Origin of the sequence: Paenibacillus baekrokdamisoli, assembly GCF_003945345.1 — a bacterium.
Taxonomy (GTDB): domain Bacteria; phylum Bacillota; class Bacilli; order Paenibacillales; family Paenibacillaceae; genus Paenibacillus_Z; species Paenibacillus_Z baekrokdamisoli.
Window position 1 is genome coordinate 7161029 of sequence record NZ_AP019308.1, and the last position, 57671, is coordinate 7218699.

The window sequence follows — 57671 nt, forward strand, 5'->3', positions numbered from 1 at the left end:
CCACGTGCACAGATTCGCGACAATGCGCTGTCCAAGGCTAGATTCGAGTTCCGCTGGCATGATCAATTCCACCTATCGCTTGATCCTGAGCGTGCGATGTCTTATCACGATGAGACACTGCCGGCCGATGCGGCCAAATCAGCTCACTTCTGCTCCATGTGCGGACCGAAATTTTGCAGTATGCGCATCACACAGGATATTCGTGATTATGCAGAGGAGCATGGCCTAGAAACGCAAGAGGCGATTGAAGCAGGTATGAAAGAGAAGGCAGATGCATTCAAGTCATCGGGCAGCTCGATCTATGCGTAACGGAAGTGAATTTGCCTTATTGGGGCAAGAGACCAGCCCTTCTGAAGCTATGAACTCCGGAGATGATCGCTGGGCTGAACGCTATTCGCGTCAAACGCGCTTTGCCCCGATTGGTCTAGAGGGGCAGAGCAGAATTGGGAATTCATGCGTACTTATCGTTGGCTGTGGAGCGCTTGGCGCCTCCCTTGCCCAACATATGGTGCGTGCGGGTGTTGGAGAAGTTCGGCTGGTGGACCGGGATTTCGTTGAGCCAAGCAATCTTCAACGTCAAATGCTGTTCGATGAAGCAGATGCGCTTGCCTCACTGCCTAAGGCAGTGGTGGCTGCTGCAAAATTACGACAAATCAACAGTACCATCCATATTGAGCCGTTCGTTATTGATATGACAGCAGAGTATGCAAGCAAGCTCGCAGATGGTGTTGATCTTATTCTAGATGGAACTGATAATGCCGCAACTAGGCTGGTACTCAACGATGTTAGCTATCGTTATGGTATTCCGTTTCTATATGGCGGTGTGGCTGGCGCGCAAGGGATGAGTGCGATGCTGGTACCGGGAGAAACGGCTTGTCTTCGCTGTTTGGTTGGTAACGAGGAGGAAGAAGCAGGGGAAACCTGCGATACACTTGGCGTTATCTCACCAATCGTTGAATGGATTGCAGCGATTCAAGCCGCGGAAGCACTCAAGTGGCTTAGCGGGAACAAAGATGCACTAAGGCGTACTTGGCTGACTGCCAATTTATGGCCTTATAGCGTGAAGGAATCCGCGCTTCCTGGGCCTTCTAAGCATTGTCAGCATTGTGGTCAATCAGCAGAGATGAAAGAATTTCAAGTCATTGAGACGGGTCTGGAAGTCTCCCGAACAGCGATATTATGCGGCCGGGACATGATTCAAGTTACACTCGCGCATACGCTCGACTTAGCAGTCATGCGGCAATTATTAACCTCAAGAGGCTGTGAGGTTACAGCCAATCCTTACTTGATTCGTGCTCAGCTTGCTGGTGGGGAGCGTCTTGTTCTCTTTTCCGATGGACGAATTCTAGTTCAAGGTACGCAAGATGTGGAGCATGCGCTGGCGCTTTGCAATCTTTATGTTGTGGAATCGTTTGAAGCAAAAGGAGAGCTGCTAATTGAGTCTTCATAGCTGGAAGGATTTTCGATTGTATGTCATTACGGGAGAGAACTATCATACAGGCAGAAGTCTAGTGGATGTTATGGAACAGACTCTCCTTGGGGGAGCTGATATGGTCCAGCTTCGAGCAAAGGACTTGTCCAAAAGAGAAGTGCTTGCCCAGGCATACACACTACGTAAGCTAACGGATCGTTATAACGTACCGCTTATTATAAATGATTATCTTGACGTGGCGCTTGCTGTCCAAGCCGATGGTGTCCATCTCGGTCAGGATGATTTACCGCTTAAGGAAGCAAGGCGGATTCTGGGTCCAGCCGCTATTATAGGTATTTCTACACACCATATCGACCAAGCGCTCGATGCGGAACGTGACGGAGCGGATTACATTGGAGTCGGGCCCGTCTATCCAACGGGGACGAAGGCGGGTAGAAAGGCAGTTACCACAGATTATGTGCGAGAGGTCGCGAAGCAAGTAAAGATTCCTTGGGTAGCGATCGGTGGCATTACACTGGGCAATGTCGGTGAAGTGATCGCAGCAGGAGCTTCCCGAGTCTGTGCCGTTTCGGCGATTGTAGGAAGTGAGCACGTGGCGGAGACTTGTCGTTCTTTTCGAACGGCTTTGACAGGCCAACAAGGAGCCGGGGGAAGCGGGGAGACGAGAACCATCCGAATAAATGGACGGAATGAACAGACAAACGCCCAGTCGGTTCATGCGTTAATGGAACAATTAGGGTTCGCAGGCAAAAGGATGGTCGTAGAACTTAACGGTGTGATTATCGCCCGTGAGGCGTGGCATACGGCTTTACTTGAGCAGGGCGCATCACTTGAGCTCGTTCATTTTGTCGGAGGGGGCTGATCAGAATGGAAACCTATCCTAATAATCAGAATGATGTGTTGGTTATCGGTGGGAAGCAGCTTACTTCGCGATTCTTTCTGGGAACGGGCAGATTCCCAAGTCCAGCTATCTTTCAGCTTGCTCTAGAAGCATCGGCTGCTGAAGTGGTTACTTTCGCTGTTCGCCGCGTGAATTTGGATTTTACGGAGGATGATTCAATCCTTCAGCATTTAACTGGAAGAGAGCTGAGCTATCTGCCCAATACTTCTGGTGCTAACAATGCTGATGAGGCAATTCGGATCGCAAGGCTGGCCAAAGCAGCAGGACTGGGCAACTGGATTAAGGTCGAGATCAGTGCGAATCCGCGAACGCTGCTTCCTGATCCAATTGAGACGCTGCGAGCGACTGAACGGCTCGTTAGTGAGGGATTTGTGGTGCTTCCCTACACCTCTGATGATCCTATTCTTTGCAAAAGACTAGAGGAAGCGGGTGCGGCGGCGGTTATGCCAGGAGGGGCACCAATTGGGTCAGGACTTGGATTATTAAATCCGTATAATATTGGACTTATTGTAGAAGATGCGAATGTGCCGATTATCGTGGATGCAGGAATCGGCTCGGCGGCAGATGTCGTGCAAGCGATGGAGCTGGGCGCGGACGGTATTCTGGTGAATACGCCAGTTGCGAAGGCAAAGGATTCTGTCACGATGGCATATGCGATCAGGCTGGCCATTACAGCTGGACGGTTGTCTTATCAGGCAGGACGGATTCCCAAACGGCAGTATGCCTCAGCGAGTAGTGAATTAGCGGGGATTTCCTTGATGACATCACACCTTTCGGAAGGAAGTGTCTGACGGTGCCTGAGAGAATTGTCGTGCTTGGCGGTGGAATTATTGGACTGTCATGCGCATTCGAGGCCGCACGGAATGGTTCGCTGGTGACTGTTGTGGAACCAAGTGCAATTGGCGGTCAGGCTTCAGGTGCAGCTGCTGGCATGCTGGCGCCTTATACGGAGAATCCTGAACAACCGGACGCTTTCTTTCAATTATGCATGGATAGCTTGAAGCGATATCCGGCTTGGGTGGAACAGATCGAAAGCCTATCTGGGATGAACGTAGAGCTTATGCCAACCGGAAGCATAACGGTGGCTATGCACGAGGCGGATCTGCTGCCGCTGCAAACGCGAATGGCATGGCAGCAGCGCTATGGCGCAGCAGCTGAACTTATCGGAGCGGAGCAGCTGCGCCATATGGAGCCGAAGCTGGCAGCAGCTATAGCGGGAGCAATCTATTGTCCCAGCGAGAGTCATGTCCACGCGCCGAAGCTTGTTGCAGCCCTCGAAGTGGCGTGCCTTAAGCTGGGCATCCAACTCATGTCCCATGCAGGAGAGATAAAGCTGCCAGCAATCACGAAGGATCCCCTTCGAATGGAAACGGCCATCGAAACGAGTGAATATGGAAGAATAGTCGGCGATAAGTTGATTATTTGTGCTGGGGCATGGGCTAGTAAATATGCGGAGTTATTCGGGTTTCCCATTCCCATTCATCCGATTCGCGGGCAAATTTGTTCCTTCGACATTGCGTCAGAAGCAGGAGCAGAAGCAGGAGCAGTAAAGCATATGGTGTTTTCCAGTCAGGCTTACTGGGTGGGAAAGCAGGATGGCACACTCATCTGTGGAGCATCCGAAGACGTTGCTGGTTACGACACAACCGTGACCGAGCGTGGAATAGAGAGCCTTATTCGGTGGGGACCACGCGTATTCCCATTCCTTGAAGGGAAGCGGCCGCTATCAAGCTGGGCAGGACTCCGACCAGCAACCCTGGATGGATGGCCATTAATCGGTACAATCCCTGGCAGAGAAGATATTATCATTGCCGCCGGACATTACCGGAATGGCATTCTGCTTAGTCCAGCAACGGCAGCGATGGTAGGCAGTTTACTTCGAGGAGATTCATTAAAGGGATCACCTTTCGCACCTGAAAGGTTCGCAAAGCGGGGGAGCGGGGTACAGCGATGAACATGTGCGGGGATGAAAGAAGCGCCAGTGCTGGAATGACGCCGCCTAGAGTACTCACAATTGCAGGCTCCGACTCTGGCGGTGGAGCGGGTATACAGGCTGATCTTAAAACCTTTCAAGAGTTTGGCGTATATGGCATGAGTGCGATTACAGCTGTAACTGCCCAGAATAGCCTTGGTATTCAGGCTATTTACACGCTGGATGAGAATGCCGTTCAAGCCCAGCTTGATTCCGTGCTGAGCGATATCGGGGCAGATGCTGTGAAGACGGGGATGCTGCTCTCTCCCGGTAACGTTTTGGCTGTGGCTTCAGCTATCCGACAATATGGCATACGTCATGTGGTTGTAGATCCGGTTCTGTACGCGAAAGACGGATCTGCTCTCCTGCGTCAAGAAGCCATCTTGACGCTTCGCAATGAGCTGCTTCCGATAGCTGAGGTTGTGACGCCTAATGTACCTGAGGCCTGTGAATTACTGGGCTGGGCTGAGGACGCGATCCGTTCGGTGGAGGATATGATTCAAGCAGCAAGAAGGCTGCTTGAATTCGGACCGCAGTATGTTTTCCTTAAAGGAGGCCATTTAGCATCTATTCACGGAAATGCAAAAGCAGAAGATTGTATAGATGTGCTGGTAAGTAGAGCTTCTAGCAAGAACGAGGCGTTACTTTTCCAAGCTCAGCGTATTTTATCCAAGCATACGCATGGTACCGGATGTACGACGGCCTCTGCCATTGCCGCGGGTTTAGCTCTCGGAATATCAGTGGAAGAAGCAGTTGAAGTGGCCAAACGATTTGTCACGAAGGCAATTGAGGCGTCTGTGCCCGTTGGCAGAGGAGTCGGTTCCCTGTGGCATGCCGCGAATCGAGAATGAAAGGATAAGGAGCAGGCTCCAAGGTGTATGCGATGAGAGAGACGAGGCGTCTCTCTTTTTTGTATTCGCAAATTAATCATTGATAATGATAACTATTATCAATTATAATGAAAAAGAATTTTTTGACTTTTGCTGTTCTACATATTTTTACATAAGAGATTGTTTTAGGAGGACTATGATGAGTGAGAAAGTGAAAAAACGAACGCGCCCGCTAACGGGAGCCTTCCTAATAATTGGAGGTATGATTGCGCTGGTATTCAGTCTGGCGTTATCCATTTCTGTTGGTGCTGCGGATATTAGTCTGTCTACGGTATGGGGATCCGTCCTTCACTTCAATCCGGATTTGCAGTCTCATCAGATCATTCGAGAGCTGAGAATGCCTCGAGCGCTTGCTAGTGCAATGGTAGGCGCATGCTTTGCTGTTGCAGGAGCCATCATGCAAGGCATGACACGTAACCCGCTCGCAGATTCGGGTTTACTCGGCATTAATGCCGGTTCAGGCGTAGTACTTGCGATATGCTTTGCTTTCTTCCCAGGGCTTCCTTACCTTCATTTGATTCTATACTCATTCTTAGGTGCGGGTTTAGGTGCAGGTTTAGTTTTTGGCATTGGCGCATTAGCCAAGAATGGTCTTACGCCTGTTCGTCTAGCCTTGGCGGGTGCTGCCGTAGGTACGCTGCTAGTTGCGATTAGCGAAGGAATTGCGATTTATGCGAATGTCGGACAAGATTTGGCATTCTGGTTCGCTGGAGGGGTTGCGGGAACAAAATGGCTTCAGCTCAAATTGATGCTGCCATTCATACTAGCGGCCTTAGCTGCTGCCATCGTGCTATCAAGGTCTGTTACTCTGCTCAGCCTAGGAGATGAAATCGCTGCCGGACTAGGGCAGCGGACTGCTCTTGTGAAAGTAGCCTGTACGATTGTCGTATTGATTCTTGCAGGAACATCAGTTTCGGCGGTTGGTCCAATTGGTTTCATTGGGCTCATTATTCCCCATCTTGTCCGCTATCTGGTAGGCGTAGATTATCGTTGGATCATTCCATGCTCAGCCATAGTTGGCGCTTTGTTTGTTGTATTCGCCGATATTGGAGCAAGGCTGATTAATGCCCCTGCCGAGACACCGATCGGTTTGTTGATCGCCCTCATTGGCGTTCCTTTTTTTCTCTATCTAGCGCGTAATGTAAGGAGAGAACTATAATGAACCTAGTAAAACCAGCAGCTAATGAACACCGGAGCTCCATGAAATCGCTTGCGATTATGGTCATACTAGGTCTATTAATCATAGTCGCCTTTATTATTAGTATGAACTCCGGCTATATTAAATTGTCTCCACTACAGGTGTTAAAAACTTTATTCGGCGGTGGTACAGCGAAGGAAAGCCTGATTTTATTTGACTTTCGCTTGCCGCGGATCGTAATTTCCGTGCTGGTCGGAGCGGGTCTTGCGGTCTCGGGCTGTATCTTGCAAGGGATCACGAGAAACGGGCTTGCCGATCCCAGTATTCTAGGCATCGTCTCGGGAGCGGGCCTGGTAGTCGTATTATTCATTTCCTACTTCCCGAGCACATCGCCCTCGTCTGTGTTTCTGCTTCCGTTCTTGGCCTTCGTAGGAGCATCGCTGACGGCAGCTCTAATCTATGCATTGGCCTTTAAGAAAGGTGAGGGCATATCGCCAATCCGATTGCTGCTGAATGGAATTGGCGTCTCTGCAGGCATTAGTGCGGCGATGCTTGTCCTTACATTAAGAATGTCACCGGAGAATTATAAATTCGTTGCGGTTTGGCTTGCAGGGTCGATATGGGGCACGAGCTGGAAGTTCGTCATTGCTCTGTTCCCATGGATCGTTATTTTGCTGCCATTCTCTTTCTATAAGGCTCGTGTTCTGAATGTCCTCAATTTGAATGAGCAGACAGCAGCCGGACTGGGTGCACCCATAGAGAAGGAAAGACTGTTCCTATTAGCGACAGCGGTCGGATTAGCAGGCTCTTGCGTAGCTGTTAGTGGAGGCATCGGCTTCGTCGGTTTGATTGGCCCCCATCTTGCACGTCGTCTTGTTGGTCCGAAGCACCAATTACTGCTTCCCACTTCGGCCCTCGCAGGTGGGCTGCTGCTCATTATTGCTGATACATTGGCTCGATCAATCGCGGATATTCCGACTGGTGTTGTAGTCGCCATCATCGGCGCGCCTTATTTCTTATATTTACTTGCTCGCTCCAAAGCTTAAAGCAGCTAGTTCTACAAATCATAGAATACTGAGGTGCCGCTAGATATGCTTCGTCGTTTCTTTTCTTATTATCGTCCATACAAGCATTTATTCCTTCTTGATTTCGCTTGCGCGGTTGTTGCCGGGCTTCTGGAGCTTGGGTTTCCGCTCGCCGTGAATCAAGTTGTAGATAAGCTGCTGCCCCAAGGCAATTGGTCTTTCATCATCCTCGCATGCTGCGGACTTCTCGCCATCTATGCCGTCAATACGCTGCTCAATTTTGTTGTGACCTACTGGGGTCATATGCTGGGTATTAATATCGAGACAGATATGCGCAGCAAAATGTTCAACCATCTGCAGAAGCTGTCGTTTCGATTCTTTGATAACAACAAGACAGGGCAGCTGATGTCCCGAATCTCGAACGATTTGTTAGAAATCGGCGAGGTTGCGCATCATGGTCCGGAGGATTTGTTCATCGCGGTCATGACCTTGATCGGAGCGTTAATTCTCATGCTATCCATTAACGTTAAGCTTGCATTGCTGACGTTCACGATTGTACCACTCCTGCTGTGGATGGCGGTATTCTTTAATCGCAAAATGGTGGGCGCCTTCCGTGGTATGATGTCAAGTCTAGCTGATATCAATGCGCGGGTAGAGGATAATATCGGGGGCATTCGTGTCGTACAAGCCTTCGCTAATGAAGAACATGAGAAGAAATTATTCGCGGTTAATAATGGTCGCTTCCGTATCATCAAGCTTCTGTCCTATAAAATCATGGCTTGGAATATATCGATCAGCTATATTCTGATGCGTCTTGTAACGGTATTCGTGCTCATATGTGGCACTTGGTTTGTCATTCAGAAGCAATTAACCTACGGCGAGTTTATTGCCTTCATTCTATTAACGAACGTTTTTCTAGTTCCGATTCAGAAGATTAACACCGTTATTGAGAGCTACCCCAAAGGAATAGCTGGTTTCAAACGCTATGTAGAAATCATCGATACAGAGCCTGATGTAGCTGATGCGCCAACTGCCATCGAAGCTGGCTCACTCAAGGGAGAGATTCGCTACCAAGGTGTAACCTTTCGTTATGAGAATGAAGCCAACATTTTAACAGATATCGACTTATCTATTCACGCCGGTGAAACGGTCGCCTTCGTCGGACCTTCGGGAGCGGGGAAAACAACGCTGTGCAGTCTGCTGCCGCGATTCTATGATATCGCCGAAGGCAGCATATCGATAGACGGAACGGATATTCGGGACTATCAGCTGGTCTCGCTGCGCAGACAGATTGGTATCGTGCAGCAGGACGTGTTCCTATTCTCTGGGACGATTCGAGAGAATATCAGCTATGGGAATCTTGGAGCGGGAGATGATGAGATTTGGGAAGCGGCTCGCCGCGCACGCCTTGAGACGTTTATTCAAGCTCAGCCCAATGGGCTGGAGACGATTATAGGTGAAAGAGGCGTTAAGCTATCAGGCGGGCAAAAGCAGCGCTTGGCTATTGCACGGATGTTCTTGAAGAATCCGCCAATTCTCATTCTTGATGAAGCGACCTCTGCGCTGGACACGGAGACGGAAGCGGCGATTCAACAGTCACTCGCTGAGTTGTCTGAGGGAAGAACGACGCTCGTCATTGCACACCGACTTGCTACGATTCGGAATGCTGACCGGATCGTAGTTGTAACCGAGCAAGGAATTATGGAGCAAGGTCCTCACGAGGAACTGCTTGCCTTGAACGGCGTTTATTCTCGCTTGCATCAAGCACAATTTCGGACATAGAGGATAGAGTTGACAAGCTGTTCGACTCGACGTCATAGCTCATCGCAACGGACGCGGAGGATGAATGAAATATATAAAAAATGGAAATGTGTGCAACTATGTTCTCTTTCTTTGCGTTTATAATGGCAATGACATCCATAAATGGATGCGAATTTTGCTAAATTACTTATTTCAAAAGGAGCGCAAAGCAATGAAAAGGTTAATTACTATTTTAAGTCTGCTCTCAGTGTTATTCAGTTTCCCACTATCAGCATCGGCAGCTACAACAGCTACATCAGTCATCACAAAGGCCAATATCCAAGCATTCGATTCATCCTCACTAATCAAAACGGATGGTTCCTATTGGGTATGGGGCGGCAATCTGTCCGTGCCGACGCAAGTAACTGGACTTACTGATGTAGCAGCTTCATTCGACTTTCAATTTGTGATGAAGCGAGATAATACGGTTTGGTATTGGGAAAGAAGCACTCCTTCATCTGCTTCCTTTAAAATCTCTCCGATAAAAGAACTAAACCATATCGTTTCCGTCGAATCTTTTGGCTATGATCAAGTAGTCGTTGTTAATGGAGATGGAAAAGTATACACCATTCCTCAAGTGGATAATAAACTGGATATTGCTCATATCACACTTATCTCTGGTATAGATGATGTGGCAAGTATAAGCAGCTATTTTGAAATACAGGATCAGAAGTGGGAAAAACGATGGGTCTTTCTGAAGAAAGACGGTACGGTCTGGGTGAATAGGAACGAGTTAACATCCTTTGAATCCATTCAATCTCTGGATCATGTTGTTGATATTCAACAAAACATGGCTTTGAAAGACGATGGAACGTTCTGGACCTGGCCTTCTGAGTTTACTGCAAAGGAATTGCCAGTCGGGAAGTTGACTGCTTCATCTAAGCAAGAGTTGGCTAATATTCAAATGTTTAGAACGAATGGCAATACGACGATTGCGATTGATAAACAATCCCGTCTTTGGTTCTGGGGGGTAACCATTACGGGTTACTCAGATGGGACAGAGTTTCATGTACAAAAGGGCTTCAAACAGCTAACAAGTATCAAAGATGTGAAGGATGCTTATATCGTTGAACGATCCTTGATCGTGCAGACCAATGATGGAAAGGTCCAGGAGGCCTCCATTGAGCGGGAAGCGATGCCTGATAATCCAACCTTTAATCTAATCACGAATGATATAAATCTAATTAAAGGCGGCGGACGTCATTTCATTATGCAGAAGAATGACGGCACGCTCTGGGGATGGGGTGTCAACAAAAATGCTCAGCTAGGCAACGGTGATTATGAATTTATGCATAATATTCCGGTACCTGTACAGCAGCCTGTCTCGATCCAATTGAATGGTGAGCTGATAGCTTTGACTAATGGAGTCATCACTCGTAATGGACAAGCATTTATTCCGCTTCGTTCGATCTTTGAGAAATTAGGCGCCACTGTAACTTGGAATGAGTCGAAGAAAGTCGTAACGATTAGCCGAACGGAGTCCGGTAAGCCATCGCTCACCATCATCATTAATCTTCAGTCCGGAGAAGTTACAATGGATAACAAAGCGGTTCAACTGCCGAATAAACCTTTTGGCGTCAATGGCACCTCGTATCTTCCGCTGCGTTTCATCAGTGAATCGCTCGGGGCCAAAGTTGACTGGAAACAAAAAGAACAAATCATCTCTATCAGCGATTCTCGTTAACCTTTCGGAAGTTCATGACACTGCTGTAATTATCTTTTTTTACAGCAGTGGTATGAAAAAGATCTCACAAGTAGGATTGTTCGGAAACTCTTCAGGGTTTCGGGATAATCCTTTTTTGTTGTTATTTTGAGTAAAATGATTCCTTGTAAGCTGTCAATATTGACATTGATAATCATTATCAATTAATATAGAACTATTGGAAAATAACTTAAAGAACGAGCAAGGAGCTGAATCATGTTACCTGATTCCTATAAAAGCTGGCAGTCACGTCCCATCCATTTTTCTTCGGTAAGGGTGCAATCTGACCGCTCTGTTATTGCTGCTTCGCCTGGTAAGGGCATTTATCATAAGTCTGAGCATGGAGATTGGAATGGACTTTCGAAAGGGCTGCCTGAAAGCGCGAATATTAACCGTCTTCAATTGGTGAACGGTGTTATGTATGCATGTACCAATAAAGGGTTATATCGACTTGATGATCAGCGTGAATGGCATTTTGCCGAAGTGGGCCAATCCTGCTACCAGTACAAAGAAGAGTGGGGCTACGGCTTTGCAGCTACGGCATCAGGCCTGCTGTATAAAGATTCTAACAAGTGGAAGGAATCGGCTTATGAGAATTCCATCGTCTATGACTTTTTATTTACACCGCAATATTTATACATCGGACTTGATCAAGGAATTAGCATGTATGACCGTATGACGGATCGATGGGCGTCCTTTCAACTTGGATTCGGCGTCACCTCGCTTGCTGCGACTAGAGATCATTTATTCGGGGCAAGTGAACAGGGGGAGCTTGTAGTTAGTAATGGGGAGGGCGGCTTCAGCACGATTCGCTTTGGCGATATTTTTGTTTTTTCTGTTGTATCCAAACATGCACAAGTGTATGTTTGCACTGATAAGGGACTTTATCGCGTGGGTCGTCTTGGCGAGCGACTTACATTATTCTCGGTCAAGCCTGGTGTTCCCGTAACAGATATGGATTGGCTTGGGTCAGAGCTTTACATAGCAACTTTATCGAAAGGGATTCAAACGATGCATACAGAGCCTTGGTGTCAGCACTAGCTGACGCAAGGCTTTTTTCTTTTTACTGGGTGGAAAAGGAGTCTGCCGCGAATCGCCCTTTTTTCGTGTGACCTGCCTAGGTACATGTGCATATGATACTTATGACATTCTAGGTGGAAGAAGGAGAGGGCTATGGCGAAGAGCAGTAAAGGGAAAAGCCCCAAAGGGCGTAAGCCGTTATTTTACGTGGATAACCCGAACGCTTCAGAGTTGAAATGGCTCGACGAATCGAAGAAAAAGAAGATTGCTTCGACGCGTCCAGAAGTTAAGAAACCTGTTCACGTGAATACAGTTGCACTTGTAGAGGATCAGCTGCTGCAGACTGGCCAGCAGATACAGGAAACCGTAAAAGTGCAGGAACCACATGAAACATCATCACAAACGCAGGAAACGGGACAAACGCAGGAAATACAGCAAGCTGAGAAGGGATTACAGCAAACAGAACAAACGCAGGAGTCACAGCAAGCAGCACAGACACAGACACAGACACAGACACAGCAAGCTCGGGAAGTATTACTTTCTGGTGAGAATATAGCAGCACCACACGAGATCATCCATGTCGTTCTCCAAGAAGGGACAGCTGCTATTGCTGAGGAGTCCAAAGCTCAAGCACTAGTGGTCGAGCAGATTGTGAGAGAGAATGAGATTGTTGAACGGAAACAATTGGAGGAGCTAGTCGACGAACTTGAGCTGATTCCGAGCAAAGAAGAGCGTATTAAAGAGAAAAGATTGCCTCAATCCTCAATTCCTTTCCTATTTACCGATGACTTGGCTGATGAAGCTATTACAACAGAGAAACTTGCTTCAGGTGCCGTAGGCTCGAAGCAGCTGAAATTAGATGCGATCCTGACGCAAAATATTGCCGACTATGCGGTAGAAAGTATTAAAATCGCTGACCGCGCTATTACTTCAACGAAAATCGCATCGGAATCCATAACGAGCGATCATTTAACAAAGAATGCGATTTCTGGCTCCAAAATTCGTGACCGTTCCATTACAGGAGATAAGCTGCGTGATAATAGTGTGACGTCTGATAAGCTTACGGACCGGATCATTAGTGCCGACAAGATTGCTGAAGGATCGATAGAAGCGAAGCACTTGAAGCCATTCGTCATTACGACAGAACTGCTAGACGATCAAGCGGTAAGTTCAAGCAAGCTGAGAAGTGGCGCTGTACGCAGTGAGAATATTGCGAATGACGCCATTCACACCTCGAAATTGGCAGATGGTGCCGTAACTTCTTCCAAACTGCGTGACCAAGCTGTGACTGGAGAGAAAATTAGTCTGGGAGCAATCGACTCCACTCATCTTAAGCAAGGATTGCTGCTGGCAGAGCATGTTGCGACAGGTGTGTTGTTGGGAAAGCATTTGGCCCCAGGAGAAATCAACGCAAGTCACTTGGTTGAAGGAGCGGTGGGAACAAGAGAGCTTCAAGCGTCAGCAGTAACAGCAGAAGTCATCGCGGAAGGGGCAGTCGGTCCAGCACAGCTGCGGGAGCGATCCGTAACCGGCGAACACATCAGCGTAAATGAAATTGACTCGAAGCATTTAGTTGACTATGCGGTCACCTCACCCAAAATTGCGGACTTAGCGATTTCCACCATGAAGCTGATCGATCAAGCGGTAACATCATCCAAAATTGCTGATCAAAGTATTACTGCTGCGAAGCTGCTGGACGAATCGGTCTGGGGACGCCATCTCAAGCGGCAAAGCGTGAATTCAGATATTCTTGCGTCAGATAGTGTGGAGGAGCCTCATTTAAGTACAAATTCAGTTAGCGCAAGGCAGCTAGCAGATAACTGCGTGCAGACCTCTAACGTGGTTGACGGTGCTATAACCAGTCAGAAGATCAAGGAATCCGCTATCCAGCAGCTTCATATTAGCAGCGCAGCAGTCGGCAGAATCCAGCTAGCAGATGAATCAGTGAGTGAAAATAAGCTAGCGGATGACAGTGTAAGCAGCTCGAAGATAGCTGAGAATACGATCGGTACCAGGCATCTGATGGATGAATCGATTACCTTTGACAAAATTTCGCCTGAAGCCATTCGTGACTTTCACCTTTCGGCTGGAGCGGTTACCGAAGAAGCTGTCTCGCGGGAGGCAATCGGATCGCAGCACCTGCAGCATGGATTAATTCAGTCGGCCCATCTGTCAGTTTCCGCTGTAATTACAGATGCCCTGCAGGATGGAGCGGTTAAATCCATTAAGCTGGCTAACGGTGCGGTAACAGAACGTCACTTGGCAGCGGGTGCGATCTATTCGCATCATTTGGCCGACCATGCGGTTAATTCTTTGAAGCTTTCCCCAGAGAGCATCTCCACGGATAAATTATCGGATTTGGCTGTTACAACAAATAAGCTGGCTGATGGCAGTGTTACAGTTAATAAGCTGGCGGCTAATGCTGTAACAAGTAAACAGCTTGCTGCGAAGACTGTTCAATCCACTCACATTTCACTGAAATCCATTGATGCGGGGCATTTGACGGATGGTGCGGTGGAGGTACGACATCTGGCAAAAGGCGCAGTAAGTACGGAAGCCATCGCAGATGGAACAGTGACGGGGGCGAAGCTTGCATCTGGTATAGTTGATTCTGCTCATCTTGCCAACGAAGCGGTTAAAAGCCAGCACTTGGGGGAACAGTCGGTTATTAGTGTACATCTTGCTGAGCAAAGCGTACGTGAGGTGCATTTGGGCAAAGAGGTGGTAACGGCTGATAAACTCGCTGGTGAAAGCGTCGGTCGTAATCATTTGCAAAAATTCGCAGTAGGACCTGAGTCTATTGCCCCTGGATCGGTGCGAGCCGAGCATGTGGCTGCTGAAACGATAGGATCAAAACATATTGGGAAAGCATCGGTAGGCAGTACGCATCTGCAAGCGGATAGTGTATTGCAGATGCATATAACGGAGCAGGCAGTCGGGACAGAGCAGCTCTTGAATGGGGCAGTGACGGGTGCAAAGCTTGCTGCGATGTCTATTATTGGTGACCATGTTGTTCTGGAATCTTTAGCTGGTAAACATATAAAGCCGGAGTCCATCCAAGGCTATCACATTCGTAAAGGCTCAATTAACCTTGCACATTTGGCCTCCGAGTTTGTTGTCTTTGAGAATGTGCCGGATGGCTCGCTTCATGGCAGTAAAATCAAAGAAGGAACAGTTAGGTCAGAGCATGTTGAGGCTAACAGCATCGAAAATAAGCATATCGTTACTGGAGCAATCGGCGATGCACAGCTGCAAGCAGGTTCGGTTACTCTTGGCAAAATCGCTCCGCGATCGATAACGACGGTGAATTTGATTGTCGGTTCCGTGGAGACAGAATCGCTGAGTGATGGGGTAGTGACAAGTGCGAAGCTGGCGCTCGGGGCTGTCGGTGAGGAAGCATTGAGTGATGGGGTAGTGACAAGTGCGAAGCTGGCGGTAGGCGCAGTAGGTTCGGGAGCGCTGAGTGATGGCGCGGTGACAAGCGCGAAGCTGGCGGTAGGTGCGGTAAGTTCGGGAGCGCTGAGCGATGGCGCGGTGACCAGCGTAAAGCTAACGGTAGGTGCGGTAGGTGCGGAAGCGCTGAGTAATGGCGCGGTGACAAGTGCGAAGCTGGCGATGGGCGCGGTAGGTACGGGAGCGTTGAGCGATGGCGCGGTGACAAGCGCGAAGCTGGCGTTAAGCGCGGTAAGTGAGGAAGCGCTGAGTGATGGCATAGTGACAAGAGCGAAGTTGGCGTTAGGTGCGGTAAGTGAGGATGCGTTGAGCGATGGCTCGGTAACGAGAGCGAAGTTGGCTTTAGGCGCGGTAAGTGCGAAAGCGCTGAGAGATGGCGCGGTGACGAGCGCGAAGCTGGCGATAGGCGCGGTAGGTGCAGGAGCGCTGAGCGATGGTGCAGTGACGAACGCGAAGCTGGCGGTAGGCGCGGTAGGTGCGGAAGCGTTGAGCGACGGCGCGGTGACGCGAGCGAAGCTAGCGGTAGGCGCGGTAAGTGCGGAAGCGCTAAGGGATGGCGTAGTGACAAGAGGGAAGTTGGCGTTAGGTGCGGTAAGCGGGGAAGCGCTGAGCGATGGCGCGGTGACAAGCGCGAAGCTGGCGTTAGGCGCGGTAAGTGAGGAAACGCTGAGCGATGGCGCGGTGACGAATGCGAAGCTGGCGGTAGGCGCGGTAAGTGAGGAAACGCTGAGCGATGGTGCGGTGACGAGCGCGAAGCTGGCGTTAGGCGCGGTAGGCGAGGAAGCACTGAGCGATGGCGCGGTAACGAATGCGAAGTTGGCGTTAGGCGCGGTAAGTGAGGAAGCGCTGAGTGATGGCGCGGTGACGAATGCGAAGCTGGCGTTAGGCGCGGTAGATGCGGGAGCGCTGAGTGATGGCGCGGTGACAAGTGCGAAGTTGGCGATAGGCGCGGTAAGTGAGGAAGCGCTGAGTGATGGCGCGGTGACGAGTGCGAAGCTGGCGATAGGCGCGGTAAGTGAGGAAGCGCTGAGCGATGGCGCGGTGACGAGTGCGAAGTTGGCGATAGGCGCGGTAAGTGAGGAAGCGCTGAGTGATGGCGCGGTGACGAGTGCGAAGTTAGGGGTAGGCGCGGTGAGTGAGGAAGCGCTGAGTGATGGCGCGGTGACAAGCGCGAAGCTGGCGGTCGGAGCTGTCGGTGAAGAAGCATTGAATGATGGCGTAGTGACAAGTGCGAAGTTGGCGTTAGGCGCAGTAAGTGAGGAAGCGCTGAGCGATGGCGCGGTGACGAGCGCGAAGCTGGAGTTGGGCGCGGTAAGTGAGGAAGCGCTGAGCGATGGCGCGGTGACAAGCGCGAAGCTAGCTTTAGGCGCAGTAAGTGAGGAAGCGCTGAGTGATGGAGCGGTGACAAGCGCGAAGTTGGCGTTAGGCGCGGTAAGTGAGGAAGCGCTGAGCGATGGCGCGGTGACGAGCGCGAAGCTGGCGATAGGCGCGGTAAGCGAGGAAGCGCTGAGCGATGGTGCAGTGACGAGCGCGAAGTTGGCGATAGGCGCGGTAAGTGAGGAAGCGCTGAGCGATGGCGTAGTGACAAGCGCGAAGCTGGCGTTGGGCGCAGTAAGTGAGGAAGCGCTTAGTGATGGCGTAGTGACAAGCGCGAAGTTGGCGTTAGGCGCGGTAGGTGCGGAAGCGTTGAGCGATGGCGCGGTGACGAGCGCGAAGCTGGCGTTGGGCGCGGTAAGTGAGGAAGCGCTGAGCGATGGCGCGGTGACGAGCGCGAAGCTGGCGTTGGGCGCAGTAAGTGAGGAAGCGCTGAACGATGGCGTAGTGACGAGCGCGAAGTTGGCGATAGGCGCAGTAAGTGAGGAAGCGCTTAGTGATGGCGTAGTGACAAGCGCGAAGTTGGCGTTAGGCGCGGTAGGTGCGGAAGCGTTGAGCGATGGCGCGGTGACGAGCGCGAAGCTGGCGTTGGGCGCGGTAAGTGAGGAAGCGCTGAGCGATGGCGCTGTGACGGGCGCGAAGCTGGCGGTAGGCGCGGTAGGTGAGGAAGCGCTGAGCGATGGCGCGGTGACAAGCGCGAAGTTGGCGTTAGGTGCGGTAAGTGAGGAAGCGCTGAGCGATGGCGCGGTGACGAATGCGAAGCTGGCGGTAGGCGCGGTAGGTGAGGAAGCGCTGAGCGATGGCGCAGTGACAAGCGCGAAGTTAGCGTTAGGCGCGGTAGGTGCGGAAGCGTTGAGCGATGGCGCTGTGACGGGCGGAAAGCTGGCGTTAGGCGCGATAAGTGAAGAAGCGCTGAGTGATGGCGCGGTGACGAGCGCGAAGCTGGCGTTAGGCGCGGTAAGTGAGGAAGCGCTGAGCGATGGCGCTGTGACGAGAGCGAAGCTGGCGTTAGGGGCAGTAAGCAAGGAAGCGCTGAGCGATGGCGCTGTGACGAGCGGAAAGCTGGCATTAGGCGCGATAGGCGAAGAAGCGCTGAGTGATGGCGCGGTGACGAGCGCGAAGCTGGCGTTAGGCGCGGTAGGCGAGGAAGCGCTGAGCGATGGCGCTGTGACGAGCACGAAGCTGGCGAAAGGCGCGGTAAGTGAGGAAACGCTGAGCGATGGTGCGGTGACCAGCGCGAAGTTGGCGTTAGGCGCGGTAAGTGAGGAAGCGCTGAGTGATGGCGTAGTGACGAGCGCGAAGCTGGCGTTAGGCGCGGTAGGTGAAGAAGCGCTGAGCGATGGTGTAGTGACGAGAGCGAAGCTGGCGTTAGGCGCAGTAAGTGAGGAAGCGCTGATCGATGGCGTAGTGACAAGAGCGAAGTTGGCGTTAGGCGCGGTAGGCGAGGAAGCGCTGAGCGATGGTGCGGTGACGGGCGCGAAGTTGGCGATAGGCGCAGTAAGTGAGGAAGCGCTGAGCGATGGTGCGGTGACGGGCGCGAAGTTGGCGATAGGCGCAGTAAGTGAGGAAGCGCTGATCGATGGCGCGGTGACGAGAGCAAAGTTAGCGTTAGGAGCGGTAAGTGAGGAAGCGCTGATCGATGGTGTGGTGACGAGCGCGAAGCTGGCGTTAGGCGCAGTAAGTGAGGAAGCGCTGATCGATGGCGTAGTGACAAGAGCGAAGTTGGCGTTAGGCGCGGTAGGCGAGGAAGCGCTGAGCGATGGAGCGGTGACGAGCGCGAAGTTAGCGTTAGGCGCGGTAAGTGAGGAAGCGCTGAGCGATGGAGCGGTGACGGGCGCTAAGTTGGCTTTAGGCGCGGTAAGTGAGGAAGCGCTGAGCGATGGAGCGGTGACGAGCGCGAAGCTGGCGATAGGCGCGGTAAGTGAGGAAGCGCTGAGCGATGGTGCAGTGACGGGCGCGAAGTTGGCGATAGGCGCGGTAAGCGAGGAAGCGCTGAGCGATGGTGCGGTGACGGGCGCTAAGTTGGCGATAGGCGCGGTAGGTGCGGAAGCGCTGAGGGATCGAGTAGTGACAAGAGCGAAGTTGGCGTTAGGTGCGGTAAGCGGGGAAGCGCTGAGCGATAGCGCGGTGACAAGAGCGAAGTTGGCGTTAGGCGCGGTAGGTGAAGAAGCGCTGAGCGATGGAGCGGTGACGAGTGCGAAGCTGGCGTTAGGTGCGGTAAGTGAAGAAGCGCTGAGCGATGGAGCGGTAACGAGCGCGAAGTTAGCGTTAGGCGCGGTAAGTGAGGAAGCGCTGAGCGATGGAGCGGTGACGGGCGCTAAGTTGGCTTTAGGCGCGGTAAGTGAGGAAGCGCTGAGCGATGGAGCGGTGACGAGCGCGAAGCTGGCGATAGGCGCGGTAAGTGAGGAAGCGCTGAGCGATGGTGCAGTGACGGGCGCGAAGTTGGCGATAGGCGCGGTAAGCGAGGAAGCGCTGAGCGATGGAGCGGTGACGGGCGCGAAGCTGGCGGTAGGCGCAGTAAGTGAGGAAGCGTTGAGCGATGGTGTAGTGACAAGCGCGAAGCTCGGGGTAGGCGCGGTAGTTGAGGAAACGCTCGGTGACGGCTCGGTGACGAGCGCGAAGCTATCGGATGGTGCAATAACTACTGAAAAATTGGCACCTGAATTGCTGCAGAAGTTGGAGCTGCTGGAAGGCAGTTTAAACGAAGTGCTGGAGTTGGCAGAGGACGCCATTACTTCGAAAATCGCAATCGGATCGATTACCAAAGAGCATTTGGCACCAGACGTAATGGCGTTTTCTCCAGCTAGCCACAGCATAGAAAATACAGAATTGCTGGATGGTTCAATTTCTGCAGAAAAGCTTGATTTCTCACCGATCCGTTCGGTCTCGAACCAAACGGTTGTACAGCAATTCGGACTGACAGCCTATAGCTTCAAAGGTCAAGGCGAACAAATAGAGCTCACGGTGAACTTTGATGAGCCATTCACGAGTGATGCCTACGTATTTGTAGCAACGACGGATCAGGTTTCATGTTATGCGGTCATTCATTCAAAGACAGCGTCAGAGGTGCAAGTAACTGTGGTACGGACCCGTATTAGTCCTGAACCACAAGGGTTCATTAACTGGATTGCTATTGGCTCCAAGTAACAACAGAACCTCTGCGTAGTAGGCCATTCTATAAGGGCTGCGCAGAGGTTTTTACTGTCATTCTGTAAAAGTGGAGTTACCAGCCAGTCGCGGTCCCTACTTTCCGCTATCAGTTCATATTGTAGCGGTTTTCTAGCACTAGGTTGCTTGCCAACAAGAAACAAAAGCGAAGCGGACGGAATCGTTCTGAAGAAGCGGTAGCGTTCGCCTTTGTCTCCTTATTTCTACCCCTAAGGGATAGAATCAAGAAATAGGGAGACAACAGCGATCGTAAGAATGATCCGTCCGTGTAGCGGGCTTCTACGCACCATTCTTCGCATTTGTGCCTGGCTTAGAGGCATGGGAAAAGGGTCATTGAAGGGCATAATACGCCCTTCAATGACCCTTTTTCTTGCATGTCCGAGTTAAGCAGTCATTGTCTCGGGATTTCTACCTATCATTTCTACCTTTTAATGGCATTGTATCGTGATAGTTCACTATTTTTTAAGAGTATAAGTCATTCGACTACAGCAAACTTGGATATTTCGCGTATGATGCTACAAATTCAACAAGGGAGCGGATATATTCATGGAGCATTATCCCCATTATAAAATCGGGATTATTGGATTGGGGTACGTCGGATTACCGCTCGCGCGTTTGTTTATCGAGAAAGGGCATGAGGTGCACGGTATTGACGTCGATGAACAAAAGATTAATAAGCTGCAAAAACGGCAATCTTATTTGTCGGATTTTACAAATATTGAAATTCGAAAACTGTTTAGAAAGAATAGTTTTTATGTTGGAACCTCATTTGAAGCGATTGATAAGGTAGACGTTATTATTATTTGCGTCCCGACACCTTTGGATGAGAATGCACAGCCCGATTTGAAGTATGTTCTCCATGCTGCACAGAGTTCACTACCCTATTTGCATCGGGGGCAACTTGTTGTACTAGAAAGCTCGACGTTTCCAGGGACAAGTGAGGAGCAGTTGAAACCTATATTGGAATCGACAGGGATGATAGTTGGTAGAGACATTTCACTGGCATACTCCCCAGAGAGGATCGATCCCGGCTCTGAATGGGAGCTGGAGCATATCCCGAAAATCATAGGTGGTGTTACTCCTTCTTGTACGTCTTATGCGAAACAAGTATATGGATCAGCGTTCGATAAATTGGTCATTGTTTCTTCGCCGCGTGTAGCGGAGATGACGAAACTACTAGAAAACTGTCAACGCTATATCAATATCTCATTTATGAACAGTCTATTGAAATTGTGTGAGGAACTGGACATCAGCCTCTGGGAGGTTATCGATGCGGCAGGAACGAAGCCATATGGATTTACGAAGTATTATCCAGGACCGGGCGTCGGTGGTCACTGCATTCCCATTGATCCTCTTTATTTACTTTGGAAGGCTCGTGAACAGAACTTAGATCTTCCTTTCATCGAGCTGTGTCATCAGGTGAATAAGGATATGCCGGGGTATATTGTGGAAAGGGTTGAGAAAGGTTTGCATCCGAAAAGGTTGAACGAGAGTAGTGTGCTCGTTATCGGGGTGACTTATAAGAAGGATGTTAACGATATACGTGAATCAACCGCACTTCAAATTATTAAGAATTTACAGCGAGCTGGTGTAAAGGTCAGTTTTTTTGATCCTTATATGGAAGATCTGAGAATCAGCGATAAAGTGATTCAAGTGACCCCGCTTACGGCACGAAATATTAAGAATTTTGATTGTACATTGATTCTGACGGATCATTCAAACATACCGTATGAGCTTGTCGTGGCAAATTCGTCAGTAGTTATCGATACCCGAAATGCAACAGCTAATCTGAAAGACAGAAGTAATGTCATTGTACTCTAAGAAAAATCTCGTTAAGGACAAAGGACAAATATAGACCTCTTGTTTAGATTAATGAAAGGGGAAAAAGTATGATTTTACTCTCTGATCTTGCTCGTCAGTTTCAATCGATAAAGCAGGAGATTTTTCAACAATTTGAGTTGTTTATTGATAGCGGAAAATATATAATCGGCGATTATGTTTCCCTACTAGAAAAGAAAATCGCTGATAAAGTAGGCACTTCCTATGCAATCAGTGTAGCAAATGGTACAGATGCATTAATTCTTACCCTCGAAGCTTATGGTATTGGTGAGGGGGACGAAGTGATTACAACCCCGTACACCTTTTTTGCAACGGCTGAGGCTATATCTCGGAGAGGGGCTAAGCCGGTTTTTGTAGATGTCGATCCTGTTACCTATAACATGGATCCGTTTCAAGTCGAAGCTCTGATCACCCCGCGTACGAAAGCCATTTTACCTGTTCATTTGTTTGGCCAGCCTGCTGATATGGATCACATAAATCTTCTGGCTCAAAAGTATGGCCTCGTCGTTATTGAAGATGCTTGCCAAGCATTCGGTGCTAAATATAAAGGAAGACCGGTTGGGAGTCTGGGGGATGCAGCTTGTTTTTCTTTTTTTCCAACCAAAAATTTGGGGACAATGGGGGACGGGGGTATCGTGGTAACCTCGAATCCAGAAATAGCAGAAAAAATTCGCAAACTCCGTCATCATGGAAGCAAAGTAAAGTATTATCATGACGATCTTGGCTATAATAGTCGTCTCGATGAACTTCATGCGATGATTCTCCTTATTGCCTTGGATCGAATTGACATCTGGAATGATAGACGTCGAATATTAGCTGAACGTTATCGCAAGGAGCTGTTCCATCTTCCTTACCTCGATTTACCGGAGGATTCCAAGGATTCCTTCAGTGTGTATCATCTTTTTTGTATAGGATCAGACCAGCGGGACTTCATAACAACCATGCTTCAAGAATCGGGTGTTCAAACCGGAGTCTACTACCCTTGTCCTCTTCATCTCCAAAAGGCTTATGACCATCTTCATTATCAAAAAGGGGATTTTCCTGCAGCGGAAAAGCTATCCAATCGATTGTTCGCAATTCCAATGAATCCATTCTTAACCGAATCCGAACAGGATGAGATTATTTCATTATTAAAGAACTTTAGGAGTATAAGTTAATGCGCAGTGTTACGTTTGCTATCGTTGGTTGTGGCACTATAGCCTGTAAGCATGTTATATCCATGGCGGCTTGTCAAGAAGCAAGACTGGTGGCAGTTTGCGATTTAAATGCTGAAAGAATGGAGCAAATTGCAGCGTTATGGCATGAAGAAAGCGGTGAGGAGCAGAAGATTGCTAAGGTAGCTGAGTTTCGGGAGCTGCTTGCTGACCCGTCTATTCAAGTTATAGTCATTTCTACCTTATCCAGTTTACATGCGGAATTCGCCAAAGAAGCACTGCAGGCAAACAAACATGTTGTGTTGGAGAAACCAATAGCTCTTTCTTTACAGGATGCTGATGATTTAATCCGGATTGCATCCGAACGGAATCTATATGTGCAGGTTTGCCATCAACTTCGGTATCGTCCCCTGATGAGAAAGATAAAAGACTTAGTGTTAGGCGGGGAGCTAGGGGAGATTCGCATGGGGGTGGCCAATTTACGATTAAATCGTTCCATCAGCTATTATCAATCAGCAAATTGGCGGGGAACGTGGGAACATGACGGTGGTATGCTTCTGAATCAAGGGATTCATATCATTGACTTACTTCTATGGTATCTTGGTAAGCCACAAAAGGTATACGGTGAGTTATCCTCTGTTCATTCCTTTAAAGAAACGGAGGATATGGCAGCTGGCATAATATCATTTTCAAACCATGCAAAGGGGATCATTGAAGCAAATTCTATCACTCTGCCTGCGAATCTAGAACAATCCTTATTTCTACTCGGAGAAAAGGGAACGATTTGTCTGGGAGGCGGGTCGCTGGGTCGTATCGATCGATGGTACATCGAAGGATGCCCGAATGCAGCAGAGGAGGCGAGACTGCTGATGAAGGACACCAACGAACATCTGTACATGTACCAAGCGATGGTCGATGCGATTCTAGGAAAACAGCATGCGGAATTAATCGATGCATCAGAAGGTAAGCGTGCGCTTGAGCTTATATTCGCCATTTATTTGTCAGCTTCAACAGCGAATGTTCAACACTTTCCCCTATCCGAATTCTCGACTTCCATGATGAAGATGAGGTGAAGGACCAATGGCTCACTGAAGCGAGCCATTGGCCCTAAGATCATTCGTCAATCGTAATCATAAGCTCAGGATGTGTCCGTAATTTTCTTGAAATACGAATACCATGATTTTTCAGACCATTACGATGCCAACGCCTCACAAGTTCTGTGCAATCCCAATGCAGCACGCTCGTTCGGTTCAATGTTGAAAGCTTGCCAAACTGCCGTGGGAACACAATAGGGAGCTTTCTTTTGGCTTTTTTAGAATTCCAGTCTCGTTTGATCCGAACAACAGAAACGATCTGTTTTTTATTCAGCATGACGGGTAGAACGATGACTGCTTTAGTGATTGTCGCTGACAAAGGGATTTCCGCCATATTGAACGAGAAATAGGAATTTGATCTATTTTTTGCGCGTTTCCTTGTATAATATCGATTTGGCTGAAGATGACGGGTTTGCGTGGCTCTAGTCATGGTATCGTGTTCAATCGTTCGATTCTCTCCGTTCACAAGCGTATTACCTGTAATTGTATCCACAATAGTCGGTTGTTCTGATTGAGGGGGATTTAAAAGGTACTCGATTTCGGCACGGTATGCCTCCACCAGCTTGTTTATTACTGCACTGACATGATGATGTTGTTCAACATATTCCCGGCCGGCTTTCCCTATGCGTACTCGAAGTTCAGCATCTTTTATTAGCGGAATCAATTTCTGGTATAAGGTAGCGGGATTAGCTGAGATGACGGGCAAGCTCGGATCGTATCGACTTTTTAAGTCTTCCCTGATGTATGAGATAGCGGGTTTCCCCAATGCCATTGCTTCAATGGAAACAACACCGTATGAGCCCCGAAGTAAATGATCAATGATGATATCACCTTGCTGCATTTGTCGCAAAGCATCTTCGTGACTGGTATTTTCGATCCGACGGTACTCAAATTGATAGCCCTCTTTTTGTAAACGATCGATAACCTCTTCTATATAGTCAGTTCCTTTCGAATCATTCGTGAGCAGGTGAAGAATGAGTGGAAGGGAGTTCGAACCTTTTGTGGAAGGCAGAATGGTTATGGCATCAAGGTCGATCGCATGGGGGACTACATATACCCGGTTGTGAACTTTGGCTGCATAAGCGACAGCTTCAACGTCTTTTACAATACAAGCGGGATAAAGCGGGGATAACAAGTTAAGATTGTTCGTCACATGAGCATCTTGGAAAGTAAGTCCTAATTTAGCATAAGGGTTAAACCGAATGGCATCTTTCTCGGTCCGAAGATCAGATGTTTCGTAATGAATGAATGTTGCAATCCGGTTGTTAGTTTCCACGTATACGTCAGTTAAATGTGCAGCAACAAAAGAACTGTTATGAAGATGGATAACCTCAGCGGGAAGACTTGCTGTTATTCTTTCTTTGCTTACTGGCACATCCATTTCGTAAGATTCCACCTGATGCCCGGAAATTTGCAGTTTTTTAACCAATAATCCGGCTTGCGAGTTTCCCTTTTCATAGGCATGTATAACTTTCACTTATTCATCTCCTTGCTGCATATTGAAAATCTATACTATTTTATGTCGATCGACATTAAATGCACTAGTTATTCCACTAGAAGTTATGAATGGGTTTCTGCACTTACGAATCTTTGACGAAAAGCATAACTTGGGAGAAGGGGAGATGGTTAGGTATGCATTTTGGTCATGTATTAATCACAGGTGGAGCAGGATTCGTGGGTTCCCAATTACTGAAACGATTGGAACCCATTTCAGATCACATTTATGTTATTGATGATCTTTCATCTGGTCGGCACGAAGCGGTTGTAGACTCTAAAAAAGTAACTTTTTATCAGGAAAGCTACACGAACGAAGATTTTCTAGAGGAAGTGCTGCCTCGCGTGGAATGGGTGTTCCATCTCGCTTGCAGCAGTCTAACCCATTCCGTTCTCGATATGAGAAAAGATTTCCACACCAATTTATTCGGAGCTTTTTTGCTTCTGGAAAAAACAAAGGCATTATGTCCATCTCTTAAAAGAATGGTTTATACTTCAACAGCATCCGTATACGGTAATGCTAGTGTTCGGCCTACCCCGGAGTCCTTCTATCACATATCCACGCCATATTCGGCAAGTAAATTTTCAGCTGAACACTACTTTCAAGTCTATTCACATATGTACAATATGCCGATCACCATGCTGCGGCTATCTAATGTATTCGGACCTGGACAATTGATCACGAATCCTTATTGCGGCGTTGTTGCTAAGTTTTTTGATGCCGTTGAGAAAAAGGAGCCGATATCCATATACGGCGATGGAACGCAAAGCCGGGATTTCTCCTATATTGAGGATGTTATTGATGCCATATTGATTGCTGCCTCCCATAAAGACAGTATAGGCAAGCTATACAATATCGGCAGCGGAATAGAAACGAGTGTTCAACAACTTGCGGCTCATATCTCTACCGTAGCAGGATTTATAGATTACCCCACTGTTTCTTTACCTAAAAGAGTCATTGATAATGTCCATCATCGCTCCGTAAATAACAGTTTGATTAAGAAAGAATTACAGTGGGCTCCTCGTCATACATTGCGCCAAGGCCTGGAAGAAACCTATAACTGGTTGAAAAAAAAGGGCTAAGGAAGAGAGGATGGTTAACAATGAAAATTCTTGCGCTGGTAGAAGGTGAGCATCATCGATTGAATTTCTGTTGGGCTTTGGAGGAATTGGGTCATCAGGTTTATTATTTGAATGAAATTACCGAACAATTGTTTGATGATGCGGTACGAGACTTTAAACCAGATATGACTTTTGGAATGGGGTGGGATTTTTTACAGAGCAGGACCGATATTTTGCCTCAAATAAAAGCACGCCACAACCTGTTCCACTTATATTTTGCTGAGGAGGATTGGCTGCATTATATTGGATTGTCGAAGCCTTACGTCTCAACCGTGCAAACGCATTTTGTACTTTCCCGCAGTTACAATTGTGTACCTAAATATAAAGAAATGGGTATTAATGCGACTTATTTGGACGTCGGAAGCAACCCATCCTTCCATCGACCATTAAAACCAGTTCCTCACTATCAATGTGACGTTTCTGTAGTAGTGAACGGACAGTTTATATATGACATATTCAGACGGAAAAGCCTATCCGATCTTGTTTATCCCCTCTTTGATGCTCCTTTTGATACACGGATTCGTGGACGAGATTGGGATACTGAATTGCCGAGAAATATTGGTATCACGGCCAATCCCAAGATGCTGTACGGCATTCTTCCTTATCAAGAGACACCGCTAGTGCATAACTCTGCCAAAATAAATATTAGCGTTCAAACCGTAGAAGACCAATTAAGCAGCCGAACCTACGATATTTTGGCATCAGGGGGCTTCCTACTTACTTCGGATTCTCCGGGGGTCAGAGCTAGATTAAAACCTGGTATCAATTGTGTAGTATCGAATTCACCGGAAGAAACAATAGAACTAATCAAGTACTATTTGAAACATGAAGGAAAACGTGAGGATATCGCCAGAAAAGGGCGGGAGTTTGCTTGTACGGAGGGCTCTTATGTGACGAATATACCACGAGTTTGGCCGATGATTGAAGAAGAGATGAATCGATATTATGGGCGATAATCAGACATTGAATCTATTAATTACTTCCGCTGGAGGGATATCCGGGACATTTTTAATTCGTCATCTGCTCGATCATCCAATTGATAATTGTCACTATAACATCGTCGCAGTGGACAGCGATGAACATTCTTTAGCCAGATACATGAGCCCAACCTTCTATCATGTGCCGAAGTGTAATGATCCTCGTTACGAAAAAGTCATCTACGATATTATTATAAAAGAGAACATTCATATGATTTTTCCAGTTACCTCCTATGATACTCCGTTTTATGCCAAACATAAAAACAAGCTTTCCAGTATGGGGGTCAAGTTACTGGTCTGTGACTCCACGACGCATGAGCTATTGCATAATAAAAAAAAGATGTATGCTCTAATGAGCAGCATCGGGGTGCCTACCCCGCTTGTATATGAGAATCAGGGCAACATCCACTATCCCGCAATGATCAAAGCTTGTGAAAGTAGTGGAAGTGTGGGCGTTCACAAGCTGGAAAGTAGTGTTGATCGGCAGTATTGGACATCGAAGCTCAAGGAATATGTCATCACGGACTATGTCCATGGTAAGGAATTCACCGTCGATTGCTTGTTCGATCAAAATGGAAAATTAATTATTTACAGTACTCGCGAAAGAAAGAAAGTTCATGGTGGTGGGGTTGTCATAAGCAAAAAGGTAGAGACTGCTGAAGCAGTAAAGGAGATTTTGAAAACATTAGAATCTCATCTTTCTTTGATTGGTCCTGTTAACTTTCAATATATTCTTGATGAAAACAACCATATCTTCTTGACCGATTTCAACACGCGTTTCGCGTCAGGTGGATTACCACTCACTATAGCTGCAGGAAACGATATACCGAATGTCATGGTTCAATTAATGCTGGGACTTCCTACTAATGCAGCTGCTAATAAGAAAGAGATATTTGGTCTGATGATGTATCGCTATTATCACGAGTTTTTTGTTGAGGAAGAGTGAGCATGCCTGTACTCTATATGGATTTGGATGGAACCATTCTTGACGTTTGGCAAAGATATTATTGTCTCATGAAGGACTTTTTTGAGAGTAAGCTAGATAACCCTTTTCCAGAACTGCAGCAATATCAACAGTTAAAAATGACATTAATTGAAGATGCAACAATCATTCATCATCTCTATCAGAATCGCAATTTCTCGAAGAACGATGTTCTCTCTGAGTTCAGGTTGTATAAGCAGGGTGCTTTGGAGAGTGAACGGATGCTTCGAAAGGATACCTTAATCGGGCAGTTACACCAATTTAAGGCTCAACTTAAATCCGAATACAAACTGCATCTGCTCTCAATTCGAAGAAATAAGAACCTCGCGATGCAGCAGCTGCAATATTTAAATATCATGGAATTATTTGATCAGATTGATTTTGTATTACCGACACGAGAATACAATCCCAAATGGTTTGCAATCAAAAACAAAGTGAGTAGAGACGATTGCATAATTGGTGACAGCGAGATTGATATCGCCTGCGGCACTATGCTTGGACTGCGAACCTTTCATGTCAGCACGGGATTAAGAAGTTACGAGTATGCAGCACAGCTTGGTCAAGCCATTCGATTGAACAACTATTCAGAGGTCCATGCGTATTTATAAGATTCAAAGAAACTGCTCTTGGTAAAATGGCGGGTTGTACCTCCATTTTACCAAAGAGCAGTTTTATTGCTTTACAAGCCGTTACATATTACTTGGCTCCTGCCATGTGGAGAATAATAGTCGCCGTAAATATCGTACTTGTGCAATCTGTATCGCAGGATTGACAGTAAGGATATTTGAAAATATAATCATTACACACAGTGTGTAATGAAATACCTTGGTGTAACATTATATCGATAAGAAAGGACAGCGAACATGACAACTTCGGAACAGCAACCAGACCGCCCTTGGATAAAGTGGATTATTATTCCTGTAGGCTTGATTCTCATGTATGCGCTTAAATTACGCGAACGTCTGTACCGTTACCGGCCCGAGCCGATGGAGCAGCAGTATGGTGAACCGGGTCCGTATCGTAGTGCAAGCTTAGTCGTCAATGATGAGAACGGCGCTCCTCTTTACAAGCTGATCTACCCAGAGAATCGGAATGATGCTTGTCCAATCGTCATCTGGGGCAATGGCACGAACGCACAGCCGGAGCATTACGAAGGACTGCTGGCTCATCTTGCCACATGGGGCTTCACGGTAGTCGGCAATTATTGCCTTACGACAGGAACGGGGAAGGAAATTGCGGAGACCGTTCGCTATGTTGTGAAGGAGAACGCTAGGGAAGCTAGCCCTTTTTACAGGAAGCTGCTGGTGGATTCTATCGGCTTGGTCGGTCAATCACAAGGTGCGACAGGTGTACTAAACGCGAATAAGTATTTGGAGCATCCACCTCAGACGGTCGTCACGATTGCACTGCCCGCTCTGAGATGGTGCGACCCGAAGGACGTTTACGATGTTAAGACGCTGCCTACTTCTCTGTTTATTATGGCGGGAACACATGATGTTATGATTTCACCGAAATCGACGAACATGAATGCTTTTCTGAATGTCCGTGCAGGACAGCCAGCGGTCATGGCCATGACCAAAGCGGCAGGGCATCTGGAGAGCATGGGGAGCGGAGGCATGCACCGCGGTTATTTAACCGCTTGGCTGCGCTACCGACTGGCGGGCGACAATAACGCAGCAGCCGTTTTTGCTGGGAAACAACCCGAACTTCACCGCAACAAAGGATGGAAACATATCCGCACCCAGAATATGAATGCTCCAAACATACAGGAAGAGGGGAACAATAAATGAAAAAATTCAAGCGAACTGTCTTTTTTTTGATTATCGTAATCGTGCTGACTATGGTCTATTTGCATCATTACTTGATCAAAAGACCAAGCCGGCAGAAGGATTTTAAGCAAACGCGTCCTGGCAAATGGAACAAGGTCAAACTTGATAAAAAGGCGATATCGACTGATGGATCCAGCTATTATTTGTATAGCCGAAAAGGCAATAGCCGTAATTTGATGGTTTATTTCTCTGGGGGCGGAGGGTGCTGGAACGGGGAGACGGCCGCCATTCCGTTGTCGCTGCGCTCTTATCTCAAGCACGGACAGTTCGGCTATTACTTCGCGCGAATTCCCTTCTATATTCTCAACATGTGCAGAGGTATCTTCGATAAGAGCCTAAATAATCCATTCTCAGAGTGGAACGTGGTGTTCATCCCTTATTCATCTGGAGATTTTCATGTTGGCAACGACTGTGGATTATGTTCGTCAGGACGGTTCCCCAGTTCGACGTGTTAGGCATAACGGGAAAAACAACGTTGAGGAAGCACTGCAGTGGGTATTCGACAATTTTGACACACCGGATAAACTTCTCATCTCAGGTTCGAGTGCTGGCGGTTTCGGCTCTGCTTTCTGGGCAAGCAAGATCGCGAATCATTACTCGGATGCGGAGATTTATCATCTTTCGGACAGCTCTTTCCTAGCATCAGAGAAATGGCCAGGAATAGTAGAAAATCAGTGGAAGTCCGACTTCAAGCGGAATTTCTCTTACCCGATGGAAGCAGATATGATCAGTGCGGCGTTCCTAGCGAACGGCAAGATGATGCCCGCTCATTCCGTGCTGCTCTACGCAAGTACCGTCTATGACAAAGTACTGACTTCCTTTCAGAATAATTTGAATGGTAAAGGGGACGAGATAGATCCGGATATCTCCGAAGAGTGGAGTCGGCAATTTCGGGCCTCTACGAAACGGCTATCCGAACAGCTGCCGAACTTCTATTACTTTCTCACTGATTATGGCTATGATGAGAAAAGCCATACGACTCCGCATACGCTGCTGCCCATGAAAGCTTACTTCGAGGCGCAGGAGGAAGGGAAGAAATTATCCGAATGGCTTGACGACATCATTAACAAGAACGACCGGGCATCGCTAGGTTCACGTTTCCTTCAGAGTGAGAGCGATACGGAGCAGAATGGCTATGAGAAAATTCTAACGAGCAGGGGGCCTGGCAATGAAACTTAGAGAGAAGCAGCTTCAGCTTACTAGAGAGATGATTAAGGATGCCGCACTAGAGGCGTTCTGTGAGAAGGGCATAGAAGGCGCGGATTTGGTGCTGATTGCCGCTCGCTCGGGTACGTCTAGGCGAACGTTATACCATCATTTCAAAGATAAGGAGCAGCTGGCCACTGAAGTATATATTGACAATCTGAAGCGGATGTTCGGAAGGCTGCTCCTCGAATTCAATTTTCAATCACCGCGTGCTTCTGTGGAAGCGATTCTCAATAAATACTTGTCGATAAGAGAGCATCATCCGGACCTGCTGTATTTCGATTCGTTGTTTAATGTCTATTTCGCAAATATGGGCAAAAACCCGGCAGATCTGGAGGAGTACAAGCAGCTGATAAGCGAGGAGACACGCTTGTCCATGAGCGCTTTCTCTTTGGAGTCGGAATCCGAGGAAACGGGGCAGAAGCTGGTATGGATTGAACGGACACGAATGGTTACACATCTGTACTTCATCTATCTGCAGAAGTCGGTACTGAGTTCGCGGCAAAGCCGAGATGCTGCAAAGGCCGAGGAGCTTGAGCAGGATATTCGCTATAAGCAGTTTCTACTCAGCTTATGGGAAGGACAATGAATCGCGGCGGGGGGAGGCTTCGTCATACGATCCGCTTCAAGCTGATCATCGGCGTTGTGGCAATTCTCGTTCCGCTGATCGGACTGCTGAACTTCAATCAATACTATGCGGCGCAGGTTGTTCGTAAGCAGGTTGCAGTAAGCAATCAAAGCTACACTACCCTATACATGAATCAAATTGATGGGCAATTGTGGGAGATCGATAGCTTCTTGATTAGAATGATCGTCTCCGACTCGAATCTGGCCATGATGGATAAACAACTGGAGGAAGAGGAATATGAGCGTCTGAAGGTACAGCTTTCCAGGCAGCTGACGAACGAAATTACCCGCTATGCTCCGGTTGACGGATTTCTAATCTATTCAGCCTTGGATTCCGGTCTCATCGAAGCGTTCAGCTCTCGGCCTCCCTATCCGGAGAGACAGGCGGTCGGCGAAGAAATTGTTCATATGCTGAGCGGATCGCCTGCGCAGTCTCAGCTCGGAGGCAGGCATTGGCAGGTGCGCGAAATTAATGGCAGTTACTATATGCTTCGGCTGCTCCGAGCCGAGGCGAACATTTATGTCGGCGCCTGGGTGAAGGCGGACAGCCTTCTTGTTCCGCTTAAGCTGATTGATCTCGGCGAAAGCGGATTTTCTCTTTTTGCCACAAAAGCTGGCGAGCCGATGATGCATTCTGCAGCGGTACGAGATAACGGGATCGACCTGAGCTTCGCTTCGGGTGGATACAGCTTATCAGGCAGCCCCGAACGTTATTTGACCGTGGGGGAGCTGTCGCGTCAGGGCGACTTCCGCCTAGTAGCGCTTATTCCGGAGCAGCGGATATTAAAGAGCTTATTTGATCTCCGCCAGTGGAATACGGTTGTCTCGGCAGGGTCTATACTGCTGCTGCCCCTTAGTCTTATCCTGCTTCGCAGGACAATCATGCTTCCGATCCGAAGACTACTATCCGCCATGAAACGGATTGGCGAAGGACATATGCAGGGTATACCGGAAACAAGCTCTACTACGGAGGAGTTCCGCGTCGTGAATGACAACTTCAATCGTATGCTGAATCAAATTGGGGAACTCAAAATTCATGTGTACGAGGAGCAGCTGAGCAAACAAAAAGTGGAGCTAAGGCAGCTTCAAACGAGTATTAATCCCCACTTTTATTTAAATTCTTTGAACATCCTCCATAGCCTAGCGATCGTGCGCGATTATGAACTCATCCAAGAGATGTCCCGTTGTCTTGTGGACTATTTCCGTTATATTTTTCGAAGCCATATTTCTTTCGTATCACTCGGGGATGAACTGATGCATATGCGCAATTATATTCGCATCCAAGAGCTCCGTTTTCCTGATTTACTGAGCAGCGATATTGAGGTGCCGCCTTATCTATTCGGACTGGGTGTCCCCCCGCTTGTTATCCAAACCTTCGTAGAGAATGCCATCAAGCACGCGTTCTCGGTGGAGAAGCCTTTTGCTCTGACCATTCGAGGCAAGCTGGAGTCAGGAGAAGGAGAGCCTTACGTTCAGCTCGTTATTGAGGATACGGGCATTGGATTCAGCGTTGAGGTACTTGCCGCTCTGTCGGAGGGTGCCTCGCTGGAGCGTGAAGATGGGAGCAGGCATGGCATCTGGAATGCACGGCGAAGGCTGGAGCTGCTTTATGGCGGAGCTGCAAGCTTGAGGTTCTCGAACCGTGAGGTAGGCGGCGCGCGGGTCGAAATCCTTCTGCCAATGAGGAAATGCCTGGAGGAAGGAGAGGACAATGATGCTGAAATTGCTCATCGTCGATGATGAAGTTCATTTTGTGAAAGCGGTTAAAAAAATGGTTGATTGGTCAAAGCTCGGAGTTTCCAATGTCTACATTGCTTATAATGTGTCAACCGCGGAGAAGATTTTTCAGACGCATGACATTCATGTGCTGCTTTGTGATATCGAGATGCCGCAGGGGAGCGGGCTTGAATTGCTGGAGTGGTTGCAGCGAAGCGAGCTGCGGACCGTGCCGATTCTGATGACCTGTCATGCTGATTTCCAGTATGCAAAAGAAGCGGTGCGTCTGGGCTGCTCTCATTATTTGCTGAAGCCATTGTCGAAGGAAGAGCTGGAAAACGCAATTCTTAAAGCGGCCGACACAGCGATAAGGGAGCGAGAACTGGCGGATGCACTGCTGTATAGACAGTGGTGGTCACGCCAACAGGCGATCCACCATGAAAGGTTCTGGACGGACCTGTTGAACGAGACGATTCCTGCACGGAGTGAGGCGGTTATTCGCGAAGCAGCTGCCAGGCAAATCTCTCATTTCCCTGAAGCTGCAGTGCTTCCGGTATTGTTGGTCGTGCGCGGGTGGCATCAGGAGTTTCCAACAAAGGATAGAAAGCTGTTGGAGTACGCGCTAAAAAACGCGGGAGAGGAACTGATTGGCGGAATGAGAACGGGGAGCGTAATCGTGCCGGTCGGTAAGGAGTCATGGCTGCTCATCATGCCTGTATCACAGGAGAAGAAAGAGGGAGTTGGGGAGAGCTCACTTGGGATGATGTGCGGACAGTTTGTTGAGTTCTGCAAGAAGCACTTGTATTGCGAGGTGGCTTGTTATGAAGCGGAACCCATACAGGCGCATGAAATCTCATCTCTGTTGGTCAGGCTGCTGGAACTGGACCGGAACAATGTGAATGGACAGAACTATGTGAGTCTGGCCGATTACAGTCAGTCGGCCATCGTTCAGCTTGCCATGCCTGATATGAGCGGCTGGGCAGCCATGCTGAGGCAGGGCATAAAGGAGCGGCTGCTCGAGGAAACGATATTGTTTATTCGCGGACTGCGGCTTCAGTCTGGTATCGACAGCCGCTACCTTCTCGCGTTCAAGGCGGATTTTCTTCAAATGGCTCATGCGGTGCTGCAGCAGCAAGGTGTTCAAGCCCATCTGATGTTCTGCGACGCAAGCAGCTTGCGCTTGGCTGAAAAGGCGATACGATCATTGGCTGATCTGGAGCGCTGGCTCACCCATGTCGTCATACAAGCGGCGAATTACACGCATGTCTCTTTGGTTCGCAACGTCATCGACCGAGCGACTCGGTATATGTTATCCAATTTGGATCAGCACCTGTCCCGAGAGTCTGTGGCTAATCATGTTTATTTAAATCCGGATTATTTGACCCGTCTGTTCAAGAGGGAGCTGGGCTGCACGATTCCCGAGTACATGTTGCGAGAGAGGATGAAGCTTGCCAAGCAGCTTCTCGCCCATTCCGATTTGGCCGTAAGCGCCGTGTCGATGGCGGTTGGCTATTCAAATTTTTCTCATTTTGCCAAGCTATTCAAGCAGCACACGAGTCTGACGCCAATTGAATTTCGGCAAAGCGGTCGGAAAGGCGATATCGACAAAGTCGAAATTGCGTCAGGTAAAAGTCGAAGTTGAAGCGGAAGGCGGGGCAGCCCTGCGGCTATAATGGCAGAGGAAAGCCAAATCACGAACTCAGGGGGAAACACAATGAGAAAGAAAGCATGGCTGCCTGCATTTATGGCGGTAGGATTATTGCTGTTAGCGGCATGTGGCTCCAATGGAGGAAAAGACCCAGTAGGCACGAACGGAAAGGAAACGCCTTCAACTGGACAGACGGAGGAGACAGCCCAGTTGAACGTCGCGTTTCTGAGCGTGACGGGCACACCGCCTGATCTGAAAGCAGTCGAGACTGAGATTAACAAAATTACTAAGGCCAAGATCAATACGACCGTCAATCTAATGCCGATCAATTACGGCGCTTACTCTCAGCAGGTTAATCTTATGCTGACGAGCAATGAGAAGCTGGATCTAATCGTAGTTGGTGCGCCTTTCGGCTTCAGCTCGCAGGTATCCAGAGGGCAGCTGCTGCCGCTGGACGGACTGCTTGAGAAGTATGGCGCAAATATCAAGAAGGCGTTGGCCCCGGTTTATCTGAATGCCAGCAAGGTCGGCGGTAAGATCTACGGCATTACTTCCGTAAGAGATCTAGCGACTGCGAACGGCTTTACAATGCGTAAGGATTTGGCAGACAAGAACGGTATCGATCCAAGCAAAATTCATACCTTGGACGATGTGGAAGCAGCGCTTAAGGTCATCAAGGATAAGGAACTGGGCATCACACCGCTCATTCCAAGCGGAGTAGGGTTCTCTTACTTAACGAGCTATGGTTGGTTTGACGGAGTGGGCAACGGAATGGGCGTACTTCCTGGTTACGATAACAATCTAAAGCTTGTGAACAGCTACGAGACGAAGGAATATGCGGACCTACTGAAACGTATGAGAAGCTGGTACGAGGCTGGCTATGTGCTAAAGGACGGAGCTACTAACAAAGCGAGTCAGATCGAATTGATTAAGGCTGATCGGGCATTCGGTTATTTATCCAAGCTCAAGCCAGGCTTTGATGCCCAGGAATCCAGATCGATCGGTAAAGAGATGATCAGCGCGACACTATCGACGCCGGTGTCTATGACGGATCAGGTCCTGAACATCATGTGGGGCATTCCGCAGCAGGCAGAAAATCCAGATGCATCTATGAAGTTCTTGGATCTGCTGTATGGGGATAAAGAACTTGTCAATCTGCTTGACTGGGGCATCGAGGGCAAGAATTACGTCAAGGTAGCAGGATCAGACAACGTGATTAAGTATCCGGAAGGCGTTACCATGCTGACGAATGGCTACAACCTGAATATGGGATGGTTGTTCGGTAATCAATTCCTCTCTTATGTGTTCGAGGGAGATGATCCGGAAATCTGGAAGAAAATGAAGGAATTTAACGAGCAGGCGATCAAGTCGAAGGCAATGGGCTTCGCGATGGACCCTGAATCTGTTAAGACGGAAATGGCTGCCGTTTCAAACGTCATGTCCCAATATTACCTCGTGCTGGAGACCGGTTCTGTCGATCCGAACAAGGTGCTTCCACAATTGAATGAAAAGCTCAAAACTGCGGGCATTGACAAGATCATCGCAGAGAAGCAGCGTCAGCTGGATGAGTGGGCTAAATCCGAGGGCGTACGATGAATGTGAAATTACAGGAGCTGCTTACTGGAGAGGAACGGAATTATATTCTTCCGTTCCTCTGGCAGCGTGGCGAAGATGAAGCAGTCATACGGGAAGAGTTGACCCGTATTCGTGAAGCGGGCATTCGGGCGGTCTGCGTTGAATCCCGGCCGCATCCGGATATGTTGGGTCCGCAGTGGTGGCGAGATATGGACATTATCATGGATGAGGCTCGGCAGCATGGCATGCAGATATGGGTGTTCGACGACGATCATTTCCCAACGGGGCATGCAGCAGGGAAAGTGAAGGAGGCGCCGCTGGAACACCAGCGGCAGTTTCTTTCTGAGCGGCACATCGATGCAATTGGTCCAGATCCTGAAGGTTCCTTCCTGCTGCGTCCCTGGTCCGTTCTCGATGGGTCAAGACCTGTCCGTGCAGTAGCGGCAAGACGTGATCCAGTGACGGGACAGCCAGATGGTGAGTTTATATCCATTGATCTCAATTCTTCAGTACAGGATGGCGTGCTTTACTGGCCTGTACCAGAAGGTTATTGGACGATCTACTTAATCGTAGTTACCCGTGAAGGTGGAGACGAACGGAGGAAGGATTATCTGAATCCGATCGTTCCCGAATCGACGCAAATCTTGATCGATACCGTATATGAAGCTTATTATGCTCACTACAAGGATGATTTTGGCGTAACATTCGCTGGCTTTTTCTCCGATGAGCCTGGGTTCTACAATAGCAAAGCTGCCTACGATTTCGCTTCAGGTTTGGGCAATCCAAGCATGGCCTTGCCGTGGCGGAACGATCTTCTTGAGCTGTTGGAGGAGGAATACGGTCCGAATCTGCACCTGCATCTGCCCTTGCTATGGCACGAAGGCGGTCCGAATACGTCCGCTATCCGATATGCCTACATGAATGTAATCAGCAAGCTGTATGCAGAGCATTTCAGCGGCCGTATCGGAAACTGGTGCAGAGAGCGCGGCGTGGAATATATCGGCCATCTGCTTGAGGACAACAATGTTCACGCGAGGCTTGGCTGCGGAGCGGGACATTTCTACCGCGCGCTTGAGGGCCAAGATATGTCGGGGCTGGATGTCGTACTGTGGCAGATTGTGCCCGGCTTCGATGAAATCTCTTTCTCCTGGATGGGCGGGAACACGGATAGCGTCTTCTTTCATTATGGGATGACCAAGCTGGCCACTTCACTTGGACATATCGATCCTCGTAAGCGGGGCAGGACGTTCTGCGAGATATTCGGTGCTTATGGCTGGGCGGAAGGGCTGAAGCTGATGAAGTGGCTGACTGACCATATGCTGGTCAGAGGCGTGAATCACTTTGTGCCGCATGCCTTCTCCCAGAAGGAATTTCCGGATTGGGACTGCCCTCCTCACTTCTATGCGAGGGGACGCAATCCGCAGTTCAGATATTACAACTTATTGAACAGCTATACGAACCGCCTATGCCATTTGTTCTCGGATGGGCAGCATGTGGCGACTGCAGCCGTGCTCTATCACGCGGAGGCGGAATGGTCAGGTGAATATATGCTCTTCCAAGAGCCCGTTAAGCAGCTGATGCAGAATCAGATTGATTGCGATGTGGTTCCAGCAGATGTTCTGCTAACCTCAGCAGCGCCGGATGGGGAGTTGACCATTCATAAGGAGCAGTACCGATGCCTCATAATTCCTTACGCCGAAGCGCTGCCGATCGAATTGGTTGTTAAGCTTACAGAGCTTGCGGCATCCGGTCTTCCGATCGTCTTTATCGACGCGCTGCCGACTCGGGTCAGCCAGTCCGTGCCATATTCACAGGAGATTGAGCAACTGGCGGCACAGTCCAATATCTCGGTGGTTCCATTGGTTAAGCTTGCGGATACGCTGCGGGAATGGGGCATGTTCGAGCTTGCGACGACCGACTGGCAGCCTTATTTGCGGACGTATCAATATCGGCATGATCAGTTGGAGACGGTAATGCTGTTCAACGAGCATCCGACAGGCGTGCTTGAAACCAGCATCAGCCTTCCGGGTGAGGGTGTATGGATGCGTTACGACGCCTTTGGCAATACGCTGGACTTGGTCGGAGAAGGAGATAATTTCGTCCTCGATCTTCGTCTCAGCGCTTATGAATCAGCCATCCTGCTTCGTATTCCAGCTGGCAATGAAGCTAGCTTGCCGATCCGCAATGGAAAAGCACGGCCTGCATCTGGTGCCGCAAGCCGGCTTGTCGAACCAACAGAGTGGCAGGTTTCATTGGCCACCGCAGACAAGTATCCCACATTTGAGCATTGGGGAGCATTAACAAGCTTGCGCAATATGAGTGCACGCGATCTACTGCCACGTTTTTCCGGCACGATTAAATATGAATGCCAGATACAAGACGAGGCAATGTCAGGTCCTTTGTGGCTTGATTTGGGGAAGGTTTATGAGACAGCTGAGGTATGGGTGAACGGACAAAAGGCGGGGGTTAAGCTTTGCGCCCCTTATGTATGGGACATCTCGGAGTATTGGAAACTGGGGACAAACGTATTGACTATTGAAGTGACGAATACGCTGGTGAAAGATCAGCAGGATTGGTTCTCCAAGTTCGTGCAGCAGGAGCCCTCCGGCCTGCTCGGCCCGGTTAAACTCATCGGACCATCAGTGAAGTGATAACAGGGAAGCGGTGAGTAAGTAAGATGGAACAAGCCTATCGGCTCCGCCGGAAGAGCGGCATACGCAAATATGGCGTGCTGCTGCTCATGATGGTTCCGGGCCTTGCCTATTTACTAATTAACAACTATTTGCCAATGTTCGGTCTGCTGATTGCCTTTAAGGATTTTAATTCCGTAAAGGGGATTTTCGGCAGCGACTGGATCGGCTTCAGAAATTTTGAATACTTGTTTAAAACGCAGGACGCGTATATCATCACCCGAAATGCCATTCTTTATAATTTCGTGTTCGTTGTTCTTAATACGGTTGCAGCTGTAGCCATCGCCATTGGGCTCAATGAAATTCGCAGCCGGTTCATGTCTAGGGTTTACCAGAGTGTGATGCTGCTGCCTCATTTGATCTCCATGGTCATCGTTAGCTACCTGGCGTATTCCCTGCTTAGTGTGGATACGGGCTTCATGAACAAAACGGTTCTCCCGTGGCTAGGCCTTAATGAAATTTCATGGTACACCGAGGCGGCATACTGGCCGTTCATTCTGACAATCATCAGCCTATGGAAAGGTGCCGGGTTCCTATGCGTCATCTACTTGGCCGCGATTATCGGCATTGATCCAGAGTATTACGAGGCCGCCAAACTCGACGGAGCTACCAAATGGCAGCAAATTCGCACAATTACGCTGCCATTGTTGTCACCAATCATCATTATGATGACGCTGCTCGCGATCGGTAAAATTTTCTATTCGGACTTTGGCCTGTTCTATCAGGTACCGCTCGGGTCCGGAGCACTGAACGATACGACACAGGTTATTGATACCTATGTGTACCGGGCACTTATGAATCTCGGCGACATTGGGATGTCTTCTGCTGCAGGGCTTTACCAGTCTGTTGTCGGCTTTGTGCTGGTACTGCTGTCGAACTATGCGGTACGCAAATTTAGCAAGGACAACGCGTTGTTCTAAGGACATAAGGACTGGAGTGGAGAGGTGTGAATACGATTCAAAAGAGAAAGCAAATTTGGCTTCATCTGCCGATGATTGCCCTCTCGGCAGCCTGCGTGCTCCCCTTCCTGCTGCTCGCCATCTCGTCTATCTCGGACGAGGGCTCGATCATACGTCAGGGCTATACCTTCTTTCCGGAAAAATTCGGATTGGGAGCTTATCGCTACTTGTGGGATCATTCGGAGCAGTTGGTAAGGGCTTACGGAATAACAATATTTATTACAGTAGTTGGAACGGCATCAAGCCTAATCATTACGGCGATGCTTGCTTATCCAATGGCAAGACAGGGAGTACCATTACGCAACTTGGTCGCTTTCCTCGTATTTTTCACCCTACTGTTCAACGGTGGATTAACCCCTACCTATTTGATTTATGTGCAGTATATCGATATCAAAAATACAGTGCTGGCGCTTATCGTTCCAGGGCTGCTGATGAACGGTTTCAATGTACTGCTTATGCGGACTTTTTTCATGACGACGATTCCTCCTGCCCTAATCGAAGCGGCGCAAATTGACGGTGCTGGAGAATTCAAAATCTTTTGTAGAATCATTCTGCCGCTATCGATGCCAATCGTTGCGACCATCGGTTTGATTCAGACCATTATTTATTGGAACGATTGGTTTAACGGAATGATTTACGTGACAGATTCCAGACTCTTCAGCGTTCAGAACATTCTGAACCGGATGCTGACCGACATTCAGTTTCTTACGGAAAGCAAGTTCAGCGCTCAGTTTGGCGAGGCTGGGGCCAATTTACCTAGCACAACAGTGAAGATGGCGATAGCGATAATCGGAGTGCTTCCGATTATGGTATTGTATCCTTTCTTCCAAAAGTATCTTATAAAAGGTATAACCGTCGGCGCTGTAAAAGGCTAGATGGAAAAGGAACCAGTGCTACTATAGCATCGGTTCCTTTTTATTTTACATATCCGAATCTGTTAGATGAAGGAGGCCACATAAGAAAGGCTGGAATAGTTTGAGATCAATCGTGGAATCGTACCTCTTGGGGGTGTTTTCATGTCAAATAGAAAATGGACTTTGGGTCTGATCAGCATTGTTCTTCTTGTTTTCTGTTATTTTATCTTCCAGTTTGTATCTTCTACGGTTAAGATTGATCATCTAGTCTTGCAAATGGAACAGGGTAACGTAGAAGATAAATCCATTAAATCTGTTGTGCTCATCGCTCAAGAGCTAGATAATCCATTCTGGGGAATGGTGGAAAAGGGAGCAAAAGAAGCCGCGCTGCAGCTAGGTATGCAGATTGATTTCAGGGGTCCGATTCGTATTAATCCTTCCGAGCAAACGAAGCTCTTGGAACAATCGATTGCAGCCAAGGCGGATGCTATTGTTGTGCAGGGAATCAAGGACAAGCAGTATGATCTTCTGATTAGCAAGGCAATCAATGATGGTATTCCCGTGATTACTGTAGATGCGGATGAGCCAGCTAGCCGGCGGCTTGCCTACGTGGGAACAGATAATAGGGAAGCGGGCAAACGTATGGGAGAGCTTGTGATAAAAGATGCTGGCGGGAGGGGCCATATTGGCGTCATTATCGGAAGCGAGCTGGCTGACAATCAACAGCAGCGTTTGGAGGGTTTCCGTTCCATTATTGCTAGTACGCCGGGGTTTGAGATCGTAGCTGTTCGCTCATCGAATATTTCACGGATCCAAGCTGCTAAGCAGACAGAGGCTATGCTGAACCAATACGCGAGTATTCAAACGATGGTCGGATTTAGCTCCTTAGATGCAGTTGGCATTGTAGAAGGCATGAAGGCAGCGAAAAGAGCAGGCCTACGTGTGTTTGGATTCGATGATTTGGAGGAGACGAAGCAGGGGATTGCTCAGGGAGTTATTCTTGCATCCATCGTTCAACAGCCTGAAGAGATAGGATTCAAAGCGGTTCATCTATTAGGGGACTATTTCAAGGGAGACGTTTTTCCAGTGCAGCTCTTTACAGCTACGGATATTCTGGATATTACACATCTGAAGTCAAGAGTGAACAGCCCATGAAGATACGCAGCATGCTATTTATTATCATACCTGCACTCTTTATTTTGAATAATGGGGTCTCTTATTTCATCTTTCAAAGTGGAAGAACGGTGCAGCAAAGTTATAATGTGATGCTGGATCGGGTATTATTATACAAACAAATTGCTGGACAAACGCAGGAAAATCTCCGAGTTTTGAATGTTTACTTAGTGGATCGAAGGGACAGCAGTCGTAACGCCTATCTATCCCAGAGGGCTGAGCTGAATCTTCTCCGGGATAGTCTATCTGCGAAGAATACGATTCCAGCTACAGCTCTCACCGTTCGGAGCTACCGCAATATGATCGACACCTTTACCTTACAAGAAGCGGGAGTAATAGAGGCGTTAAATAATCAAGGTTCTTTGGCGTATGCGGCTTTCTACGAAGAGGCTGAGCACACAGCTGCGTTCATCCAACAAGAAGGTTATCATCTTATTGATTTGGAGCTCCGTTATTATCAGCCTCTCTATCGACAAATTCTTCTGCAAACGGAAGCTAGAGATCATTGGGGAGTCGCTATCTTTATCCTGAATACGCTGCTGAGCGTCATGTTTGCTTATTGGATCTCCTTGAGTATTTCCAGACCGATTAAGCTGCTGGCTTTAACGGCTCAACAAATCTCGGATGGGAATTTACAAGCTGCCCCTCCACAGATCAGTGCCAATCATGAGTTTGGTGTTTTATCTCATGCTTTTGGACGTATGCAAGATAATTTGAAGGAACTTATTGTGAAGGAGAAAGAAAGCTTAGAAAAAGACAAACTGGTCAAAGAGCTAGAGCTTGAAGTTCTACAAAATCAGATGAACCCGCACTTTCTCTTTAATTCCTTGAATGTGATAGCTAAGCTGGCTTTGCTCGAGGGCGCTGAACAAACAAGCGATCTTATGGTATCCATGTCGAATCTGCTTCGGTATAATCTCCGTAAATTAGATCGCCCCGTGACGCTCAGGGAGGAGGTGGAGCATGCCAGAGAATATTTTACAATCCAGCAGGCCCGCTTTCGCGACCGATTTCAGTTTGTAACGGAAATTGAGGAGGGTGGACTGAACGTCTTTGTTCCCATGCTGACCCTCCAGCCTATATTAGAAAATATCTTTGTTCATGGCATTGAGGGAATGGAGGAAGGGGCTCAGATCAAGCTGGTCATTACATGCGGGCCTAATGAGACAAGGGTTGCGATATCAGATAATGGGATCGGAATGACCAAGGAGGTACGTGAGTCGCTGCTTCACTTCGAATTCAATCCGCAGCTAGGCCAAGAAAAGGGACAATCTACTGGCTTAGGGACGCGTAATGTTTTTAAACGACTTGAACTATTTTATGGAAAAAAGAATCTTGTAGACATTTACAGTGAGCCGGGCCGGGGAACAACAGTATTCATCCGGCTTCCTAGTGCTGGGAAGGAAGATGGAGATGTATCGTCTACTGATTGCTGATGATGAAGCCTTGGAGAGAGAAGGCATTGAATGGATTGTTACGCGAATGATGCCGAATATCTTCGAAGTTATTCATGCGGAGAATGGTCGTATAGCGATTCAAAAGGCTGACGAATTTCGTCCGCATATCGTTATGATGGATATTAGAATGCCGGGCATTCAAGGTCTGGAAGCATTAAAGGAAATTAAGGCTCAGAATCCGCAGGTCAAGATGATTCTAGTGACAGCTTATGAATATTTCGAATACGCCAAAGAGGCTCTTTCTATGGGGGTCAAGGAGTATCTCGTCAAACCGGCTAAACGTGATCAGATCGTCACACTCTTGCAGCGGCTGGTGGCTGAGATTGATCAGGAACAGAGAAAACGCGACGAGGAGTTCGCGATGCGGGATAAGTTCTTCCAGCTGCTGCCGCTTGCAGAAACGGAAATGGCTCTAGTCTTTATGTCCGATCAAGTGAATGAGACCGAAGTGGGAAATCTTGCGGATGTTCTCGAGCTCTCTATAGATAAAGGATGTGCGGTTGTGCTCGGCTTCCCTGAAATTGGGCATACATCCGAAATCGAATTAGCCCGAGAAAAGAAAAGGATCTATGAGACGGTGAAAAATACTGCAAAAGGGTTAATCAAGGATAGGACAAGCTGTGTTGTCAGTTCCATGGTCAATTGGCATATGGTTATCTTCCTTCTTGGGGAAGCTCGAATAGAGGATGAAGTATTGCGAGAAGAGGCTCATTCCGCAGGCCTTAAGCTGCTGGAGATCCTTCATCAGCAGCGCAGTATCGATGCGACAATAGGTATCGGATCCGTTCGAGCGGATATTGAGGGAATTAGAAAATCGTATTTTGAAGCTGTATTCGCATCCACGTATGATGAAAAATGGGGAAGCCTGTGTCGGTTTGAGGATCTGAGCATGCTCTCCACAGAAGGACAACCAGAAACCTCAAATAGGTTTAAAGCTGCCAATACTTCTGAGCGTACCTATGTGGAATTGGCAATCAAGCGAATTCGTGAGGAACGTGAACAGCGAACATGGAGTGTCATAGACAGTGCAATTACGTTCATTCAAGAAAAATTCCATGAAGAACTCTCCCTTGAAGATGTGGCGGAGCAAGTTCACTTGAATCCTTATTATTTCAGTAAAGTATTCAAGCAGCAAACAGGAGAAACCTTCATCGATTATGTCACAAGACTGCGTATCGAAAGGGCCAAAGAATGCATTAGGGACGGGCAGTTCAGCCTGAAGGAAGTTTGTTATCTTGTCGGGTATAAAGACCCTAATTATTTCAGCCGTGTTTTTAAAAAGGTAACCGGGGTAACGCCCACTGAATATCGCAATCAACTTTAACAAAGGATAGGTTCATGTAGCTATTACATGGACTATTTTGTTATTGCCGAACAATATTATGCTAGTCCGCGGTCCTTTATCGAGATCCAATTAGGTTGGGTTAATATTATGCTGGTAAACAACCAATAAGTGAAGGGAATGGGGCCCTAACTTAAACAAAACAGATGGTATAATGAGTCTCTAATTACGGGTTTAGCTTCTGTTAGAAGATAAAGGACCCGCACGCAGCAGGTGCGGATAAGTCAGAAGGGATAACGTTTGTGAGCTCAAATATAAACAATCAAGGCCAACAACAAGTCAGCATGAAGTTTGTAACCCTAGTTTCGATGGTTGCCGCTTTGGGTGGTTTATTATTTGGATTTGATACCGCTGTTGTATCAGGTGCGATCGGTTTTATGAAGGAACGTTTCACCTTAAATGAGGTGGAGGTTGGGTGGGCTGTATCCAGTTTGATCATCGGATGTATCGTAGGAGCTGCAGGCTCTGGGGTGCTTGGAGATCGATTCGGCCGGAAAAAAGTGCTGATTATGGCTGCCCTGCTGTTCATTATCGGTTCCATTGGTTCCGCCATTCCAGATACGTTCACCGGTTATATCATTGCCCGTATCATCGGCGGACTCGGGATTGGAATTACCTCAACACTATGTCCGCTCTATAACGCAGAGATAGCGCCTGCCCAATATCGCGGTCGTCTTGTAGCGCTGAATCAGTTCGCGACAGTTACTGGTATCTTTCTCGTGTATTTCATTAATTTAGGTATTGCTGGTTACGGAGATGACGCGTGGGACATTTCTACAGCTTGGCGGTGGATGTTTGGTTTCGGAGCTCTTCCCGGCTTGTTGTTCCTAGTATTGCTCTTCTTTGTACCTGAAAGTCCGAGATGGTTGATCAAGCAGGGGAGGGCGGTTGAAGCTCTTCCGATTTTACTTAAGATTCATGGCGAGGATCTGGCCAAAAAGGAAGTACTGGATATTAAGGCATCGTTTAAACAGGAAAGCGGGTCGATTCGACAGCTGTTCAGTCCTGCTTTGCGGCTTGCTCTAATTGTGGGGGTGGGCCTGGCCGTTCTCCAGCAGGTGACGGGTATCAATGCGATCATGTACTATGCTCCTGAAATTTTCAAGGAAACGGGATCCGGCACCAATGCTTCGCTGATGCAGACCATTTTGGTCGGATTGATTAATTTTCTCTTTACTATTCTTGCTGTATGGCTCATTGACAAGGTTGGACGAAAGGCTCTTTTACTCGTCGGATCTGCTTCAATGACCGTGTGCTTGGTTGTTATCGGTGCTGCATTTCAAACCGGACACACATCAGGGCCTTTGGTGCTCATCTTTATTTTATTGTATGTGGCAGCCTTCGCTGTATCACTTGGGCCGGTCGTATGGGTGGTCATGTCCGAAATTTTCCCGAACCGTATTCGTGGAAAAGCGACCGCGATTGCTTCAATGGCGCTATGGGCAGCGGATTATATCGTGTCTCAGACCTTTCCTCCGATGCTTTCGTCTGCAGGGCCGGCAATTACATTCTGGCTATTTGGCTTCATGTCCTTGTTTACCTTCTTTTTCACCTGGCGTGTGGTACCCGAGACAAAGGGGAAATCACTGGAGGAAATCGAATCCCTGTGGTCTCGAAATTGAGATTATGATTGTCGCTACTAAAAGTTGGGGCTGTCCCAAATGGGTAAACCAGAGTGAGACAATCCCATAATATGTGTAAAAGAACCTTCAAAGCCACTATGAAAGTGGATCTGAAGGTTCTTTAGGTTCTTTAAAGGGGGGATAACACAATCCCTTCTCAATCTTCCGCAAATATAGGCTTCGCTGGTAGAGCGGAAGGGTCCTCCCGGTACTCTTTGGGCGTAATCCCTGTACATTTCTTGAACAGCAAGCTGAATTGTGAAGGTGTGGAAAATCCGCACTCAACAGCAATGGCAGCGATTTTCAAGCGGGTGCTGGATAATAACTCAATGGAGCGTTCGATCCGCTTCATCATTATATAGTTCATGGGAGAGAGGCTGGTCCTCTCTTTAAAGGCATGGCGAAAGCGATCAAAGCTGTAGCCGGACAACTCCGCCAAATGCTGAAGCTGAACGGACTGAGTATAGTTTTCTTTAAGGAAATTAATAGCGTAAATAATACGATCTTCTTTTTCTAGGTTCCCGGTTTGAATCTGCGGAATACGGCAAAGCTCTAGCATCAATTGTCCCCCAATTAAGTTGAGCTGTAAGGAATGGAAGCTGCGCTTTTCTAGAAACTCAGTTTTCATTGCTTGTAATAATCGCCAGATTTGCAGACTGTCCCCGTCCTTATAGACACCATTGTGCAAGCTCATAGGAATGTCATCATAATCGAATCCGATAAAAAAAACTTCGGTGTCCTTCTCATGCTTCTCGTCATGCGGTGTGTTTGGGCGAATAATTGCGAATGTGTGCGGGTGATAATCATATCGCTTTCCGCCGATGTTGGTATAGCCTGCTCCTCGCTTGTAATAGACAAGCTCGAAGCAGCCATGCTTGTGCATGGGAGGAGAAGCTGCCATTGAAAGGTAATAAAATTGCAGGAAATTGAGATTGAAATTCATACCAGCTCATTCCTTTCACCGTAATTGTTCTTTTTGGTGGATTTTAATGAAATTTAAATAAACGCGGGATTATCCGGTTCGTGATAGCATGTAGCCATTTCGTTATAGATTAGTCATTCATATAAATATAGAATGTTCCCAAGGGTAATATCAATTAAAAGTTATTAAATAGGTTGAAAAGTAATCTTGTACATGTTGCTGTTCACATGAACAGCTAGATTAGGAAGGTGGAGAAGGAATTGAAAAGAGTCATAATTGATACGGATATTGGTGGAGATATTGATGATGTGTTAGCCATTGCATTAGCGATTCACTCTCCTGAAATCCAGATCGAAGGAATTACTACGGTAGGCGTTCAGTCCGATCGAAGAGCGAAAATTGCCAGCGGACTACTTCAAGTGAATAACGCAGCACATATTCCAGTTGCGGCTGGCGCTTCTGTACCGCTGTGCGGCAAATGGAATTATGAAGAATTTCCGAATCAATATGGAGAGGAGATGGATGCCTTTTCCTATCGCTCCGATCTGGACGGCGCCGATCTGATGATTCAAGCAGTAAATGAATCACCCGGACAAATCACAATTGTCGCGATAGGAGCCATGACTAACCTGGCCATTGCCATCTCCCGTTCTCCAGAATTTTCTCGAAACGTAAAGGAAGTTATCCTTATGGGCGGTGAGTACAGCAGTCACTACAAGGAGTGTAACATTGTAAGTGATCCGGAAGCGGCCAATATCTTGTTCAGCTCTGGAATTCCAATAATAGCGGCAGGTTTGGAGGTGTGTCTAAGCTTGACAAGTGATACGGATGCTACGATAGATACTTTGATTCGCACAGATACGGTGCAGTCGCAGTTTCTTGCTCGACTTGTGAAGCGATGGAAAGCAGTCGGAGTCAATCGCCCGATTATTATGTTTGATGCTATACCCTTTGCGATTCTGATCAATAGAAGTATAGTTTGCACCGAAAGTAAGCTTGTACATGTGGAAACAAGAGGAGAGCATACAAGGGGAATGACCTATAGTATGAAACCGCATTTCGGAGAAATACCAGAGAGCAAACCGAACGTACAGGTCTGCATGGATGTTAACCACGAGGAATTGATGGAGCTATTTACTACTAGAACACTACTCACCTAAGTGAATAACCAAATCGTTATATTTTAATTATATTTAACAATTCATGTGTAACCGTTTACACATGGGGATGGCAGAGGTTCCGAATATGTCCACGATTCGAGATGTAGGAAAAATGGCGGGAGTATCAATCGCTACTGTTTCAAGGGTGATCAATAAAAGCGGATATGTGAAGCAGGAAACAGAAAAGACAATACTTCAAGCTATGCAAGCACTTAATTATGAACCCGATCCTATTGCTCGCAGTTTAGCCGGAAAGAGTACCCGAACGATTGCCTTGGTTGTGCCGGATATTCTAAACCCGTTCTTTCCGGAAATAGCAAAGGCTGTTGAAAAAGAAGCAAGCAGGCTTGGATACACCGTCATCCTGTGCAACACCGACAACAGCTTGGACAAAGAAGAACGATATTTTCAAGTGTTTGAACAAAAGCGGATTGATGGTGTCATTCTGGCCTCCTATACCCTTGGAGCGGTCCAGATCAAAAAGTGGCAAAAGAAGATTCCTATTGTTGTCATCGACAATCGATTTCCCCAGCATCCAACAATCGTATCGATTATCTCTCACAATCGAACGGGAGCCCATCTGGTTGTTAATCATTTGCTTGAGCAGGGATGCCGAAAAATCGCACACATCTGTGGTCCAATGGGCGTATATTCCGCCAAAGAACGTTACATGGGCTATGAGGATATATGCAAGGATCAGGATTGGTTCTCTCCCCATTTGATCGTTCAGGGCGATTTTCAAATAAAAGAATCTTATCAAGCAACCATAGGGCTGTTCAAGAGACATCCAGACGTAGATGGGATATTCGCAGGAAATGATATTATGGCGGTTGGTGCTCTAAAAGCACTCGTGGCTATGGGGATGTCGGTTCCGGATGAGGTCAAGCTCGTAGGATTCGACGGCATATCTATTCCACTAGTTGTCCCCGAGTTGACGACCGTTGCTCAGCCGATTGGAGAAATGGGTGCTCTTGCGATGCATCACTTGGTGGAACTTATCCATAAACGACCACTAGCAAGCCATGTGCAGGTTCTGGATGTGCGATTAATAATAAAAGAATCATCTACTACAAGAGCTTCAAAGGAGTTTGTGACATGAAGAAACGAAAAATTGTTATCGTCGGTAGTCTGAACATGGACATTGTCGTGTCCACGGATCGATTGCCAAGAAGCGGGGAGACCCTTACAGGTCATTCTGTTCATTATATTCCAGGCGGAAAAGGTGCTAATCAAGCTGTCTGCTGTGCAAAGCTTGGAGCTGACTCAACGATGATTGGCTTGGTGGGGGATGATTGGTTTGGCACAAAGGTAATCGATTCGCTGAACGCTAACGGTGTGGATACCTCTTACATTCAGACCCTTGAGAGCGCTTCAACCGGTGTAGCTTCCATCACGCATATGAAGGAAGACAACACCATCATTGTCGTACCTGGAACGAATGGAATGCTTACAGAAGCGGAATTGCAAGATTTAGAGCAGCTGATTCAGGAGGATGACATCCTGCTCGTACAGCTTGAAATACCCATACAGACCGTTTTTACCGCTCTTCGTATGGCAAAGCAAATAGGAGCAGTAACCATTTTAAATCCAGCTCCCTACACCACATTATCAGATGAACTATTGGAGCTTGTCGATTATATTACTCCGAATGAGACAGAATTTGAACAAATGATAGGAAGAACGTTCTCAGGCGAAAGTAGTCTAGAGCAAGCAATTTCGGATTGGCAGAATCAACGTTCCGCGATGATGATCGTAACACGGGGCAAACACGGCTGCTCCTACTTTTTACACGAAGATGTGGTAACGGTTACACCCCCCGAAGTGAATGTCATTGATACGGTTGGAGCCGGGGATGCCTTTAATGGCGGATTAGCGTATGGATTGATGTCCGGATGGAGCATCTCTCATTGTATTGAGTTCGCCATACAGGTATCAGCAGCAGCGGTGACACGATTTGGTGCTCAGGATGGAATGCCTACACAGGACGAAGTGCTCCAGATTGCCGTCAAATAAAAGGTAGAACGAATTAATAACCAATGGCTTTACGTTACATTATTCACATAGATAGATATGCTGTTCATTTAAAAGGAGGAGTTTGTCGATGGTTAAACGTTTTATGAAGTTATCTCTTGGCCTGCTTATGGTATTGAGTGTGTTGGCGGGCTGTGCTGGAAAATCAGAGACTCCAGAAGCAAATGGGGCGACAAACAGCAAAGAGGAAAAGTTTACGCTTAAGGTTGCATTTTTTCAGGGTGGTTATGGCGATTCGTGGTTTAAATGGCTGAAGGAAGAGTTCGAGAAGCAAAATCAGAACGTAACGATAGAATTGGAAGGCAATCCGAAGATGAATGAAATCATTCAACCGCGGGTTGAATCGAAAACGAATGTTCCGGATATCGTGTTTGTCGATGACTCTCTAATGCGCAAATGGGGACCATCTGGGAAGCTTGTGGATTTAACAGATCTTTACGAAGCACAAAAGCCGGATGGAAAAACAATTGCATCAACTATCACGGATTCGACGAATAAAGCGATGGACGTCTTTGGTAAAAAATACGGTGTACCTCTAGCCCAATTATCCCAAGGAATTATTTATAATGTGAAAATGTTTGAAGAAAACGGCTGGCAGTATCCGAATACGTGGGAAGAAATGGAGAAGCTTGCTGAAGTGATAAAAGCAAAAGGAATCGCACCGCTTACTTATCCGGGTAAATACCCGTACTATTTGTTCCCGTTCGGACATGCTGCTTATCTGCAGTATGGAGGTACGGAATTCATTGAAAAGATTACAAATCCGACGGAAGCTGACATTCCTGGTCTGTTCGAAGATCCGGCATTCCATCGTACCTTTACTTTATTGGATGAAATGTTTAAAGACGATTGGATTATGAAGGGCACGCTCGCTTTGAATCATACGGAATCGCAGATGGAGTTTTTACGTGGGAAAGCAGCGATGATTCTGAACGGCGCATGGTTAGAAAACGAGATGAAGGACTCTATTCCTGAAGGTTTCACGATGAAAATGATGCCATTCCCACCAGCAAAGGATGCGGTTGTGAATGAACCGGTAATCGAATCCTTGACATCCGGCTTTGGCGGTATTCCGAGCGCATCGAAAAATATCGAAGTCGCGAAGAAATTCCTGCTATTCTCTTCTACTGATGAAGCCAATCGTCAATTTACGGAGTTAACCGGCTCCTCCAGAGCGTTCATCTACTCGGTTGACGGTCTGAAGATCAGCGACTTTACGAAGAGTGCCCTGGAAGCTACGAACAAATATAAAACGATAGCACTTGTATTCGCTCCGCAAGCAATTAGCGACAGCCCTGGTCTAGATGCTTTTGGCGCAATTGCTTCGAGGAGCAAGTCGGTAGAGGAAGTTATTAAAGCGAATGTGAAAGCGGCTCCTGATAAATGGAAAAAAACCCAGAAGTTGATTAATAGTAAGTAGGCGATGGGAAGATCTGAAAGCTGCGAGCCTTCAGATCTTCCTCACTCTTCTAATCCCGACACAAGAAAGGATTTCTGGCATATGAAATTTAAAGTGACGAAGAGAGGAATGTTTATTACGGTCATGCTGGCATGGCCGCTCATTCATTATCTTGTGTTTGGGCTGTACCTACAAATTCAAACGCTATTTTATTCTTTTAAGAATTGGAATCCCTACACGGGCAAGGAAACCTGGGTTGGCTTTGACAACTTTAATTTAGCTTTCACGAGCATGACAAACGACGGTGTTTGGATATCAGCCATCAAGAATAGTCTGCTGTTTATTCCGGTTAACATGCTCAGCATTGTTTTGTCGCTCATAGTGGCCTTGGTGCTATATCGAAGGATTCCTTTTGCGCGCTTTTACCGAGTGGTCTATTTCTTTCCGTCCATCATATCGATTGTCGTCGTTACTATGGTATTTTCGTTTGCACTCAATCCAACACAAGGTATCGTTAACGGGTTATTTGATTTGCTTGGATTGGAGTCTTGGAAACGGGCTTGGCTTGGCGATACACAGACGGCTTTAAATGGAGTTTTCGTATTCTGCATCTGGGCTGGAATCGGATGGAACAACGTTATTTTGACTGGAGCTCTGCAGCGTATTCCTGCGGATTATTTTGAAGTAGGAAAGCTTGATGGCATTACCTTTTGGAAAGAGCTTCTCTATATTGTGCTGCCTATTTCCTGGCCGACCATCTCGACGCTCATTATTCTGGGGACAAGCGGTGCTTTCACCATTTTCCTACAGCCAATGCTGTTAACAAATGGCGGTCCGTTCAACTCCTCAACAACCGTTGCGTTGGAAATGTATCGGCTCGTCGTGGAGAAGAATTCCTATGGTCTAGCTGCTGCGTACGGTATGATCTTCGCGGTGATTGGGTTTGTAGTGGTATGGACGATCAAATGGTTGACTGAGCGCTTTGAAACAGCGGAGATTTAAACAACGAGAGAAAGGGGGAGGCTGTATTGATCAAGGAACGAAGAAGTACAGGCAATAAAATCTGGATGATTGTTTTGCAAGTTCTGTTTATGGGTTATGCAATCAGCTTAATTTATCCGTTTATATGGATGTTCATCAACTCTTTGAAAGGTAATACGGAATTCTTTCAGAACATTTGGTCTTTGCCAAAGGACTGGCTCTGGAAAAATTACGTTGAGGCCTGGACGGCTGCTCATATTGGCAAATATTTTTTCAATAGTATTTGGATGACAACAATCGGAACCCTTACTTCGGTGATGTTTGCTGCAATGCCGGCTTACGTGTTGGCGAAGTACAAATTCAAAGGTTCGAATGCGATATATGGATTAGCAATTATTGGTTTTCTAATTCCGACGATCGGAACGTTCGGACCGTGGTATCTGCTCATGCAGAATTTGGGTTTGTTTAATCCGCTTGGCGTTATGCTTGGTTATACTGGCGGGATTGGTTTTAATATGATCATTTTGTATTCGTTTTTCAAAGGTATCAGTTGGGAATACGCGGAGGCTGCTTTTATGGATGGGGCAGGACACTTTCGTGTGTTCTTTCAGATCATGATGCCACTAGCGAGGGGGGGCGTTGTTGCCGTATGCACCTTTGCCCTTATTGGAATCTGGAATGATTACTTTCAGCCCTTTATTCTCTTGCAAGACAGCAGTCAATATACGATTGCAGTCGGCTTGGCTAATCTGGTGGAAATTCAGAAGTACAGCGCGGACTATACCGTCCTGTTCGCGGCCATGTGGATCGCTGTCCTGCCGGTGTTGATCATGTATCTATTCTTGCAGGAGAAGCTGATCTCAGGCTTTACTATGGGCGGCATCAAAGGATGACAGGGAGTGGACAATAGCATCCGAGAGAGGATGAGGTGGGAGCGGTCTCTGACATTTGGACGTAGATTATGTTTTTTCGAAGGGGGGGATATGAAGAGAGCTCAGGTTATATTCTTTTCTGAAATGAAAGGAGAGAGCGGGCATGGTGAAGCGAACAATAGGAAAGGCCGTATTGGCCGCAACGATGTTAATTGGAGTCATTCTGTCAGGTGATCGTGGATGGTCGGAGGAGGCAGGCGCAATGAAAGCATCATCGGTCGTACAAGACATGCATATCGGCAATTACGGGGGAGCGCCAGCGCTGTTCGTAAACGGCAAGCCCGAGTTTCCGATGTTCCTGTTCGAGCAGGAGATCTCGCAGCACGACGGTCAGGTGTTCCATGATGCGAACGTGAAGCTGTATTCGTTCATCGAGAAGACGAGTTTTCTCGATCTCGGCTGGATCGGGCCGGGACAGCAGGATTTCTCGACGATTGACCGTGTGATGCAGACGTTCGTGGATCGGGTGCCGGAGGGGCTGGCGCTTCCGCGCATTCACTTGTGGGCGCCTTCGTGGTGGCTCGTGTCGCACGGAACGGAGCAGCTCGGCTACGCCTTGCAGCCGCCGAACCCGAACGCGCTGACCAAAGACGCTTCCATGGCGTCCCAACAGTGGAAGCAGGAAGCGGGGACGGTACTGCGGAATCTGGTCCGCCATCTGCTGGACGGTCCTTATGCGAACCGGCTGCTGGGCCTGACGCTGGCGGGTGGGATGTATGGCGAGTGGCACAACTGGAACAGCGAATATTTGCCCGATACAAGCGAGCCGATGAGGCAGGAATTCATCGCCTATTTGCGCACGAAGTACCATAACGACCAAGCGCTGCTGCGGACAGCTTGGGGCGATCCGGCCGTCACCTTCAACACCGTGACGGTCCCGACCGCCGAAGAGCGCAGCGCGAGCGATGTCGGCCTGTTCCGTGACCCTTCGGTCTCGCGGAGGGTCATCGATTATTACGAGGCTTACCAAGAGGCGCCGGTAGACGCCATCAACTATTTTGCCGGAATCGTCAAGGACGAGAGCCAAGGACGGCTGTTGACCTCCGTGCTGTATGGCTACAGCCCGGATATGAGCTACATGCCGCAGGAAGTGCACCACCGGGCGGTAGCGCAGGCGCATCGCCTGACGAATGTCGATCTATTCACTTCGCCGCACTCGTATTACCGGCGGGCGCCGGGAGATGACGGGGTGCTGCGCACCTATTCCGACAGCCTCGCGCTGCACGGGAAACTGTTCATCGACGAGGCGGACGACCGCACGCATCTGGCGCCGGCGGGAACCTCGTTCGTCCTGGCAGCGAATATGAACGAGTCGCTGGGCTTGATCCGCCGGGCCTTCGGGCAGGCGGTCACCCATGCGACCGGAATGTGGTATATGGACCAATCCTCGGGACAATGGTACAACGATCCGGCCTTCGCGGCGGAGTTCAAAAACCTGAAAAAATGGGGCGACTACTCCATGACGATGCCCCGGCAGCGCAGCTCGGAAGTGGCGGTGATCTCCTCCAACCAGAGCGAGTTCTATCTGGGCGGCCAGACGGATATCTCGGCTGCCTTCTACGAAGGGCCGTCGACGATAAGACCGCAAGGGCTGGGCGAGCTCAGCAAAGCGGGGGCGCCATTCGACCGGTACCTGATCGAGGATCTCGAGCAGGGACTTGTGCCGAACAATTACAAGGTGTACATCTTCATGGACACCTTCTACCTGACAAATGCGCAGCGCGCGGCGATCGAAGCGCTCAAAGGCGGAGGCAGGACGCTGGTATGGACGTGGGCACCTGGTTATGTCTCCGATTCGGGGCTGTCCACCGCCAACATGGCCAGCCTGACCGGCCTTAATTTCACACAGGTCAGCGGCAAGAGGACCGAGAGCTTTGAGGGAGGCAGCTTCCCGCAAACCGACTATACGGCAGGCTTTAACGGATTGTACGGGGCTGTCACTCCGGATTCGAACAAGGTTATATCCGGCTCATATTCGGCATACGGCGCGGCTCCCAATACGACGGATTGGGCCGAATTCTTGTACAGCGATAGAACCAAGATCCATCTCGATCCGAACACCGACTATACGGTCAGTTTCAAAGCGAAAACCGTTACCGCGCCGGGTCCCGGAGGCAATTTCTACTTTATGGTCCGCTCTGCGGCGGGCGGCAACACGCAAGACGTCGGGATCAACAGCTGGACGGATGCGGCAGGCGCACCCTATACGAAATCATTTACTTTCACTACTAAAGGTTACAGCGACTATCAATTGGTATGGGGCATTCATGGCGGCGGGGGTCTATCGGTGGACGGTATTTTGATTACCAAACAGTCGCAGATCGGGTTGAACGCAGCCGCGTTTCCGGGAGTGACGACCAAGTACGGAGAGGTAACGCTTGATCCGCTGTTCCTTCCGAGCACGACGGGTGCACAAGTGTGGGGCACTACCGGCAATCCCAATGAGCCTGCAATTGTGGCGAAGGATTTCCCCAACTGGCGGTCCGTCTATATCGCTTCTCCGCCGCTGCCGGCGCCGGTGTTGAAGAAAGTCTACAACGATGCGGGAGTCCATGTATATTCGGACAGTTATGATAACTTGGAGGTCAACAAGTCATGGATCAGCCTTCATGCGGCAAGCAGCGGCGTCAAAACAATCAAGCTGCCGTCGTCATCGCCCGTCTACAATATCATCACCGGTCAAATGATCGGCAGCGCCATACAGCAGTTCCAGGTAAATATGCAGCGGGGCGACACAGCGATTTTCGCACTGAATAACCCGATTACGAGTGGCAACATAACGGAGGATTTCGAAGGCGGCAGCTTCGCGGCTTCCAATTATTCGGTCGGATTTAACGGGTTATATGGTGAAGTTACATCAGACGCGGGCAGGATCGTCTCGGGCGCACATTCCGTCTACGGAACGGCCGCAGCAACGACGGACTGGGCGGAATTTCTTTATAGCGACCGCAATAAAGTCAAGCTGCAGGCGGGCGGAACCTACAAAGTCGATTTCAAGGCCAAGACGATCG

The 57671-nt window shown here is 48.2% G+C and carries 42 protein-coding genes (2 of these 42 running past the window's edge); 40 read left to right on the forward strand and 2 right to left on the reverse strand.

Going from position 1 to position 57671, the window contains the following annotated elements:
* The 15 genes from thiC to EKN16_RS31655 form a co-directional block, all read left to right on the forward strand.
* Positions 1–309: the 3' portion of a phosphomethylpyrimidine synthase ThiC gene (thiC, locus tag EKN16_RS31585; protein WP_125665570.1), read on the forward strand. The gene continues 1455 nt to the left of window position 1, outside the view; the window shows 309 of its 1764 coding nt (coding positions 1456–1764); the start codon falls outside the window, past its left edge; its stop codon occupies positions 307–309.
* Positions 302–1450 (forward strand): ThiF family adenylyltransferase, encoded by a 1149-nt coding sequence (locus EKN16_RS31590; protein ID WP_232016130.1) that lies wholly within the window; start codon positions 302–304, stop codon positions 1448–1450. The genes thiC and EKN16_RS31590 overlap by 8 nt, the downstream gene beginning before the upstream one ends.
* Positions 1437–2294: a thiamine phosphate synthase gene (gene thiE / locus EKN16_RS31595; RefSeq protein WP_125665572.1), complete on the forward strand. Its 858-nt coding sequence runs from the start codon at positions 1437–1439 to the stop codon at positions 2292–2294. The genes EKN16_RS31590 and thiE overlap by 14 nt, the downstream gene beginning before the upstream one ends.
* 5 nt (positions 2295–2299) lie before the next feature.
* A complete protein-coding gene (locus tag EKN16_RS31600) occupies positions 2300–3124 on the forward strand; it encodes a thiazole synthase (protein WP_125665574.1) in 825 nt (274 codons plus the stop codon).
* Positions 3125–3126: 2 nt separating this feature from the next.
* Positions 3127–4287, forward strand: coding sequence for a glycine oxidase ThiO (thiO, locus tag EKN16_RS31605; protein WP_125665576.1), 1161 nt, complete (start codon positions 3127–3129; stop codon positions 4285–4287).
* Between the two features lie 35 nt (positions 4288–4322).
* Entirely contained in the window at positions 4323–5156 is an 834-nt protein-coding gene (gene thiD, locus EKN16_RS31610; protein WP_125666885.1) for a bifunctional hydroxymethylpyrimidine kinase/phosphomethylpyrimidine kinase, read from the forward strand.
* A 178-nt stretch (positions 5157–5334) separates the two neighbouring features.
* Complete coding sequence (locus EKN16_RS31615) at positions 5335–6354, forward strand: FecCD family ABC transporter permease (RefSeq protein ID WP_125666887.1); 1020 nt, start codon at positions 5335–5337, stop codon at positions 6352–6354.
* Between the two features lie 41 nt (positions 6355–6395).
* The gene (locus tag EKN16_RS31620; RefSeq protein WP_375782053.1) at positions 6396–7379 is read left to right on the forward strand and encodes a FecCD family ABC transporter permease; all 984 of its coding nucleotides are present in this window, start codon (positions 6396–6398) and stop codon (positions 7377–7379) included.
* Positions 7380–7424: 45 nt separating this feature from the next.
* Entirely contained in the window at positions 7425–9140 is a 1716-nt protein-coding gene (locus tag EKN16_RS31625) for an ABC transporter ATP-binding protein (RefSeq protein WP_125665580.1), read from the forward strand.
* A 190-nt stretch (positions 9141–9330) separates the two neighbouring features.
* Positions 9331–10842 (forward strand): stalk domain-containing protein, encoded by a 1512-nt coding sequence (locus tag EKN16_RS31630; RefSeq protein WP_164523078.1) that lies wholly within the window; start codon positions 9331–9333, stop codon positions 10840–10842.
* Between the two features lie 234 nt (positions 10843–11076).
* Positions 11077–11901, forward strand: coding sequence for a hypothetical protein (locus EKN16_RS31635; protein ID WP_125665584.1), 825 nt, complete (start codon positions 11077–11079; stop codon positions 11899–11901).
* Between the two features lie 132 nt (positions 11902–12033).
* On the forward strand, positions 12034–19854 hold the full coding sequence (locus EKN16_RS31640) for a WIAG-tail domain (protein ID WP_125665586.1): 7821 nt from the start codon (positions 12034–12036) through the stop codon (positions 19852–19854).
* Positions 19855–20421: 567 nt separating this feature from the next.
* Entirely contained in the window at positions 20422–21696 is a 1275-nt protein-coding gene (locus EKN16_RS31645) for a nucleotide sugar dehydrogenase (RefSeq protein ID WP_125665588.1), read from the forward strand.
* 68 nt (positions 21697–21764) lie between these two features.
* Positions 21765–22871 (forward strand): DegT/DnrJ/EryC1/StrS family aminotransferase, encoded by a 1107-nt coding sequence (locus EKN16_RS31650; protein ID WP_125665590.1) that lies wholly within the window; start codon positions 21765–21767, stop codon positions 22869–22871.
* On the forward strand, positions 22871–23941 hold the full coding sequence (locus EKN16_RS31655; RefSeq protein WP_125665592.1) for a Gfo/Idh/MocA family protein: 1071 nt from the start codon (positions 22871–22873) through the stop codon (positions 23939–23941). The genes EKN16_RS31650 and EKN16_RS31655 overlap by 1 nt, the downstream gene beginning before the upstream one ends.
* 40 nt (positions 23942–23981) lie before the next feature.
* Here the strand turns inward: EKN16_RS31655 and EKN16_RS31660 are convergent, their stop codons facing one another.
* Positions 23982–25439: a DNRLRE domain-containing protein gene (locus EKN16_RS31660; protein WP_125665594.1), complete on the reverse strand. Its 1458-nt coding sequence runs from the start codon at positions 25437–25439 to the stop codon at positions 23982–23984.
* A 113-nt stretch (positions 25440–25552) separates the two neighbouring features.
* On the opposite strand from EKN16_RS31660, the gene EKN16_RS31665 reads away from it, so the two are divergent.
* From EKN16_RS31665 to EKN16_RS31750, 18 genes are all read left to right on the forward strand, one after another.
* Positions 25553–26539: an NAD-dependent epimerase/dehydratase family protein gene (locus EKN16_RS31665; protein WP_197719116.1), complete on the forward strand. Its 987-nt coding sequence runs from the start codon at positions 25553–25555 to the stop codon at positions 26537–26539.
* 20 nt (positions 26540–26559) lie between these two features.
* Positions 26560–27534, forward strand: coding sequence for a CgeB family protein (locus EKN16_RS31670; protein ID WP_125665596.1), 975 nt, complete (start codon positions 26560–26562; stop codon positions 27532–27534).
* The gene (locus EKN16_RS31675) at positions 27524–28501 is read left to right on the forward strand and encodes an ATP-grasp domain-containing protein (protein WP_125665598.1); all 978 of its coding nucleotides are present in this window, start codon (positions 27524–27526) and stop codon (positions 28499–28501) included. The genes EKN16_RS31670 and EKN16_RS31675 overlap by 11 nt, the downstream gene beginning before the upstream one ends.
* 2 nt (positions 28502–28503) lie before the next feature.
* Positions 28504–29145, forward strand: a complete 642-nt coding sequence (locus EKN16_RS31680) for an HAD family hydrolase (RefSeq protein ID WP_125665600.1) — start codon at positions 28504–28506, stop codon at positions 29143–29145.
* Positions 29146–29400: 255 nt separating this feature from the next.
* Positions 29401–30327: a poly(ethylene terephthalate) hydrolase family protein gene (locus EKN16_RS31685; protein ID WP_125665602.1), complete on the forward strand. Its 927-nt coding sequence runs from the start codon at positions 29401–29403 to the stop codon at positions 30325–30327.
* Positions 30324–30821 carry a pectin acetylesterase-family hydrolase gene (locus EKN16_RS31690; protein ID WP_125665604.1) on the forward strand — a complete coding sequence of 166 codons (498 nt, stop codon included), beginning with the start codon at positions 30324–30326 and terminating at the stop codon, positions 30819–30821. Before EKN16_RS31685 ends, EKN16_RS31690 begins: the two co-directional genes overlap by 4 nt.
* Positions 30763–31545, forward strand: coding sequence for a hypothetical protein (locus EKN16_RS31695; protein ID WP_125665606.1), 783 nt, complete (start codon positions 30763–30765; stop codon positions 31543–31545). The genes EKN16_RS31690 and EKN16_RS31695 overlap by 59 nt, the downstream gene beginning before the upstream one ends.
* Entirely contained in the window at positions 31535–32161 is a 627-nt protein-coding gene (locus EKN16_RS31700) for a TetR/AcrR family transcriptional regulator (RefSeq protein ID WP_125665608.1), read from the forward strand. Before EKN16_RS31695 ends, EKN16_RS31700 begins: the two co-directional genes overlap by 11 nt.
* Positions 32146–33939, forward strand: coding sequence for a sensor histidine kinase (locus EKN16_RS31705; protein WP_125665610.1), 1794 nt, complete (start codon positions 32146–32148; stop codon positions 33937–33939). Before EKN16_RS31700 ends, EKN16_RS31705 begins: the two co-directional genes overlap by 16 nt.
* The gene (locus tag EKN16_RS31710; protein ID WP_125665612.1) at positions 33911–35557 is read left to right on the forward strand and encodes a response regulator; all 1647 of its coding nucleotides are present in this window, start codon (positions 33911–33913) and stop codon (positions 35555–35557) included. The genes EKN16_RS31705 and EKN16_RS31710 overlap by 29 nt, the downstream gene beginning before the upstream one ends.
* Before the next feature lie 72 nt (positions 35558–35629).
* The gene (locus EKN16_RS31715) at positions 35630–37159 is read left to right on the forward strand and encodes an ABC transporter substrate-binding protein (RefSeq protein WP_125665614.1); all 1530 of its coding nucleotides are present in this window, start codon (positions 35630–35632) and stop codon (positions 37157–37159) included.
* Entirely contained in the window at positions 37156–39789 is a 2634-nt protein-coding gene (locus tag EKN16_RS31720) for a glycosylhydrolase-like jelly roll fold domain-containing protein (protein WP_125665616.1), read from the forward strand. Before EKN16_RS31715 ends, EKN16_RS31720 begins: the two co-directional genes overlap by 4 nt.
* 26 nt (positions 39790–39815) lie before the next feature.
* Positions 39816–40748 (forward strand): ABC transporter permease, encoded by a 933-nt coding sequence (locus tag EKN16_RS31725; protein WP_164523079.1) that lies wholly within the window; start codon positions 39816–39818, stop codon positions 40746–40748.
* Between the two features lie 71 nt (positions 40749–40819).
* Positions 40820–41662 carry a carbohydrate ABC transporter permease gene (locus tag EKN16_RS31730; RefSeq protein ID WP_125666893.1) on the forward strand — a complete coding sequence of 281 codons (843 nt, stop codon included), beginning with the start codon at positions 40820–40822 and terminating at the stop codon, positions 41660–41662.
* A gap of 141 nt (positions 41663–41803) precedes the next feature.
* The gene (locus EKN16_RS31735; protein WP_125665618.1) at positions 41804–42796 is read left to right on the forward strand and encodes a substrate-binding domain-containing protein; all 993 of its coding nucleotides are present in this window, start codon (positions 41804–41806) and stop codon (positions 42794–42796) included.
* Entirely contained in the window at positions 42793–44250 is a 1458-nt protein-coding gene (locus EKN16_RS31740) for a sensor histidine kinase (RefSeq protein WP_125665620.1), read from the forward strand. Before EKN16_RS31735 ends, EKN16_RS31740 begins: the two co-directional genes overlap by 4 nt.
* Positions 44228–45595: an AraC family transcriptional regulator gene (locus EKN16_RS31745; protein ID WP_179955579.1), complete on the forward strand. Its 1368-nt coding sequence runs from the start codon at positions 44228–44230 to the stop codon at positions 45593–45595. The genes EKN16_RS31740 and EKN16_RS31745 overlap by 23 nt, the downstream gene beginning before the upstream one ends.
* 260 nt (positions 45596–45855) lie before the next feature.
* Positions 45856–47235, forward strand: coding sequence for a sugar porter family MFS transporter (locus EKN16_RS31750; protein ID WP_125665624.1), 1380 nt, complete (start codon positions 45856–45858; stop codon positions 47233–47235).
* A gap of 157 nt (positions 47236–47392) precedes the next feature.
* On the opposite strand, the gene EKN16_RS31755 is transcribed toward EKN16_RS31750, so the two are convergent.
* Positions 47393–48178, reverse strand: coding sequence for a helix-turn-helix domain-containing protein (locus tag EKN16_RS31755; RefSeq protein WP_125665626.1), 786 nt, complete (start codon positions 48176–48178; stop codon positions 47393–47395).
* A 239-nt stretch (positions 48179–48417) separates the two neighbouring features.
* Here EKN16_RS31755 and EKN16_RS31760 point away from each other — a divergent pair, with 239 nt between their 5' ends.
* The 7 genes from EKN16_RS31760 to EKN16_RS31790 form a co-directional block, all read left to right on the forward strand.
* Positions 48418–49317, forward strand: coding sequence for a nucleoside hydrolase (locus EKN16_RS31760; RefSeq protein ID WP_164523080.1), 900 nt, complete (start codon positions 48418–48420; stop codon positions 49315–49317).
* Between the two features lie 85 nt (positions 49318–49402).
* Entirely contained in the window at positions 49403–50416 is a 1014-nt protein-coding gene (locus EKN16_RS31765) for a LacI family DNA-binding transcriptional regulator (protein WP_125665629.1), read from the forward strand.
* Entirely contained in the window at positions 50413–51330 is a 918-nt protein-coding gene (rbsK, locus tag EKN16_RS31770) for a ribokinase (RefSeq protein ID WP_125665632.1), read from the forward strand. The genes EKN16_RS31765 and rbsK overlap by 4 nt, the downstream gene beginning before the upstream one ends.
* A gap of 88 nt (positions 51331–51418) precedes the next feature.
* The gene (locus EKN16_RS31775; RefSeq protein WP_125665634.1) at positions 51419–52768 is read left to right on the forward strand and encodes an extracellular solute-binding protein; all 1350 of its coding nucleotides are present in this window, start codon (positions 51419–51421) and stop codon (positions 52766–52768) included.
* A gap of 81 nt (positions 52769–52849) precedes the next feature.
* Positions 52850–53749, forward strand: coding sequence for a carbohydrate ABC transporter permease (locus tag EKN16_RS31780; RefSeq protein ID WP_164523081.1), 900 nt, complete (start codon positions 52850–52852; stop codon positions 53747–53749).
* A 26-nt stretch (positions 53750–53775) separates the two neighbouring features.
* Positions 53776–54621: a carbohydrate ABC transporter permease gene (locus EKN16_RS31785; protein WP_125665637.1), complete on the forward strand. Its 846-nt coding sequence runs from the start codon at positions 53776–53778 to the stop codon at positions 54619–54621.
* A gap of 142 nt (positions 54622–54763) precedes the next feature.
* Positions 54764–57671 carry the 5' portion of a carbohydrate binding domain-containing protein gene (locus EKN16_RS31790; protein WP_125665639.1) on the forward strand. The gene runs 221 nt beyond the window's last position, so only the first 2908 of its 3129 coding nucleotides appear in the window; the start codon lies at positions 54764–54766; the stop codon falls past the right edge of the window.

Bases quoted from the DNA above. Each gene is read 5' to 3' on its own strand.
- EKN16_RS31590 (WP_232016130.1), top strand. From the start codon at position 302: ATGCGTAACGGAAGTGAATTTGCCTTATTGGGGCAAGAGACCAGCCCT.
- EKN16_RS31600 (WP_125665574.1), top strand. From the start codon at position 2,300: ATGGAAACCTATCCTAATAATCAGAATGATGTGTTGGTTATCGGTGGG.
- thiD (WP_125666885.1), top strand. From the start codon at position 4,323: ATGACGCCGCCTAGAGTACTCACAATTGCAGGCTCCGACTCTGGCGGT.
- EKN16_RS31615 (WP_125666887.1), top strand. From the start codon at position 5,335: ATGAGTGAGAAAGTGAAAAAACGAACGCGCCCGCTAACGGGAGCCTTC.
- EKN16_RS31620 (WP_375782053.1), top strand. From the start codon at position 6,396: ATGAAATCGCTTGCGATTATGGTCATACTAGGTCTATTAATCATAGTC.
- EKN16_RS31625 (WP_125665580.1), top strand. From the start codon at position 7,425: ATGCTTCGTCGTTTCTTTTCTTATTATCGTCCATACAAGCATTTATTC.
- EKN16_RS31630 (WP_164523078.1), top strand. From the start codon at position 9,331: ATGAAAAGGTTAATTACTATTTTAAGTCTGCTCTCAGTGTTATTCAGT.
- EKN16_RS31635 (WP_125665584.1), top strand. From the start codon at position 11,077: ATGTTACCTGATTCCTATAAAAGCTGGCAGTCACGTCCCATCCATTTT.
- EKN16_RS31640 (WP_125665586.1), top strand. From the start codon at position 12,034: ATGGCGAAGAGCAGTAAAGGGAAAAGCCCCAAAGGGCGTAAGCCGTTA.
- EKN16_RS31645 (WP_125665588.1), top strand. From the start codon at position 20,422: ATGGAGCATTATCCCCATTATAAAATCGGGATTATTGGATTGGGGTAC.
- EKN16_RS31650 (WP_125665590.1), top strand. From the start codon at position 21,765: ATGATTTTACTCTCTGATCTTGCTCGTCAGTTTCAATCGATAAAGCAG.
- EKN16_RS31655 (WP_125665592.1), top strand. From the start codon at position 22,871: ATGCGCAGTGTTACGTTTGCTATCGTTGGTTGTGGCACTATAGCCTGT.
- EKN16_RS31670 (WP_125665596.1), top strand. From the start codon at position 26,560: ATGAAAATTCTTGCGCTGGTAGAAGGTGAGCATCATCGATTGAATTTC.
- EKN16_RS31675 (WP_125665598.1), top strand. From the start codon at position 27,524: ATGGGCGATAATCAGACATTGAATCTATTAATTACTTCCGCTGGAGGG.
- EKN16_RS31680 (WP_125665600.1), top strand. From the start codon at position 28,504: ATGCCTGTACTCTATATGGATTTGGATGGAACCATTCTTGACGTTTGG.
- EKN16_RS31685 (WP_125665602.1), top strand. From the start codon at position 29,401: ATGACAACTTCGGAACAGCAACCAGACCGCCCTTGGATAAAGTGGATT.
- EKN16_RS31690 (WP_125665604.1), top strand. From the start codon at position 30,324: ATGAAAAAATTCAAGCGAACTGTCTTTTTTTTGATTATCGTAATCGTG.
- EKN16_RS31695 (WP_125665606.1), top strand. From the start codon at position 30,763: ATGTTGGCAACGACTGTGGATTATGTTCGTCAGGACGGTTCCCCAGTT.
- EKN16_RS31700 (WP_125665608.1), top strand. From the start codon at position 31,535: ATGAAACTTAGAGAGAAGCAGCTTCAGCTTACTAGAGAGATGATTAAG.
- EKN16_RS31705 (WP_125665610.1), top strand. From the start codon at position 32,146: ATGGGAAGGACAATGAATCGCGGCGGGGGGAGGCTTCGTCATACGATC.
- EKN16_RS31710 (WP_125665612.1), top strand. From the start codon at position 33,911: ATGATGCTGAAATTGCTCATCGTCGATGATGAAGTTCATTTTGTGAAA.
- EKN16_RS31715 (WP_125665614.1), top strand. From the start codon at position 35,630: ATGAGAAAGAAAGCATGGCTGCCTGCATTTATGGCGGTAGGATTATTG.
- EKN16_RS31720 (WP_125665616.1), top strand. From the start codon at position 37,156: ATGAATGTGAAATTACAGGAGCTGCTTACTGGAGAGGAACGGAATTAT.
- EKN16_RS31725 (WP_164523079.1), top strand. From the start codon at position 39,816: ATGGAACAAGCCTATCGGCTCCGCCGGAAGAGCGGCATACGCAAATAT.
- EKN16_RS31730 (WP_125666893.1), top strand. From the start codon at position 40,820: ATGATTGCCCTCTCGGCAGCCTGCGTGCTCCCCTTCCTGCTGCTCGCC.
- EKN16_RS31735 (WP_125665618.1), top strand. From the start codon at position 41,804: ATGTCAAATAGAAAATGGACTTTGGGTCTGATCAGCATTGTTCTTCTT.
- EKN16_RS31740 (WP_125665620.1), top strand. From the start codon at position 42,793: ATGAAGATACGCAGCATGCTATTTATTATCATACCTGCACTCTTTATT.
- EKN16_RS31745 (WP_179955579.1), top strand. From the start codon at position 44,228: ATGTATCGTCTACTGATTGCTGATGATGAAGCCTTGGAGAGAGAAGGC.
- EKN16_RS31755 (WP_125665626.1), bottom strand. From the start codon at position 48,178: ATGAATTTCAATCTCAATTTCCTGCAATTTTATTACCTTTCAATGGCA.
- EKN16_RS31765 (WP_125665629.1), top strand. From the start codon at position 49,403: ATGTCCACGATTCGAGATGTAGGAAAAATGGCGGGAGTATCAATCGCT.
- rbsK (WP_125665632.1), top strand. From the start codon at position 50,413: ATGAAGAAACGAAAAATTGTTATCGTCGGTAGTCTGAACATGGACATT.
- EKN16_RS31775 (WP_125665634.1), top strand. From the start codon at position 51,419: ATGGTTAAACGTTTTATGAAGTTATCTCTTGGCCTGCTTATGGTATTG.
- EKN16_RS31780 (WP_164523081.1), top strand. From the start codon at position 52,850: ATGAAATTTAAAGTGACGAAGAGAGGAATGTTTATTACGGTCATGCTG.